We start from the raw sequence: 46,508 nt of genomic DNA, 5'->3' as shown, positions 1-46,508 counted from the left end.
TATTGATGTGAAGCGTCACCTTGTGAGCCGTCTCATCGCTTATAGGCCTTGCCATTGTGCTATATCTTTGATTACCGCTACAAATGTAACAATAATAAATGAAATGACAAAACATAATAAGTTAAATATAAACTGATTTATAGATAATTGGCTTTGCAGCTTGCGTTATCGCTACAAATTAATCGAAAATTCAGACTATATTCGTTTATCTTCTTGATTCCGCGTAGCGGAGCGTTAGACCAAATTCTAACACTCTTATGACATAGCTATGTTGAGGGTATTGCAATTCCCTCCCTTTGGGGAGGGTTAGGGAAGGGCTCTTTTTGTTTGTTGGATAAACTGACAAAAAACGGGCACTGAAAATGCGATTTTTGCGAGCAAGAGTCCTCTCGGTCGATTTTTTGCGATTTTCGGGCGTTTTTGTAATATGTTTATTTACAGCGATGTATGAAAAATGACGATTTTGCGCTCTTGTCAGAAAGGTACTTTGACGAAAAATTCTCTAGAGAATTTTTCGTCAAAGTACCTTTTTCATCGTGTCATCTCACCTTTCTGACAGTGAGAAAAACGGTTTTTGAGGTTGTGCCTCCACTGTTTTGAGAGAAAAGCCATGCTTTTTGCCATTTCCGGCCGTGGTTTGGTCGTTCAATCCCCTTTCTTTCTTCTCTGGAATGAAAGGAAATCCTGACAGACTTTTGTCAAGGAAAATACGAACAAGACTCCTTGCTCTGTTACGCTCTCAGTGCCCGTGTGGCATTGATCACGCAGAGGACCATCACGCCAACATCACCGAAGACGGCGAGTCCCATGCCTGCCAGGCCGAAGGCTGCGAGGACGAGGATGGCGACCTTCACGCCGATAGCAAAGCCCGCGTTTTGGCGGGCGATGCGCAGCGTGTGGCGTGCCACGCGGATGGCAACGGCGATCTTCGACGGTTTGTCGTCCATGAGCACCACGTCGGCGGCCTCGATGGCAGCGTCACTGCCCAAGGCTCCCATGGCGATGCCTACGTCGGCACGTGCCAAGACCGGTGCGTCGTTGATGCCGTCACCGACGAAGGCAAGACTTGTCCCCGCTGGTTTCTCACGCAGCAAACGCTCTACGTGTTCCACCTTGTCGGCAGGCAGCAGTCCGGCATGGTATTCGTCGAGACCGAGCGTGTCGGCTACGAACATCCCCACCTGCTCATGATCGCCGGTGAGCATCACCGTGCGCTGGACGCCGAGGCGCTTCAGGCTCGCCACCGCCTCACGGGCGTCGGGCTTCACCTGGTCAGAGATGACGACATGTCCGGCGTAGCTTCCGTCGACGGCAACATGCACTACGGTACCCACATGTCCCTGGCATTTCACGCAGCTGTGCACTTCTGCACCTACCTTGTGCATCATCTTCTCATTGCCTACGCAGACGCGGTGACCGTTGATCATGGCCTGCACACCATAGCCAGCCACCTCTTCGATGTCCTCGACGCGGCAGTTGTCGTGCTCGTCGGGATAGGCTTGGCGCAGCGCCGCGGCGATGGGGTGGGTGGAGAAACGCTCTACGTGGGCGGCGAGATGGAGCAGTTCATTGGCATCCATCCGGTCGGGATGCACGGCATCAACGGCGAAGACACCTTTGGTCAGCGTGCCGGTCTTGTCAAAAACCACTGTGGAGCAGCGTGCGAGCACGTCCATGTAGTTGCCGCCTTTGATGAGAATTCCGCGACGCGACGCACCGCCGATGCCGCCGAAGAATGTCAGAGGCACCGAGATGACCAGGGCACACGGACAGCTCACCACCAAGAAGGTCAGCGCCCGATAGAGCCACGTGCCGAAGGCGTCGGCATAGCTCGGGGAGAAAAATGGTGGGATGAAGGCCAAGGCAAGTGCCATGAACACCACGATGGGCGTGTAGACATGGGCAAAACGGGTGATGAACGTCTCACTCCGCGACTTGTTGGCACTGGCGTTCTCTACGAGGTCTACGATCTTCGAGGCAGTGGACTCGCCGAAACTCTTCGTGGTCTTAATACGCAGCACGCCGGAGATGTTGACACAGCCCGAGATGACCTCACCGCCAACGTCCACGCCGCGTGGTATGCTCTCGCCGGTGAGGGCTACGGTGTCGAGGCTGGAGCTACCCTCAACGACGGTGCCGTCGAGTGGGATCTTCTCGCCGGGCTTCACCACGATGGTCTCGCCGACCTTCACGTCAGCGGGTGCTACGACGATGACTTGCCCTCCGCGCTCCACGTTGGCGGTGTCGGGGCGAATGTCCATGAGCTTGGTGATCGACTCGCGGCTGCGGTCTTCGGCATAGTCCTCAAAGAGCTCGCCAACCTGGAAGAACAGCATCACGAAGACAGCCTCGGGAAACTGTGGTTCGGCACCGGGGAGAAAGCCGATGAGCAGGGCTCCGATGGTGGCTACCGCCATGAGGAAGTCCTCGTCGAAGGGGTCGCCCTCGCGGATGCCTTCCCATGCTTCGCCCAGCACGTCGTAGCCTACGATGAGATAAGGAACGAGGTATACTAACAGTTGTCCCCATACGGGCATCGCTATGTTGCGGTTCACGAGCCATGCTGCCAACAGAAGCACGGCAGACAGAATGATTCTCAGCAGTTTTTTGTTCATCGTTTTCTTCTTTTTTGTTTCTGGGTGCAAAGGTAAGAAGTTTGGCGTGCAACCGGGTTGCAAAGTGAAGCCTCACCCCCGTCCCCCTCTCCCCAAAAGCCTCACCCCCGTTCCCCTCTCCCAAGGAGAGGGGGGTGAAATGCTGCAAGGGACGAAACAAGAACGTGAGTTGCCGATAGTGCTGCAAGGGACGAAATAAGACAAAACGAGGGCATGAACTGTCAAAACCAATAAGTATTGCTGGTGATATTGATTTTCTTTCCATCTTTTTGCCTTTATGAATGACAAGGTAAGAGATAAAACCGTATATTTGCAAGCAGCAAGCAGCATGGAGAGACTGTGTTGCGGGTAACCAGTAAACGGAAGTACAATGAAGAGCAAGTCCTATCTCTATAAGCATAGCGACAGGTTGGTGATGATCTTCCTGTTGACACTGGCCTTGGCGGGCATCGCCTTGATGTTTTGTGTGGGCGGCAACGGTGGGGACACGACAGTCGTCGCGGACTCTACGGCCGTGGCGACAGAAAATCGAAAAGGCAACGTGTCCTATGCCCAACCTATGGCTCGTCACGCCCGCTTTGCCTTCGACCCGAACACTGCCGACAGCACCCAGTTGCTCAGGCTGGGACTGCAACCCTGGCAGGTGCGCAGCATCTATAAATACCGGGCGGCAGGTGGTGTCTTCAGCCGAAAGGAAGACTTTGCACGGCTCTACGGACTGACAAAAAAACAATATGAGGAATTGGCACCCTATATCCGTATCGGCAGTGACTATCAGCCGGCGGCAGACTATTACGGATATGGAAGAAGCGGATACAGTAACGGAACAACGAAGGCAACGCGCACAGAAAGCGACACCTCTCGACACTATGACTATCCTCACAAGCTCAGCGCGACGGAGCATGTGAATCTGAATCTCGCCGACACCAATATGCTGAGACGTGTGCCGGGTATCGGCCCGTATTGGGCTCGACGCATCATCAACTATCGTGACCGCTTGGGCGGCTTTGTCTCTCAAAAGCAACTGATGGAGATCGACGCTGAATTTCCTCAGTCGGCTATCCCCTATCTGAAGATAACCTTAGGCAATGTGCACAAGATGAACGTGAATACACTGACTTTGGCAGAACTGAAACGCCATCCCTATATCAACTATTATCAGGCTAAGGCCATCGTGGACTACCGCCGGTTGCGCGGCCCTATCCACAGTCTGAATGATCTGAGACTTAGCAAGGATTTTCCACCCGAAGAAATCAAGCGACTGGAACCCTATGTGACGTTTTAGCTATCAGGGTGTGGGCTAAACGGTAGATGTTGTTCTTCGACAAAAGGGTTATCAAGAATTTGAGAATGGGAGAATACAATTATCGTTTGAAGATAATAGTCTAATTCTCAAGTTCTCCGATTCTCTAATTCTTGATAAAAAGGAAAAAGCGGATGACAAGCGCCACCGCTTGGCTTACGCTTTTGCTGCGATGCACTCGATCTCCACGCGGGCGTTCTTGGGCAACGTCTTGATGGCAACAGCCGAGCGGGCAGGGTAGGGAGCCTGGAAGAACTCAGCATAGACGCTGTTCATGTCGGCGAAGTCTGCCATGTCTGCCAGGAAGACCGTTGTCTTCACCACATCGGCCATGGTCAGTCCGGCTTCCTTCAGGATGTGCTGGATGTTTGTCAGACTTTGTCGGGTGAGCTCTTTGATGCCTCCCTGAGCGAACTCGCCTGTAGCTGGGTCCACGGGAAGTTGTCCACTGACGAAAACGAAGTTGCCGGCTTGGATGGCCTGGCTGTATGGGCCAATGGCTGCCGGAGCGTTGTTGGTTGAAATTTGTTTCATGATATGTTGATATTAAAGTTGAACGATACACCTATTATATATAGGACTCTTGGTTGCCGTTTTGTACGTTGTCTTACCGATGATGCTGCTTGACGATGGCCAGCGAAAAGACGCTGACACGCACGTCGCCCGCCGTGGAGAGCTGGGAGGCCAGTGCGGTGGTGGTGGCTCCCGTGGTGACCACATCGTCGACGATGAGCACGTGGCGGTGGCGGATTGCGTCAGCGTCGACGAGTAGAAACGCGTTTTTCACGTTTTCGAAGCGCTGTTCGGTGCTCAGGTGGGTCTGGCTTTGGGTAAACGTCGTGCGGCGTGCTACGTGAGTGAGAACGGGTACGCCGGTGATCTCGCTGATGCCCTGTGCGAGGAGCTCACTTTGGTTGTAGCCCCGTTGTCGCAGTCTCGAAGGTGCCAGAGGCACGGGGATGATCGCGTCGATGCCGTCGAGAAAGCCTGTCCGCAGCATCTGCCGACCGGCTTCCTGCCCCAGCCAAAGTCCCATCTCGGGGCGGTCGTGGTATTTCAGATCAAAGAGGAAGTTGCGACGGTCGTCGTACATATAATAGAATAGGGAGGCTCCGCGCTCGAAGTTCCGTATTTTGCCATAGAGTCTGTCGACCACCAGATTGTCGTAAGGACGCTCCAGAAATCCCGTGTAGGGCAGCCCCAGCAGGCAGGACGAGCAGAGTTGAGACTCGTTGGCAGCCAGCCGCCGGCCACAGATCGGGCAGAAGCGCGGCATGACGAAATCGAGCAGGCGGTCAATCCAACTCATCATCGCCGTCGAGATCTTCTTCGCTCACGCTGTCGATGCACTGTCGGATGAGGTCGAGCGAATAGCCGCGTCCCATACCAAACTTGATGAGCTTCATGCTGCGCTCGTAGTCGCTGTCGGCCTTGATAGTCGGCCACTTGGCTTTGAGCAACGGTCGCAACTGTTCGAGATAAGCACTGTCGGGCACACGGTCGAGCACAGGCGTGTAGACATCTGCCGACACGCCTTTGGCGTAGAGAGCCTGTTCGATCTTGCGGCGTCCCCATTGGTTGAAGCGTATCTTGTCCTCGACGAAGGCTTCGGTATAGCGGCTGTCGTCGACATAGTGGTTGGTCACGAGATAGTCGATGACCGTTTGCCGGTCTTCGGCACCGATGCCCCACTGCCGCAGTTTCTTGTCCATCTCGCCCGTGCAGTGCTCTGCTTTGGCACAGAGGGCGGCGAGCTTTGCCGTAGCTCGCGCGGTTTCCTCGTTGATCATGGTCGGTTTCCCTTTATAGATTTTATAGACTTTATAGAAGCGATAGAGACTATAGTATCTATAGAAACTATGGATCTATAGAGACTATATGCACCATCGATGCTATCAGCGTTATCGGTACTCTTGCTTATCCTCGCATTCTTGCTGTCGCGAACCGCTGTTTGCCGTAGTCGTCGTCGCGGATCGTCACTGCTTCATAGCCCAAAGAGATCAGCAGGCTGCTGAGGGCCTCGGCATAGAGCGAATTGATTTCGAAACAGAGACGGCCATCCGGTCGCAGTCGTCGCAGCCCCAACTCAGCGATGGAGCGGTAGAATCGCAGCGGGTCGTCGTCGGGCACGAAGAGTGCTGTCGACGGCTCATAGTCGAGCACGTTGCGTGCCATCGTCGTGCGCTCCTTGTCGGCGATGTAAGGCGGGTTGGAGACGATGCAGTCGTAAAGGCAGACTTCTTCACATCCTTCTCCTTCTCCCGCTTTCGCCAGCACGTTTCCTTTCGCTTCTTCCAACACGTCTTTTTGTCGGAAGAGCACCTGCGCACCCAGTCGCAAGGCATTGTCGTGTGCCTGTCGCAGGGCCTCGTCGCTGATGTCCCAGGCTTCTACCAGGGCTTGCGTGGCTTCCAAGGCAATGGTGATGGCGATGCAGCCCGAACCAGTGCCGATGTCAAGGACATGCGCGCCGGTGGGGAGCCTGTCCAAGACCAGGCGACAGAGACCTTCCGTCTCGGGGCGCGGGATGAGCACGCCGGGTGCCACACGGAACGAGCGACCAAAGAAGTCGGCCTCGCCAAGCACATACTGTACGGGCTCACCGGCCTCCAACCGTTGCCATATTTCATGCAGCTTTGTTTCGTCGTCTGCCGATAATTCACTAACTTTGCCACAGACAAGGTCAGTGAGGCTGAAGCCAAAGGTCGTCTCCAACACCAGTCGGGTGATGGCCTGCGCCTCCTCTACGGCGTAGAGAGGCGTGAGCTGATGCCATAGTTGCTGATAAGTCATAGTGCAAAGATAATAAAAGAATGGCATTTCGGACTATGAACACAGAAGAAATCAACAGGAGGACAGATGAAAAATACATGCGGCGTTGCTTGGAGCTCGCCGTCAACGGACGGCAAAACGCCAAGCCGAACCCTATGGTCGGGGCGGTGATTGTCAGCAGCGACGGCCGCATCATCGGTGAGGGCTACCATGTACGCTGCGGTGAGGGACATGCTGAGGTCAACGCCTTCGCTTCCGTGAAACCGGAGGACGAGGCACTGCTCGGCGAAGCCACCGTCTACGTGTCGTTGGAGCCGTGCAGTCACTGGGGCAAGACACCGCCGTGCGCCGACCTGATCATCAGTAAGCACGTGCGTCGTGTGGTCTGCGGATGCATTGATCCCTTTGCCAAGGTGCAGGGACGTGGCGTGAAGAAACTGCGCGACGCGGGCATAGAGGTTACTGTCGGCGTGTTGGAAAAAGAGTGCCTGGCGTTGAACAAGCGGTTCATCACGTTCAATACGCATCATCGTCCTTACATTCTGCTGAAATGGGCACAGTCTGCCGATGGTTTCATCAGCGGTGAGGGCGGCCGACAAGTCGCTCTTTCGTCGCCGTTCACTCAGATGCTTGTACATAAGTTGCGGGCGGAGAATGACGCCATCCTTGTCGGCCGGCGCACGTTAGATGGTGATCATCCCCGGCTCAACGTACGTCTGTGGGCAGGTCGCGATCCCGAGCGTCTCGTGCTGACGCATCATCGTGAGGGCGTCCCTGAGGGCTTCCGTGCTTTCGACAACATAGACAGTGTCCTCGAATATCTCTATTCCGAGGGCAAGCAGAGCCTGGTTGTCGAAGGGGGTGCCCAGACTTTGCAGGCATTTCTCGACCGCGGATTGTGGGACGAGCTACGCGTGGAGACAGCTCCCGTCACGCTCGCTGCTGGTGTGCGTGCGCCACAGTTGCCTGATGGAATAGAGTTGGAGAGTCAGCAAGACTGTGACGGACAGATCATCCGAGTCTATAGAAAAGCAACTCAAGAAGCCTGAGTTTCCTACTTGTAAGTATTTTGTGAGTGGATGGGGACATTAGCGTGCCACCCGCATAAGTACTTTATTAGCGTATTTGGCTTTAACGCACCATCTTTGATGGCATAAAGAATATATACGAATATAACAAATATAACGAATATATATAAGCCTCCTATCGCCTCGCTATTATTGTAATGAAGGTTAGGAGGGGAATCTTGTGATGCTTTCTCCCTCCCTTTTAGGGAGGGCGGGGAGGGTCGCTTACCACTTCAGCACTCCGTATTTTTCCTTTGCCCAAAGTTGTACGGCATTGATGAGGTTTTGCCATACCACATAGGCACAGGGCGCAATGGCGGCGTAGGGATTGAGAAATGTCAGCGTGAGCCAAATGCCCACCACCGTATTCTTCTGTCCTAAGGCTTGTCCGGCACTGATGCTGTCGCCATAGTGCGCGCCGACGAGCTTGCCCAAACCAAACTGGAAGACAGAGATGAACAGTGGGATGACGCACAAGGCTACCAGTGTGATGCCCGATACGGGCGCATGGAGAATGCTCTGCATGGCCAGTCCCATGATGATGGAAAGGTTGAAGCTCCACAGATAGAAGCCGAGATTGCGGCGGTCACGAATCCACTGGGCCACGTGCGGCAGGTAGCGGCGTGTGAGCAGAGCCAGGCACAACGGTACGATGAGCACGATGAACACCCGCTTGAGTACCATCAGAAAGGCAAAGAGAAAACTGATGTCAGCACTCTTCTCCACCATTGGGAAGAAGAGCGGGATGATGACCGAGGTGACGCAGTTGGCGATAAGAATGTACACGGTCATCGACTCTATGCTTCCTCCAAGCTTCTCGGTGATCACCGGTGCGGCAGCGGCCGTGGGACAGATGAAGCAGATGAACATGCCCTCAAAGATCAACTTCCATCCTGCCGAGGGAGCGATGGCTACCAGTGCGACGCAGATGGCGGAGAGCGCGACACGGATCCCCTGTAAGATGAAATGCCACGTGCGGGGTCGCAACTCCTTTACTTGTATCTTGCAGAAGGTGACGTAGAGAATGAGGAAGATGACGTAGGGCAGCAGCGCCACTAACTTTGGTCCCATGAAGTCGCCTATAGGTTCCAACACGGGTATCTCGGAGAAGAGCAGGTAGACCAAGGAGCCCACGCACAGTGCGACCACCAGCGTCCACTGCTTCAAGAATGTCAAGAGTTTGTTCATACTAACGATTTCTTTCTTTCCTTGTTTATAGTTGGTGCAAATCTATGTTGCTGGTTTCATCCAAACTATGTCTTCTAAATGATTTATTCTTCTTTCAGTCCCTGCACATAGTCGAAAAGCTTCTTATAGAACGGGTGCTTCGTCATCGTGGCGGCATTGCCGAGGATGATGAGCTTCATGCGGGCACGGGTGATGGCCACGTTCATGCGGCGCAGGTCGCGAAGGAATCCTATCTGCCCGTCGTCGTTGGCACGCACCATGGAGATGAGGATGATGTCGCGCTCCTGGCCTTGGAAGCCGTCGACGGTGTTGACGGTGATGAGATGACGGAAGGGCTTGAAGAACGCGTCGCGCTTGATGAGTCCGCGCAGATACTGCACTTGTGCACGGTAGGGCGAGATGACGCCCACGTCGATCTGCTCGTCGAGGACACGCTGCTTGCCGATCTTGGTATAATAGTCGCGCAGCGTGTTGAGCGTGAGCAGTGCCTCGCCTTTGTTGACGCGTCCGAAGCTCTCACCAACGAACTGTTCACGGAAGTTGGGCTCATCGGGACCTACTTCCATGTCTGACGTGTCGATCCACTCCATCGGTATGTCGTAGTCGAGGATGCCACGGTGGGCTGTCTGTGGTGCGCTTTCCACCTTACCGCCATAGAACCAGTCGGAGCTGAAGCGCATGATGGCGTCGTTCATGCGGTACTGTACCTGTAGGAGTGAGACGCATTCAGGCTTGTTCTCAACAATACGTTCCATGAGCGTCTTGCCGAGTCCGGCTTTCATGGCGGCAATGCTTTTCACCGTAGGCGGCAGCTGGCAGTGGTCACCGGCAAGGATCACGCGGCCGGCACGTCGCATGGGTATCCAGCAGGCCGCCTCCAAAGCTTGTGCCGCCTCGTCGATAAACAGCGTAGAGAACTTCATGCCCTCGAGCAGACGGCTGGCTGAGCCGACGAGTGTGGACGCGATGACGCGCGCCTCACCGAAGAGTTCGGCGTTGATGCGGATCTCCAGTTCGGTGGCACGGCTTTTCAGTCGTTCCAGCTTTTGATGATATTTCTCGTCGCGGCCATGCCTGCTCTTGCGCAGTTCGCGCATGGCTTTGCGGATAGCCCACAGTTGCGGATAGTCGGGATGGTCGGCAAAGCGCCGTTCGTAGGTAAAGCCGAGCATCTTGTCGTTGACGCGTGACGGGTTGCCGATACGCAGCACGTTGATGCCGCGGTCGACGAGTTTCTCGCAGATCCAGTCTACAGCCATGTTGCTCTGTGCGCAGACGAGTACCTGACTCTCCCGCATGAGTGTCTCGTTGATGGCTTCGACGAGTGTGGTGGTCTTGCCGGTACCTGGAGGTCCGTGCACCACCATGACATCCTTAGCGCAGAGTACTTCATTGACAGCATGCTCCTGTGTGGCATTGAGCCAGGGGAAGCGCATGGGGCCGAAGTGGAAACGCTGGGCCGGCACATGACTGTAGAAGAGATCACGCAGATAGGCAAGGCGTCCGCTCTTGGCACGCATCACACGGTCGAGCGCGTCGAACATCGTACGGTAACTGGTCTCATCGAACGAGAGCTGTACGCCCACGGGTGCCTCACAGCTCTGCACGTCGAGTGCATGACCTTCAGGGATGGTCACCACCATGCGGTCGCCGTCGACATACGACACTGTACCCGTGAAGCCGAAGAGCTTGGTCTTCATCTTGGCGGTAGCCTCGGCCTTATTGTTGCCGTAGCTTTCCTCCATGCGGAAGAAGACCACGGGCTTGCCGTATTCGAAGTTGTGCTCTATGCCCTCGTCGGCAGTGCGGTAGACCTCCAACGCGAATTGGTTGAGCGAGTTGTAATAGCTCTTTCCTACACGCACGGGATACCAGGCATCGCCACGTTTGACGCGGCGTGCCATGCCCATGGTGTCGGCTTGCTTGCGGAAAGCCTCGCGCTCGGTCTGGTACTCCAACTGCAAAAGCAGCCGTTGCTGTTGCAGAGCTTGTATGGATGATGGTTGTGACATTGTATTGCAAAGATAGCGCAAACAAGTGGAATGGCAAAGAAAACGACAATAAAAAATGGTGAGACGCGGTGAACAGATTTCATCGGCATTCTCTCCTGTACTTCATTCAAAGATCTTATTGAACGACAATATTATAATATATATAAGGAGTCAACTACCCAATAGTCTCTTTTCCTGTTTCTGTCATAAGCAAGTGGTAGCAGGTGTGGAGATCTTCTTCGAGTTGCTTGGTCTTTGATAAACATAAAGCTTGGGCTTTATTTTCGTATTCCACTCGTTTTCACTATCTTTGCAGTAGCTTTACAATATTGAGAGTGAAAACTATGAGAAAGATACAGATTATCAACGGACCCAACCTCAACCTGCTCGGTGTGCGCGAGCCGGGCATCTACGGCAAGAACTCGTTTGAGAGCTATCTGCCCACACTGAAGGCACTGTTTCCCGACGTGCAGATCGACTATTTCCAAAGCAACGTCGAAGGCGAGCTCATCGACAAGATGCAACAGGTAGGCTTCGACTACGCCGGCATTGTACTCAACGCCGGTGCTTATACCCACACGAGTATTGCACTGCTCGACTGTATCCGCTCGCTGCGCTGCCCCACGGTGGAGGTGCATATCTCCAACGTGCACCAGCGTGAAGAGTACCGCCATCACTCGATGATCTCGGCAGGCTGTCTTGGTGTCATCTGTGGTTTTGGCCTGCAAAGCTATGAGCTGGCGATCCGTGGCATCCTCGCACACCAAAGCGACAAGGCATGACCGACACGCAACAGCTCGACGACTATATCGTCAACCACAGCGATCCGGAAGACGAATACCTCTACCGGCTCTATCGTGCCACGAACATCCATACCATCCACGGGCGTATGCAAAGCGGACATCTGCAAGGGCGACTGCTGAAGATGCTCGTGCTGATGCAGCGCCCAAAGTATGTGCTTGAGGTCGGCACGTTCTCGGGCTACTCTGCTATCTGTATGGCTGAGGGACTGCGCGAGGCGGGCGTGGACGGCAGTAAGCTCTTCACCTTTGAGATCAACGATGAGATGGAAGACTTCACCCGCCCTTGGATTGAGGACAGCGCGGTTTCGTCGTGGATAGACTTCCGCATCGGTGATGCCTGCGTGGAGGCTCCCAAGTTGGGCGTGGCCTTTGACATGGCGTTTGTCGACGGTGATAAGCGGCGCTATGTGGAAACCTACGAGGCGATCCTGCCACTGATGAATCCCGGAGGAATTATCCTCGCCGACAACACACTGTGGGACGGACACGTCATCGACCCGGCTTATGACCACGATCATCAGACACTCGGCATCCGGGCATTCAACGATCACGTGCGCGACGACAAAAGAGTGGAAAAGGTCATCGTGCCCGTGCGAGACGGGCTAACCATTATCAGAGTGTTGAATGATCACTGTTCGGGGCAGAGTGTGCTGTGCTGACTATAGCGTGAAGAATGTCTGACAGAGAAAAAACAATAGTGGAATTAACCAAGCATTATCTGCGTTATCTGAAACTGGAACGGGGCTATTCGCCCAATACCGTTGAGGCCTATAAACACGACCTGGAGTGGTTGCTGGGCTACTTAGAGCAAGAAGGAGTCGACCCGCTAAGCGTAAAGCTCGAAGATCTGGAGCACTTCGCGGCGATGCTTTCCGATCATGGCATCAGCGCAAAGTCGCAGGCGCGCATCCTCAGCGGTGTGCGCTCGTTCTATCGTTACTTGGTCTTGGACGGCTATCTCGACGTTGACCCGACAGAACTGTTGGAGTCTCCCCATCTGCCACAGCACTTGCCAGAGTATCTCTCCACCGAGGAAGTGGATGCTTTGGAGAATAGCATCGACCTGACCAGCAATGAAGGGCACCGCAACCGCGCCATCATCGAGGTGTTTTTCTCCTGTGGCTTGCGTGTCTCGGAACTCACCAACCTCAAGCTCAGCGACCTCTTCCTGACACAAGGCTTCATCCGTGTCAACGGTAAAGGCGGCAAGCAGCGGTTGGTGCCCATATCAGAACGTGCCATCCATGAGCTGGAGCTGTGGTTTGACGATCGGCGACAGATGAACATCAAGCCAGGCGAGGAGGACTATGTCTTTCTCAACCGACGCGGACATCACCTCACGCGTACGATGATTCTGATCATGGTGAAGCGACAGGCTGAGGCCGCGGGGATCAAGAAGACCATTTCGCCTCATACGCTCCGCCACTCTTTCGCTACGGCATTGCTTAAGGGCGGGGCCGATCTGCGTATCATCCAGGAACTGCTCGGACATGCTGACCTCGGCACAACGGAGATCTACACCCACATGGACGACGAGTCGTTGCGGCAGGAAATCCTCTTGCATCATCCGAGAAACATCAAGCACGAGGGAGACAACGACTGAAAACTTTTATTTTTCAGACGGAAAACGCCGATGCGTCTCAATATTATTTCTTATCTTTGCAGCTAAAAGCAAAACGACAAAAGCATGAAGATCAATCAACCTTCTTTCGAGATATGGGAGCAGCAACCCGGAGTAGACGGTGTTTACCGTCAGGTGGAGCGCTGTGGCAGAGTGTGTTACAAAAGTGAGAATCACCAGACTGCCGACTCGGCGCGCCCGTTTGTGGAGCGTATGATCGCCAGCAAACATACGGCAATGCTGGAGCACGCCACTATCTACCTGACGCTCGACGAGCACGACGACCGTACAGACTTCTATCGCCATAACCGGTTCACACATGTCAACATGGTGGATGGAAAGGCCTACGTCACCACCAACCTGCGTGTGCTGGTGGAGAACGGACGGATGAACGACCTCAAGGAACTCTGTGAGCCAACGGCTCTCCATGAGCGCCGCGTCACGGTCCATTTCACCACTCAGGTAGCTATCACGCGCGAGTTCAACCGTCATCGTGTCAACTCCATGGCAGAGCAGAGTACACGCTACTGCAATTACTCAAAGGAGAAATTCGGGGCAGAGATCACCATCAACCTGCCGCAATGGGTGAAAGAACTGCCCGACGGCGCATGGACTTCGACGATCGAGGAAGGCACGGTAAGTCTCGACGATGACGCTTTCCTGGCTTTGACCAAGAAAGTTGTTGCGGGTGAGGCCGATGCTGCCGATAACTGGCTCTTCGCCAACTTAGCTGCCGAGCGTGCTTACCTCAATCTGACCGCTTTGGGACGTAAGCCTCAGGAAGCTCGCGTGGTGTTGCCGCTGGATACCAACACGGAGTTGGTTCATACGGCTTTCCTTTCAGACTGGAAACATTTCTTCGATTTGCGTGCTTTAGGCACTACGGGTGCTCCTCATCCCGACGCTAAGGCCGTGGCCCTGCCGCTTTACGAAGAGATGAAGAGACGGTTTTCGCTCTGATCCCCTTCCCGCAGCGTCTTTTCGATGGACATCTTACACACTTAGCAGACAAGCCGGCCTTATAGGTCGGCTCAGTTTTTTCTCTTTCCTTTCTCTCGTTTTCGACACTCTTCCAAGAAACTATGATATTCCATCCGCTTGATACATCCGTGCAGCCACCGGTCAGGTTGAACAATCCGTTCTACTACGAGCCGGATGCGCTTTGCCAGTTGGCAATCACGCAATTGGCGGCTTATCTGCGTGGCGACAAAGAGCAGATCTTTGCAGAGGGAGCGGTGGATGCCAGCTTTCAGGCGGAGATAGCCAAAGGCAAGATGTTTGGCGTGGTAATCGTACGGCAAGACGGTGGACTGGGATACATAGCCGGTTACAGCGGACAGATTGCCGGACGCAGCGACTGGCCCGACTTCGTGCCGGCAGTCTATGACTATCTCCAGCCCAACGGATATTTCAAGACGCACGAGGCCGAGATCTCCGACATCAATAAGCGCATCTGCGACATGGAGCAAGGGCAGGCTTTGCACGAAGCGCATCAGCAGTTGGAAACGATACAAGCACAGCAAGAAAAAGCGATCACGGACTTCAAAACCAATCATCCCAGTGGGGCGAGGGTGGGGGAGAGCCAGGAAGCATATATCCGGCGGCGGCAATTCGAGAACGCTGAGCTCCACCGCTTGCGGAAAGATTACCGAGCTCAGGTGGAGCAGGCATTGCGTACGGTCGACGAGTTGGAAGATACGCTCCGTCGTCTTCGTCAGCAACGTCGACAAAAGAGCGACAACTTGCAGTCGTGGCTCTTCCGTCAGTTCCGCCTGCGCAACGCATGCGGAGAGGTGAAGGACATTGAGGAGATCTTTCGTGATTACGGTCAACGGCAAGGGCGAAAGATGGTGGCTCCGGCAGGCAGCGGCGAATGCTGCGAACCGAAGTTGCTGCAATATGCCTTTGAACATGGGATGCAGCCGCTGAGCATGGCGATGTTTTGGTGGGGCGAAAGTCCGAAGGAAGAGGTAAGGTACCATCTTCAGTGCTATCCGGCTTGCAACGGCAAGTGCAAACCACTGCTGTGGTGGATGTTGAAGGGTATGGATGTGGCACCGAATCCTCTTGACGATGAGCGTCACCAAGAGTTGCCCGTCATCTATGAGGATGCCGATATCTGTGTGGTGTGTAAGCCCGCGGGTATGCTCTCTGTGCCAGGGAAGAGCCTGCGGGAGAGCGTGTATAGTCTGATGAAAGCCCATTGTCCGGAAGCCGAGGGACCGCTGATCGTCCATCGGCTCGACATGGCGACGAGTGGACTGATGGTGATCGCAAAGACATGGGCGGCTTATCACAATCTGCAAGACCAGTTCTTGCGCCACGAGGTGAAAAAGCGCTATGTGGCGCGGTTGTGCCATGAGATGAAGACGGAAGACGGTGTTTTGTCGCTGCCGCTTCGGCCGGATCTCGATGACCGTCCGCGACAAATGGTTGATAAGCTCCATGGCAAGACGGCGACAACCTATTACCAGAAGCTCGACGACCGGCATGTGGCACTCTATCCTCAGACAGGTCGTACTCATCAGTTACGGGTACACTGTGCGCATCCCGATGGTTTGAACAATCCGATTGTGGGAGATGAGCTCTACGGGCAACGTGGCCGCCGGTTGTGTCTGCACGCCGAGCAACTTACCTTTCGCCATCCCCGTAGCGGCAAAAGCGTTACCTTTGAGTGGAAAATAGACTTTGACAGAGAATAAGGAAGGGATGTCTTATCTATGTAGTGTACTGATTGTGGTTGACAGGCGAGACGGTTATTCCTGTAGCTGTATGGTTATTGTGTTTTATTCTTATACAGTTCTGCTTCTATCTTTAGGGGTACCAGTCCGTGAATGGACACTCCGGCAGCGAGGCGGCGTCTGATCTCTGTGCTGTTTTCCGGAAAGAGCATGGTAGAGTAGACGTGTACGTTGGCTGGCAGAGAGGTTGTGTCAACGGGATAGCCCGGTCGCGGATAGACGGCGAGCTCGTAGTGGTTGAGGATTTCTTCGTAATGCGCCCAGCGGTTAAAGGCCAGCCAGTTGTCGGCACCGATGATCAACACGAACTTGTCGTCAGGGCGCGACAGGCTCAGATGCTCGAGCGTGCGCCACATGTAAGATGGTTTGGGTAGATGAAACTCCACGTCGCTGGCTTTCATCTTTGGCTCTTCCTGTAAGGCCATCTCCACGAGGGCCAGCCGATAGTTGTCGTCCATCAAGTCTGTGGCTTGCTTTTTAAAAGGATTCAGAGGAGAGACAACAAACAGGATCTCGTCAAGACGTGCCAACCCGAGGAGCTGGCGCGCCAAGGCGATGTGCCCTACATGAATGGGATTGAAGCTGCCGCCGAAGATGCCGATGCGAGCCATAAGCGAGAGCGTTTATTTTTCAAGGAATTCTTTGACAAGCCGGTAGGTCTCCTCTTCGGCTTTCGAAAGATTGTCGTTGACAACCACGTGGTCGAACTGAGGCGCAAAGGTCAGCTCATAGGATGCTTTGGCCAGTCGTTGCTCGATGACTTCCGGCGCATCGGTGGCGCGGTGGACGAGCCGGTTGCGCAGTTCGTCGATCGAAGGCGGTTGAATAAACAGACTCAGGGCACGGTCGCCGTATTGCCGCTTGATGTTGCAGCCGCCTTTCACGTCAACGTCGAAAACGACGTTTTCACCTCTTGCCGTCTGCGTTTCCACCTGCGACTTCAACGTGCCATAGAAGCGGTCGGTGTAGACCTCTTCGTATTCAAGAAACTCGCCGGCCTGTATCTTTTTCTTGAATTCGTCGGCGGTGAGGAAGAAATATTCCACACCATTGCGCTCTGTGCCACGTGGCGCACGGCTTGTGCAGCTGATGGAGAAGGCCAGCTTTAGTTCCGGATGTTCTTTCATCAGCCAGCTCACGATGGTGCTTTTGCCACTGCCTGATGGTGCGGAGAATATGATGAGTTTACCCATTGTACAATGATGAATGTTGAAGGATGAATCGATGAATGAGGAACAAGTTAGGAGGACGCTGCTGAGCAGCGTCAAACAGAACCAAGCGATAAACAGCAGAACCAAGCGTAAACCGGCAGAACCGGGCGGGAGCCAGCTGTTTTGCGAACCAGTAGCCTTGCTTCACTACGACTCTTGGAGCATATCACTCCCCTCCCTCTTGGGGAGGGGCGGGGGGTGAGGCTTGAAGGAGCTGGGAGTAAGGCTGCTCTTTACAATGCGTTGAGCACTTGCTCCTTGATCTGCTCAAGCTCGTCTTTCATCTTTACCACGATGTTCTGCATCTCAGCCTGATTGCTTTTGGAGCCGGTGGTGTTGATTTCGCGTCCCATCTCCTGTGCGATGAAGCCCAGTTTTTTGCCGTTGGGTTTATCCTCGTCGAGCGTCTCGCGGAAGTATTTCAGGTGGTTGGTCAGTCGCTGTTTCTCTTCGCTGATATCCAGCTTTTCGATGTAGTAAATCAGTTCCTGCTCCAAGCGGTTTTTGTCGTAGTCCACTTCTGGGATTTGCTCCAGTCCTTTGACGATAGCCTCTTTGATCTTTGGCACGCGGCTTTTCTCGTAGGGCTCGATCGACTTCAGTAGTGCTTCGATGTTGTCGACCTTCTCGTGGAACTTCTTTTCCAGTGCGGCACCTTCCTGACGGCGGAAAGCCTGTAGGTCGGCGATGGCGTTTTCTATGCCGGTGCGTACGGCAGTCCACTCCTCCTCGCTGACTTCTTCTTCCTCGGGCTTGCCGAGTGTGTCGGGCAGGCGCAACAGTACGTCGTACCAGTTCTGCGGTTCGGGAATACCCGTCTTGGCAGATACTGCTTTGATCTGCTTATAATAAGACTCCACGATAGCTGTGTTGATGGGCATACTGGCCTGTGTGTCGTCTTTCTCAATCCACACAGAGAAGTCCACCTTGCCACGGACGAGTGCTTTGGCAATCATTTGCCTGATTTCCATTTCCTTTTCACGGTATACGGGCGCAATGCGTGTGGAAAGGTCGAGCGCCTTGCTGTTGAGCGACTTTACCTCAATGTGTATCTTCTTGGCTTGAAAGGTCACTGTGGCGCGGCCATAGCCTGTCATTGACTGTATCATAACGACTTGAAATAATTTAGTTCGTGCAAATATACAAAAAATCAGGGAGAAAAGCACTTGCTGGGCGACTATTTCCTTTATTTTCTTAAAAAAGCGGGTTGAATACTCTCTAAGTGCTACAAATTAGCTATCTTTGCACAGATTAGACATACTTGATAAAATAAGCACAAGTGAAATTAGACATACTTGATAAAATAAGCACAAGTGAATATAGTAAGTTTTAGATTATGTCTTGCATACTGAATATAGAAACGAGCACGAATGTGTGCTCCGTAGCCGTCACGCAAGACGGAAGCTGCTTTTTTGAGAAAGAAGACCACAGCGGTCCCAATCATGCCGAGCGTTTGGGCTCGTTTGTGGACGAGGCTCTTTCTTTCACCGATAACCATGCCATCCCCTTGGATGCTGTCGCCGTGAGTTGTGGTCCGGGCTCTTACACCGGTCTGCGCATTGGCGTGTCGATGGCCAAAGGTATTTGCTATGGACGTGGACTGAAACTCATCGGCGTGCCGACGCTGGAGTTGCTCTGCGTGCCGGTGTTGTTGCAGGAAATGGTGAAAGAAGAGAATGCATTGCTTTGCCCGATGCTTGATGCACGCCGCATGGAAGTCTATGCACAGCTCTTCGACCGTTCGCTCCATGAAGTGCGTCCGATCCATGCTGACGTGGTGGATGGCGATACTTACAAAGCATTTCTTGACGAGCATCCCGTCTACTTCTTCGGTAATGGTGCGCTGAAATGCAAGGATGCCATCAATCATCCCAATGCACACTTCATCGAAGGCATCGAACCAATTGCCAAGAACATGCTGCCGCTGGCAGAAAAGCGCATGGCTCAGGAACACTTTGAGGATGTTGCCTATTTCGTGCCGTTCTATCTCAAGAATTTTGTGGCTAAGCTGCCACGTAAACTTCTGTAAGCAGATCTTTTACTACTCCACAAAATATAATGGCGCAAAGCCATACGTTACCACACATGAATATTAAAGGATTGGATTATAACACCCAACGCGAGAAACTCGTCTTGCCGGAATATGGCCGTGAAGTGCAGAACATGGCAGATTATGCCATCGGACTGAAGACCAAGGCCGAGCGGTTGCGCTGTGCGTATACGATTGTCGCTACGATGGAACGGATGTTCCCACAAGTACGCGAAAGTGCTGACTATAAGCAGAAGCTTTGGGACCATCTGGCACTGATGACCGATTTCAAGTTGGATATCGACTGGCCATACGATGTCAGCGGAGCCAAGGTGATCCTTGACAAGCCTCAGCCGGTGCCTTATCCGATGTCGCGGATCCCCGTGCGCCACTATGGCTCAATGGTCTTTGAGCTCTTTGACCAGCTGAAGATGATGGAGCCGGGGCCAGAGCGTGATCAGCTCGTGGCTCTGACTGCCAATCAGATGAAGCGTGACCTTGTACAGTGGAGTCACGGCTACAGCGATGACGAAAAGGTCGCTGATGATTTAGCACGCTATACCGACGGAAAGATACAGCTGGACTTGGATACGTTTAAGTTTGAGAAGATCAACACGCGCGAGCGCCAGCAAGCTACTCCTTCCAAAAAACGCAAAAGAAAGTAATACTGCTTATGGCATCATTCATTATCGAAGGCGGTCATGCCCTGAGTGGAACCATCACGCCACAGGGAGCCAAGAACGAAGCTTTGGAGGTGATTTGCGCTACGCTGCTCACGAGCGACAAGGTGCGGATCAGTAATGTGCCCAATATTCTCGATGTCAACAATCTCATCAGACTGCTCAAAGACATCGGGGTGAAGGTGACTGCCAATGCGCCCGGCGACTATACGTTTCAGGCCGATGAGCTCAATCTCGATTATCTCGACAGTCTGGAGTTTGTGAAGAAGTGCTCGGCACTGCGCGGTTCTGTGCTGATGTTTGGTCCGTTGCTTGGACGCTTTGGCAAAGCCACGGTCGCTAAGCCTGGCGGCGACAAGATCGGCAGACGCCGTTTAGATACACACTTCCTTGGATTCAAGAAACTCGGCGCCAAGCTCGAGCACAGTGAGGATTGCAGCGTCTTTCAGATACGTGCCCAACATCTCAAGGGCACCTACATGCTTCTTGACGAAGCCAGTGTGACCGGCACGGCCAACATCATCATGGCTGCTGTGCTGGCCAAAGGCACGACGACAATCTATAACGCTGCCTGTGAGCCTTATATCCAACAGCTTTGTCACCTGCTCAACGTCATGGGAGCCAACATCAGTGGCATCGGTAGCAATCTGATCACTATTGTCGGAGTATCCCAACTGCATGGTGCTGAGCACCGTGTGCTACCCGACATGATCGAGGTCGGGTCGTTCATCGGTATGGCGGCAATGGTTGGTGACGGCATTCGCATCAAGGATGTGTCACTGCGCAACCTTGGCATTATCCCAGATGCCTTCCGTCGCTTGGGCGTGAAAGTGAAGGAAGAGGGCGATGACCTTGTCATTCCACACCACAGCCACTACGAGGTGCAGTCGTTTATCGACGGTACGATTATGACTTTGGCCGACGCTCCATGGCCTGGCCTCACGCCCGACTTGCTGTCTGTGCTCCTTGTCGTGGCTACACAGGCGCGAGGCTCTGTGCTCATCCATCAGAAGATGTTCGAGAGCCGTCTGTTCTTTGTCGATAAACTCATCGATATGGGCGCGCAGATCATCCTCTGTGATCCGCACCGTGCAGTGGTCATCGGGCAGGATCATCGCATCCGTCTGCGTGCCGGCCGTATGACGAGTCCCGACATCCGGGCTGGTATTGCTCTGCTGATCGCGGCCATGAGTGCTAATGGCACCAGCCGCATCGATAACATTCAGCAGATCGACCGCGGTTATGAGAATATCGACATACGACTCAATGAATTGGGCGCGCATATCGAGCGAGTGGACGATTAACGCTATGAATGCAAGACCATGATACGACGCGAGGATGTTTTCAAGATCGGACGCATGGGGAAGCCCCATGGCGTGAAGGGTGAGGTAAGCATGCAGTGCGACGACGATGTCTTTGACCGTGTCGACGCTGATTATCTTGTGCTTGATGTCGACGGCATCTTGGTACCGTTTTTCATCGAGGAATATCGCTTCCGATCTGATGACGTAGTACTGATGAAACTGGAAGACATCGACAGTGAGCAACAGGCACGTGAATTGACGGGCTGTGATGTGTACTTCCCTCACAGTCTTGCCGACAATGGTGAGTCGACAGAAGTGTCGTGGCAGCAGCTACAGGGATTTGAGGTTCTTGACCATCAGCACGACGATCGTGTAGTAGGCCGTGTGGCCGGTGTCGACGTCTCCACGGTCAACACGCTGTTGGAAGTGGAGCGGGAAGACGGCACGGACGTGCTTATTCCTGCTTCGGAAGAACTAGTCGTCGATGTAGACATTGCAGGCCGTCAGATCGTCTTGGACATTCCCGACGGACTGCTTGAATTGTAGTTGTTGTCGCTGAGGCTGCAACGGCTACACCTTATTATATATATAGCACTTAAAGATAGAAATGACAAAATACGTAACTCTTCACGATGATCAGCAGCCGCGCAAGCAGTCGATTTGCATACTCGGCTCTACGGGCAGCATCGGCACACAGGCTCTTGACGTCATCGCCCAGCACCCCGACCGCTATGAGGTCTATTGCCTCACGGCGAACAACAGTGTGGAGAAGCTGGCCGCACAAGCCCGGCAGTTTAATCCTGCCGCTGTGGTCATCGCCAATGAGAATCGCTACGAGGAATTCCAGGCCGCGCTTTCCGATCGTCCCGACATCAAAGTCTATGCGGGAAAGAAGGCCTTGGAGGAAATCGTGGAGGCCGGACCGATCGATACTGTGTTGGCTTCCATGGTGGGCTTTGCGGGACTGGTACCCACGATCAATGCCATCAAAGCCGGAAAGAAGATATGTCTGGCCAACAAAGAAACACTTGTAGTCGCTGGCGAACTGATCCTTGACTTGGTGGCTCAGTACCATGTAAGCCTGCTGCCGGTCGACTCTGAGCACAGTGCCATCTTCCAGTGCCTGGTAGGAGAGGACAGAAACGAGGTAGACAAGATCTTGCTCACTTGCAGCGGTGGCCCTTTCCGTCTTTACACGCATGAGCAGTTGGAGCATGTCACCGCTGCCGACGCCCTCAAGCATCCCACGTGGGACATGGGCGCAAAGATCACCATTGACTCGGCATCACTGATGAACAAGGGTTTTGAGGTGATGGAAGCAAAGTGGCTCTTTGGCGTTCCTGCCGACAAGATACAAGTGCTGATCCATCCGCAGAGCATCGTGCACAGTGGTGTGCAGTTCATGGATGGTGCCGTGAAGGCTCAGCTTGGCGTTCCCGACATGCGTCTGCCCATCCAGTATGCTTTCTCCTTCCCCGAACGCCTGCCTCTCAATGGTGAGCGACTCGATCTGTTCAAGGCACAGAAGCTGGAGTTCTTTGAGCCTGACACAAAGAAGTTTGAGTGTCTGGCACTTGCGTACGAGGCTATCCATCAGGGTGGCAACATGCCGTGCATCCTCAATGCTGCCAATGAGGTGGCCAACGCTGCGTTCCGACAAGGACGCTGCTCATTCCTCGGCATGGCAGAGGTTATCCGCAAGACCATGGAGCAGGCTACCTTTGACAAAAACCCAGACCTCGACATATATCTGCAAACAGATAAGGAGGCAAGGGAGATTGCAAGACAATGTGTGGAGGGCTCACTGTAGAGCAGGGCGTTGCACCATCGGGCGCAGCACAACAGCGGCAAACCGAACGAGCGGGCCGCGCAAGAGGCTGGGCCGCTGCATAACAGCGGCAAACCGAACGGATAACTCGGTGCTGACAAGCAGAGGCAAGCATGGAAACAGACCGAGGCTCGGCAAGCTATATGCTGGGCAAGGCCATAGCAAGTAATTCGCAATTAGTAATTTATAAGTTATAAATGGAAATCTTTCTGATTAAGCTTCTCCAGTTCATTCTGTCCATCTCGTTGTTGGTATTGCTTCACGAGGGCGGACATGCGCTGGCTTCCAAGCTCTTTGGAGTCAGGGTGGAGAAGTTCTTTATTTTCTTCGACGTCTCCATCGGCAAGTGGAGCGGCAAGCTCTTTAGTTTCAAGCCTAAGAACAGCGAGACGGAGTACGGCATGGGTTGGTTGCCGCTCGGCGGCTATTGCAAGATAGCCGGTATGATCGACGAGAGCATGGACACCGACCAAATGAAGCGTGACCCGCAGCCGTGGGAGTTCCGCACCAAACCGGCGTGGCAACGGCTTATCATCATGGTGGCTGGTGTGACGGTGAACTTTGTGTTGGCTCTGTTCATCTACTCCATGATCATGTTTCACTGGGGCGAAAGTTATGTACGCGTGGCTGATATGAGCCAGGGCATGAAGTTCAATACAGAAGCCAAACAGCTTGGTTTCCGCGACCATGATATCCTGGTGGGTACCGACAAGCGTCCGTTCAAGGACTTCAATGTTGATGTCTACCGTGACCTTTCCGAAGCTCACTATGCCGACATCATTCGTGGCGGCAAGAAGATGCGCATCTCTCTGCCCGGGCACATCAATTTGTTGGGTATGTTGAAGTCTACGCCTCGTTTCGTGGCTCCGTTTACTCCTGCTGTCGTTGATACTGTGCTGCAGCGTCTGCCTGTGGCAGAGGGCAGCAAAGACTCTATAGAGACACCGGCTTGGAAGATAGGTCTGAAGAAGGGCGACAAGATATTGGCGTTGAATGGTAAGGCTGTTGACTCCTACAATGAGTTTACCGATGAGATCAGCCGTGTCAACGATCAGCTCACGGCTGCAAAGAGTGCTGCCGACAGCCTGCGCCTTCGCAAGGTGACGCTTGTGGTGAGCCGCGCCGCAAATGGTAAGCAGGATACGCTCGCCACTACGCTCACTGCTGACTTGAAGGTTGGCTTTGCTGTACCGAGCATCTATCAGCTCTATGAAAAGGAGATGACGCATAAGAGCTACAGCTTCCTGGAGAGCTTCCCCGCCGGATGCAAGTATGGCTGGGATGTGTTGGCTGGTTATGTCAGCGACATGCAGTATGTCTTCACGGCTGACGGCGCGAAGAGTTTGGGCGGTTTTGGCTCCATCGGCAGCCTCTTCCCCAGTCAGTGGGACTGGTTTATGTTCTGGAAGATGACCGCTTTCCTGAGCATCATCCTTGCTTTCATGAACATTCTGCCCATCCCCGCCCTCGATGGTGGCCACGTGCTCTTCCTTCTTTACGAGATCATTGCTCGTCGCAAGCCTTCAGATAAGTTCATGATCTACGCCGAGTACACCGGTATCACCATTCTGGTTATCCTCATGGTGGTGGCCAATCTCAACGACATCCTGCGCTGGATAGGCGTCATGCAATAAGATGATTATCCATAGTAAAACCATAAAGGGGCGGCTCCATCACGGAGCCGCCCCTTTTACATAACATTATCGTATTCTTAATTAAAGAGAGATATTAATCCGTTGTGAGGATAACTCATAAGGCAAGGTTCAGTCGTTGCTTATGACGACGGTCTTTCCTGAATAGTTTGTCGCGACGATGTTTCCCGCAGCGTCCATGACGAGCTTGCCTTTCAGACCAGTGAAGACGATGTTTCCCGCTCCGTCAATGATGAGTACTTGACCGTTGCGATATCTTTTCATGAAGTTTTTCTCTTTGTCATAGACAATCGTCTGAACGGCGCTTGCATCGTTCTTTTCGGATTGTTCAGCAGTCTGCCACTCCTGTTGAAGCATGGATGCGATATCTTTGTAGCCTTTTTTGTTGAGTCGTCGTATCACCGAGTTGATGATAGAGTCGATTTGCTCATTGGAGAGCGTGCCGTCTGTCACTATGTGGTTCTTTACCGCCTTACCGACAGACTGATAATCTGACATTGATGGCAAGGAAGTAGTGACGTTGGTTACAGTCACGCTGCCGGGTCTTTGTCCGTACACCTTTGTCAGCTTTCCGGTTATCTTGCCTCTTTTAGCCTCGTTCCATTCCAATGCATAGGCGTAGCGTCGGTTGGAATTGTTCTTATCGGCAAAGCATTCCAGCACAAAGTGGTCATAGCCTTTTCCTATGTTTATGCCGCCCACATCGTATGTAGTGGCCAATGATTCTCCATCGCCTTTGAACACGCTGTAGGCTTTGGCAGCATCTTGGTCGAAGGCTATGATGGCATTCTGCACGATGAGAGAGTTTCTTTTCACAGTAAACCCATAGGTCTCCCGCGACGATCGCAGGTCCAGAGTCTTAGGATCTTTCTCGGTCTCATTGGTTGTCGCTACTCCGTCTTGGCGCATAATGAAATCCTTCATCTTTTCTATTCTTTCCTGAGCCTGCCCAAAGAGAGGTGTCATAGCTAACAGACAGGCTGCGATGCAATGAATTGTTCTCATAGTTCTATGATGTTATAGGGTGAATAATGTTGCTGTTTATCTTCACTGTCGATCAGTCGCTTGGCTTGTGCGATTTCCTCGTGAGCTTGTGCGATCATCGCCTTAGTCTCGAGCAAATTGGCCATCAGCAGCGAATGATCAGCTTTGGCGCTGTCATTTATTATTTGCCACTGGTCGACGTCGTGTTGTGCTTGAGCGAGTAGAAGACTGTCTTGATGACCAATCGATATTTCTTTTTCAGAAATGGTGATCATCTTTGTCGAACTTTGTGTAGCTGCAAGCACATGGGGGATAGACCTCTGATCAGAAGTAACCGGTGTGACGGCAGGTCGCTCATTTTCCTTAGATTCAGTCCTTAGGGCAGCATGTTCCTTCAGAGAAGAACGTATTAGTTGCCCGCTGGCATTGTCTGTCGTAATCGTGAGGCTTTGGCTACTGTGTTGCTTCGGCCATATTCCCCATATCAGTCCTCCTGCCAAACAGGCGGCAGCGAGCCAAGGTAGGGTCAGACGTATCATTTTGGATCGCTTGGGTGGTATTGAGGTAGAAGCTGTTTCTGCATTGTTGATACCATTGTCGTCTTGCAGGTACTCCCCCTTCATGCCATTGTCAAACCAAGCAAACATCTCGCGGTAGTCCTCCCACTCCGGTGGAACGGATTGTGTGCGGAAATATTCGCCGAGCAGACGTTCTTCTTCCAACGATGTAAGCCCGTCGAGATATTTGTCGAGCAACGACTGTATATATGCTTTTGTATATGTCTTCATGATTGTTTCCTCCTTTTTCTTATCTCCTCCAACAAGCGTCGGCGCGCTCTGGAAAGTAGTGTGGCCACCGACCGCTCTTCTATACCCAGACGTTGAGCGATAGCCTGATTATCGAGTTCCTCTACCTGCCGTAAGTGCAGTACCGTGTACTCTGTACTTGGCAAGTCTGTCAGTTGCTTCCGCAACCATTCGTCGGTCTCTTGCTCTTCTAAGTGAGCGTCGGCTTGACAGTGGCTGTCGGATGACTCAGTCGGGATCTCTTCTTGGGGAGCTCGGTGCTTTTCGCGTCGTAGCCAGTCGATGGTTAAGTTGTGGGCGATGCAGACCGCCAAGGCTTCAGCTTTTTGTCTTGTGTCGATCTTGGGGCAGACTTGCCAAAGCCGGATCATCGTCTCTTGCGCGATATCCTCAGCCTCCTCCGCTGGAGCCCCATAGCGGCGGCTACTCTCTACGGCTTTTTGTCGTAGTGTAGTGGCTTGGGATATGTATGCTTGGCTGTCCATCTCTTTGTTGCTTTACGTTTCTATAACGCTTCTATCCCTCTATTATCAACAAAGGCGTTGTTGCTTTTAACAATATTTTATATTATATACAGCCGGCAAGTGTAGATCTCTCCTTGACATAAAAAAGAATCCGTACATACCGATTAAAAGTATGTACGGATTCTTTAGAAGATGGTTATTGCTTCCTGGTTTTACATCACCACTTCCACCTGGTGCTCACCCTCAGACCATGGGACGAGGTTGCCGCTGACAGTCTTGCCGTCGAGCGAAATATGCTTCACGCCCTTCTGATGTCCGTCGGGATTGACCACATGAATATGGTAGAGCGCGCCACGGAAACGGCGTTTCACCGTGTATTCCTTTGCTGTCGAAGGTAGGCACGGATCGATGCGCAGACCCTCATAATCGGGTTGGATACCGAGGATGTACTCACTCACGGTGTACCACATCCAAGCCGCCGTGCCCGTGAGCCAACTGTTTTTACCCTCACCGGGGCGTGCAGCATCCTTACCGGCCACCATCTGACAGTTGACATACGGCTCCACCTTGTGCAGCGTTTGGTATTTCTCCTCCACATAGGAAGGAAGAATCTTGGTGTAGTGGCGCCATGCATCGTCGCCGCGTCCGGCTACCGTCTCGCCAATGATCACCCACGGGTTGTTGTGACAGAAGATGCCGGCATTTTCCTTATAGCCTTCGGGGTAGGACGAAATCTCGCCCATCTCCACGTGATAGGTGGTGAAGGCAGGGTTGTTGAGCACGATGCCATGCTCACACTCCATGCGTTCCTTCACTGAGTCAAGTGCCATCTCGGGATAGCCTTTCTCCTTGCCGATGGCAGCCATGGTGCACCATCCCTGGCTCTCAATAAAGATCTTACCCTCTTCGTTCTCGTCGGAGCCAATCTTATGACCGAAATAGTCGTAGGCGCGCAAGTACCATTTTCCGTCCCATCCATGTTTCTCCACAGCCTCTACCATGTCGTCTACAGCCTTCTGTGCGCGGTCGGCTTCGTTGTTGTGACCGAGATGACGGCAGAGAGAGACGTAGTCACGACCCGTGACAACGAAGAGTCCAGCGATCATCAGACTCTCAGCCTTGGATCCTTCGCTCTTGTTCTCCGTCGTTTGGAAGCTCTCGTCGGGGTTCCATGAGAAGCAGTTGAGGTTGAGACAGTCGTTCCAGTCGGCGCGTCCGATGAGTGGCAGACGGTGAGGACCGAGATTATTGATGACATGATTGAATGAAACCTTAAGATGTTCCAAGAGCGAGACCTCAGATCCCGGCACGTTGTCGAAGGGCACAGGCTCGTCGAGAATCGAGAAGTCTCCCGTTTCTTTGATGTAAGCCACAGTACCGAAGATGAGCCAGCAAGGGTCATCATTGAATCCGCCGCCGATGTCGTTGTTGCCGCGCTTGGTGAGCGGCTGGTATTGGTGATAGCATCCGCCGTCGGGGAACTGCGTTGAGGCAATGTCGATAATGCGTTGACGGGCACGCTCTGGAATCTGATGTACGAAGCCCACGAGGTCCTGGTTGGAGTCTCGGAAGCCCATGCCACGGCCGATACCACTCTCGAAGAATGATGCAGAACGACTCATGCAGAACGTGACCATGCACTGATACTGGTTCCAGATGTTGACCATCCGGTCGAGCTTGTCGTTGCCGCTGTCGACCACAAAGATGTCGAGCAACTGATCCCAATAGGCTTTCAGCTCAGCAAACGCCTTGTCGACCTGCCCGCGTGTGGCGAAACGGTCCATGAGCGCATGGGCTTTCTCCTTGTTGATGACCTTTTTGCATTCCCATTTCTTGTCCTGCTCGTTCTCGACATAACCCAGCAGGAAGATGAGGTCACGCTTCTCGCCCGGCTTCAACTCTACCTCGATATAGTGGCTGGCGACGGGACTCCATCCGTGTGCGACGCTGTTGCGCGGCTTTCCCTCCACGACCACCTGCGGTGCCGAGTATTCGTTGTATAGTCCCACGAAGCTCTCGCGGTCGGTGTCGAAGCCTTGGATGGGTGTGTTGACATGGTAGAAAGCATAGTGATTGCGTCTTTCGCGGTATTCCGTCTTATGGTAGATCGTCGAAGTCTGCTGCTCTATCTCTACCTCGCCGGTAGAGAAGTTGCGCTGGAAATTCTCCATGTCAGTGGCAGCGTTCCACAAGCACCACTCCTCAAAGGAGAAGATCTTCAGGCGCTTAACTTCGTTGCTGTCATTCTCCAGCGACAGCATTTGCACCTCAGCGGCGGTGTGAAGCGGCACAAAGAAAAGCACGCTGGCCACCACACCGAGTTTGCTGCCCGTGATGCGTGTGTAGTTCATGCCGTGGCGGCATTCATAGCTGTCGAGAGGCGTGCGGCAAGGTTTCCATCCCGGGTTCCACACTGTGTCACCGTCCTTGATATAGAAATAGCGGCCGTTGTTGTCCATCGGCACGTCGTTGTAGCGGTAGCGTGTGATGCGGCGGAACTTCGCGTCCTTGTAGAACGAGTAGCCTCCGGCAGTATTGGAGATGAGCGAGAAGAAGTCCTCGTTGCCCAGATAGTTGATCCACGGCCACGGTGTCTGCGGATCAGTGATGACATATTCGCGATGCGCGTCATCGAAATGTCCATAGCGTTTGTTGTCCATGTCTGTCATATATAGTTAGTCTTGAAAATGTACGAAGTCAAGCTTTATTGATTGGCACGGCTAAATTAGCTAATTTTCTCCATCTTTGCATCATTATTGGACGGTGTTTCAAAAATATTCACTACATTTGCAAAGATAATACAGATCATAGGATAAAATATAACTAATCATCGAATCCACACCATGAAGAACCTGCTTCTTACTTTTGTCATGGCGTCCATGGCCATGACCTCATCGGCACAGAACCTGCAGAAAGGCGACTACGGCTATCTCTATTGTCACATGAGCGACCGGGGAGAGTACACTGCTTATGCAGTGAGCCGCGACGGATATCACTATACCGACATCCTCGGCGGCAATGCCATCTTTGATCCCAAGGAGCACGCCCGCATAGAGGGAGGTACGCGCGATGCCTATATCACCCGTGCTTACAACGGCAAAGGCTATCTCATGGTCACTACCGACATGTGTGTGGCCAAGAGCCATAAATGGGACAACTATGGAATCGACCTGCTCAAGAGTAAGGATCTCATCCATTGGACTTCCGTGACCTTTGACTTCCGCAAGGGGTTGAGCATCTTCTGCGATGGTGCCACAGCTCCTTCACCGTATAAAGACTGGTCCGCCATCAACCGCGTGTGGGCACCACAGATCTTTTGGGACCCTAACTATGTGTGGCCCAACGGCGACAAGGGCGGCTATATGGTCTATTACTCTATGCTCAATCGTCCTGAGGAGAAATACGACCGTATGTACTACAGCTATGCCGACAAGGACTTTCAGCGAATCACCACGCCGCGCCTGCTCTTTGACTGGGGCTATGCCACCATCGACTGCGACATCAACCTGCTTAGCGACGGCAAGTACCACATGCTCATCAAGAAGGAAGGCGGCAAGCCCGGCATCTATACAGCAACGTCAGATCACCTCACCTACGGCTGGGGCGAACCCGTTGACGACGACTACGTGAGCTTTGAAGGCCGCAAGAACTGCGAGGGCTCTTCGGCTTTCCAACTTATCGGCGACAGTACGTGGCGCGTGGCCTACATCCAATACAGCGACCAGCCCAAGCACTATCGCATCTGCAAAGCCGACAGCCATCTGCGCAACTTCCACGATCCCGTCGACATCGAGGGTGTCACCGCTCCCCAGCATGGCTCGTTCATGCGCATCACCAAAAAGGAATATGACAGGCTGATGAAGCTCAATAAGAAGAAATAGATCAAGGGTCCTCTCCCTGAAGCCCCCAAAGCCCTCTCCCTAACCCTCCCCCCAGGGGGAGGGAATGAGCCCACCCTTGTTCCCCCCAAAAGGAAGAAGGGAAAAATGATTAGAAGGGAGAAGAAGGAGCAGAATGGGAGAAGAAGATGCAGAAAGGGGGGAAGAGACAGACATTTATTTATACATTATTCTTTATACACTATACATTATACATTACAATGACGAAAGAAGAATTGATGCATGAAGCCATTGCGCTGAGCATAGACAGCATACGGCATGGTGGCGGACCCTTTGGCGCTGTCATTGCGCGTGACGGCGAGATCATCGCCGAGGCCAGCAACAGTGTTACCAAAGACCATGACCCGACGGCGCACGCCGAGGTCAACGCCATACGCATCGCGTGCAGTAAGCTTCAGACCTTTGATCTCCAAGGTTGTGAGATCTATTGTTCGTGCGAGCCCTGTCCGATGTGTCTTGGTGCCATCTACTGGGCCCATCTCGACAAGATCTATTATGCCAACACACGCAAGGACGCTGCTGACATTGGCTTCGACGACGACTTCATCTATCACGAGATCGCGCTGCGTCCCGAAGACCGCGATAAAGCCATGGAGCGCCTGTTGCCGCAGGAAGCGATCAAGGCGTTTGAGCTGTGGCGGAACAGCAAGGATAAAGTCGAATATTAATCCGTTTCGGGGAAAACAGTCGGTGGAATTGTTAAAAACCCTCAATAAATTTTGCGCCCAGTAACCATAATGTCAATGAAAGCGTATTGAAGATAGAACATTTAGAAAATATTCATCGTATTAGGAAACTACAAATGAAAAAAGCAATGACACTGGCCTTGCTGCTGGTCTTTACCCTGCTGGCCAACGCACAAATGCTCAACCCCGTGAAGTTCTCTTCCCATTTGAAGACCAACGGATCGGCTGAGGCTGAGATTGTGTTCTCCGGAAGAATCGAGAGCGGATGGCACGTTTATTCCACCGGACTCGGTGCTGACGGTCCTATCTCCGCCACTTTTAATGTCAACAAGCTCGACGGCGTGCAGCTTGTCGGCAAGTTGAAGGCTGTGGGACACGAGATTTCCTCTTTCGACAAGCTCTTCGACATGAAGCTGCGCTACTTCGAGAATAGCGTGCAGTTCGTGCAGAAGATCAAGTTCACCAAGCCTACTTACTCCATCGACGCTTATCTGACCTATGGTGCTTGCAACGACCAGAACTGCCTGCCGCCCACTGATGTAAACATTAAGCAGTCGGGCAAGAGTCCTGCCGTCGACGTTGCTGCCGCGAAGACTGCCGCCGCTTCTGCCACAGCCGCCGGTGCTCAGCCCGGTGCCCCCATGTCTGCTCAGGAGCAGGCTTTGATGCTCAAGGCTCAGGAAGGCGATCCCGAGGCTGCCGCAGCCTTGGAGCAACTCAGAGTCGACTCGCTTGCCAAACTACAAGCCGACTCTGCCGCACAGGCTGCTGCCGCTGCCAGTGCCTCACTCTCCAGTGCTGATAAGGACATGCTCTGGCGTCCGGTGATCAAGCAACTCCAGCAGTTCGGTGGTACGGGCGACATTGCCAACCACTCCTTATTATATATATTCCTCATGGGACTCGTGGGCGGACTGCTCGCCCTCGTCATGCCCTGCATCTGGCCCATCATCCCGATGACGGTCAGCTTCTTCTTGAAACGTTCCAAAGACGACAAGAAGAAAGGTATCCGCGACGCCGTCACCTATGGCATCTCCATTGTGGTCATCTATCTCGCCCTCGGTATTGGCGTGACGGCGATCTTCGGTCCCAACACGCTCAACGCGCTTTCTACCAATGCTGTCTTCAATATCTTCCTGTTCCTCTTGCTGGTGATCTTTGCCGTGAGCTTCTTTGGCTGGTTTGAGATCAAGTTGCCGGACAGCTGGGCCAACAGCGTAGACTCCAAAGCCAGCAAGACGACGGGTCTGCTCTCTATCTTCCTCATGGCGTTCACCCTTGTGCTCGTCAGCTTCTCCTGCACTGCCCCGATCATCGGCCTGCTGCTGGTTGAGACCGTGACATCGGGCAACTGGGTCGGTCCCGCCGTGGGCATGTTTGGCTTCGCCTTGGCTTTGGCCATCCCGTTCTCGCTCTTTGCCATGTTCCCGACACTGATGAAGAAGAGTCCGAAGAGCGGTTCTTGGATGAATCAGATCAAGGTGGTGCTCGGCTTCGTCGAGCTTGCCTTCTCGCTGAAGTTCCTCAGCGTGGCTGATTTGGCCTATGGTTGGCACATCCTCGACCGAGAGGTGTTCCTCTCTCTTTGGATTGTCATCTTCCTGGCTTTGGGCTGCTATCTGGTCGGCTGGCTGAAATTCCGCAGCGACGAAATCGGTGGCGAGCTCAACCGTCCCATGCCTGTCCCTGCCGTGATGCTTGGCTTGTGCTCCATCGCCTTCGCCGTCTACATGCTGCCGGGCCTGTGGGGTGCTCCCTGCAAAGCAGTCTCGGCTTTCGCTCCTCCTATGAACACACAGGACTTCAACCTTAACACGAAGACCGTCGAGGCTAAATACAAGAACTATGAGGAAGGTATGGCGGCTGCCAAAGCCTTGGGCAAGCCAGTGATGCTCGACTTCACAGGCTATGGCTGCGTCAACTGCCGTAAGATGGAGGCCTCGGTCTGGACAGATCCCCAAGTGGCTGACAAGCTCGAGAAAGACTATGTGCTTATCTCGCTCTATGTCGATGACAAGACGCCATTGCCAAAGCCTATCGAGGTCAACGACAACGGACAGCACCGTACGCTGCGCACCGTCGGCGACAAGTGGAGCTATCTCCAAAGCCATAAGTTCGGCGCTAACGCCCAGCCTTTCTATGTCACGGTCGACAACGAAGGCAATCCGCTCAGTGGCTCGTTCAGCTATAAAGAGGATGTGCCCGCCTATCTCGACTTCCTGCAGAAGGGCCTTGACAACTACAAAGCCGGAAAATAAACCTGTGGCCCTTCGGGGCTACAGTATTCTTCAGCAAATTGATACCTATCTACTATGAATAACAATAGTGAACTCAATCATTCCATTATCTCTCTCATAAAAAAAGAGGTTGTCCCCGCCATTGGCTGTACAGAGCCAATGGCCGTGGCCCTCTGTACCGCAAGAGCCACGGAGGACTTGGGCAAGCGTCCGTCTCATATCTCGGTGCTGCTGAGTGCCAACATGCTGAAAAACGCGATGGGAGTAGGCATTCCCGGTACGGGGATGATCGGACTGCCCATTGCCATTGCGCTCGGTGCGCTCTGCGGAAAAAGCAAATACCAGTTGGAGGTGCTGCGCGACCTGACGCCCGACATCCTCGAGGAGGGAAAGAAATATATCGAGGGCGATCATATCGACATCAATCTCAAAGAGAATATCACCGAGAAACTCTATATCGAGGTGACCTGCGAGGCTGACGGCGACAAGGCAACGGCGATCATTGCCGGCGGCCACACCCATTTCGTCTATGAGGAAGCCTGCGGCAAGGTACTCCTGGACAAGCGGGCTTGCCTTGGCGGCAGTGCCGAGGAGGAAGAGGTACAGTTGACCTTGCGCATGGTGTGGGACTTTGCCACCACAGCACCGCTCGATGATATCCGCTTCATCCTGCAAACGCGCGACTACAATATCCGTGCGGCCGAGGAGAGCAAAAAGGGCAACTACGGCCACTGTCTGGGTAAGACCATCGACCGCCCTTTGAGTCATGGCATCTTCGGCAAGACGATCTTCTCGCATATCATCTCCGAGACGGCTCTGGCCTGTGACGCCCGTATGGGTGGCGCCATGATTCCCGTGATGTCCAACTCCGGTTCGGGCAACCAGGGCATCTGCGCTACCAATCCTGTCGCCGTGTATGCCGAGGAGAACGAAAATACCGAGGAGGAACTCATCCGTGCGCTGACGCTCTCGCATCTCACGGCCATCTACATCAAGCAGAGCCTTGGCAAGCTCAGTGCGCTCTGCGGTTGTGTGGTGGCAAGCATCGGTTCGAGCTGTGGCATCGTCTACCTGATGGGTGGGGACTTCACGCGTGTCTGTCATGCGGTGAAGAACATGATCGCCAACCTCACGGGCATGATCTGCGACGGCGCGAAGCCGAGTTGCTCGATCAAGATCTGTTCCGGTGTGTCCTCAGCCTTGCTCTCCGCTCTGCTGAGCATGGAGGGCGAGCACGTCACCGCCGCCGAGGGCATCATCGACGAGGACGTGGACAAGAGCATCCACAACCTCACCAGCATCGGCAAAGAAGCCATGTGCTCCACAGACGACATGGTACTCAACATCATGACGCACAAGGGCGGGTGCTAAGCACTTCGCTTTGCTCAATATAAAAAAGGCTCACTCGAGCTGACAGACGCTGATGTCTGTTGCTCGAGTGAGCCTTTTTTGTTTTTTATTCATTCGCCTCAACCACCTTCCTGAGCTCTTCTGGCAGTTGCAGGCTGTCGCAATGGACGTGCTCAAGAAGCTCCTCACCTTGCCTGGTCAGATGGAAGCGCATGCTGCGGCCGTCCTCCTTGCAGATGCGGCGACGGATGCTGCCGCTCTTCTCCAGTGAGGCGATGACCTTCGAGGCGTTGGAGCGGGTGAGCCCCATCTCGTCGGCAATCTCGCCGGCCGATAGATTTTCTTTCTCCGAGAGCAGGCAGAGGAGCATCATCGCGTTGATATTCACGCCCAATGAAGCCTCCACCTGCGTCTCAAAAGCCGTGATGGCCTTGTAGATCTTCCGGAGTCTACAGATACATTCTGTTTCCATTGTGCGCAAAGGATTATTCTGGGAGGAGAATCTCCTTGATGGCCTCGTCGAACTGCGCACGGTTCATGGCCCCCACCTGCACCTGTGGATCACCCTGCTTCGGGATGAAGAAGATCGTAGGGATGGAGCGGATGCCAAATGTGGCGGCAAGCTCTTGCTGCTGATCCACGTCCACCTTATATACATCGATCTTTCCGGCGTATGTCTTGGCGATGTCTGCCACGATTGGCGCTGTAGCCTTGCAAGGACCGCACCAGGTGGCATAGAAGTCGATGATCACCGGTTTGTCACCTTCAAACACCCACTCCTTGGGATGTACGTCGTAGTTCATCACCTTCTCCTTGAACTCCTGGGTTGTTAACTCCTTTACTTCCATATTCTTTTTCTCCTTTTTCTTTGTTGCTGTTTGCTCTTGCGCCTTGGCGTTGCTACGCTTCTGACCGTCGGGCTGTGTGGTTTTGCCCGTGCATGAAATGCTGAGGGTCATCGGAAGCAAAAATAAGAGCGACAGCAGGGTTGAACTTTTACTCATATATATACTTTCCGTTGGAAAACAGTGCAAAGATAGGGTTTATTTTCCAAAGTAACAAATTTCCAAAGGAAAATAACGGTTTTTTGACGTATATTAACCAATTTCGGTTGTTACGTAACTATTCTGTGAATTCCTTTTGGTGGATAGCATCCACATCGTTTGGGTGGTATTACCCCGTTAACGGTGCGGCAGGCGGTGAGAAAGTAGGGGCGGGGTTTATCCCCGCCCTAACCCCGCAAAGATATAAAAAACATGTGGCACGGGGTGTGGATTGATTACTGTCACGGGGGTTAGGGCGGGGATAAACCCCGCCCCTACGGTGGATGATGTCACTACCGATGGAGAAGTTAGCAAGTAGTTATTAGTTAGAAGTAAGTTTTTTACTGCATTACCTTTTTATTTTCTGCCTTTTGGCCTACATTCGCTGAGTAGTTACGTTGTTACCGCTTGCCGTCATCGCTTTTTGTCGCACCCATGCTGCTTAGGTGATCTTTTGTCCGCGAAACTGACATTTTTCCGCGCTCATACAGGCGATTTTCAGCAGCAAGATGTTCTTAGGGCTGATTTTTGCGAATTTCAGCGATTTTTTATAAGGTGCTGAAACATAGTGCTTTATGGAAAAATGATAAAATCGGTCGAAATAAAAAAGGTTGTTTGATGGAAAATTCTCTAGAGAATTTTCCATCAAACAACTGTTTTCTCATGTTCATCTCAGTTGTTTTACCTTGTCATCTCAGTGTTTTGATGCTGTCAAACCATAGTTCTTTCCCCTTCATCAGGCAGTTTCCCTCATTTTATGCTTCAAATCTGAGGTCAGTAAGTCGATTTTCCGTTTTCAGCTTCTCTGGATTGCAAGTTCAGAAAGAAGGAGTTTTGTCAGGATTATTCTCTGTGCCGTCATCTGTCCGGCACGTTTGTTGAATTCTAAACAAAGAACATGATGATCATCTGCGCGATGACGACTCGGATGAACATGCCCAAGGGATAGACCGAAGCGTAAGAGATGCTGGCCGTGTCGCCTTTGAGCGTGTCGTTGGCATAGCCCAGTGCCATCGGGTTGGCCATGCTGCCGCAGAGGATGCCACAGATGGTTCCGAAGTCGTAGCGATGGGCTTTGAGAGCGATGATGCCGATGATGAGGATGGGCACGAGGGTGATGAGGAAGCCTATGCCCACCCAGACGAGGCCCTCAGGTTTGATGACTGTGGAGAGGAAATCTTTGCCGGCATCGAGTCCCAGACAAGCCAAGTAGAGGCTCAGTCCCAATTTGCGGAGCATGAGGCTGGCCGAGCGCGTCGTATAAGAGATGAGGTGGAGGCGGGGACCGAGGGCTCCGACAATGATGCCCATGATGATCGGGCCACCAGCAATGCCCAGGCGGATCGGTGACTCCATGCCTGGCAGGCTGAGTGGAATAGAGCCGAGGATGAGACCGAGCACGATGCCGAGGAAGATGCTGCCGATGTTTGGCTCCTCCAAAGTCTTGACCGAGTTGCCAAAGAAATGCTCAGCATTGTCGAGGTTCTCGTGCTTGCCCACGATAGTGATGCGGTCGCCGTATTCCAGTCGCAGGTCGTCGCTGGCCAACAGCTTGATGTCGCCACGGATCACGCGGCTGACGTTGACACCGTAAGCCTGCCTCATGTGCAGTGCGCCGAGATGCTTGCCGTTGAGCGAAGGACGTGTGATGACGCATACGCGGCTCTCTACGTTGGCGTCGATGGCGTTCCAGTCGATGTCTTCTTTATTCCAGTCCTGATCGTTTTCCTTCTTTCCAAAGAGCAGCGTCATGGCCTGCTCGTCCTCTTTGTTGGTGACGACGAGCAGTTTGTCGTTGACGTGCAGTTCTGTCGTCGCTACCGGTACGAGCACCTGCTTGCCGCGCCAGATGCGTGAGATAATGAACTTCACATGAGTCATCAGAGCAATCTGCTGGATGGTGCGGCCGATGATTGCCGGGTTGATGGCGGTGAACTGTGCGATATAGGTATGGTTGTCGTCGCTGAGCTTCTTGACTTCGAGATCAGCCGGTTTCACAAAGAACTTACGGATCAGGACCATGGCGATGATCACGCCGACCACGCCGAGCGGGTAGGTAACAGCCGTGGCCAGTGCCGTGTCGCTGCTGGGCAGTCCGGCGTGAGCCAGTGCCTGCGTGGCGGCACCGAGGGCAGGTGTGTTGGTCGTAGCACCGCAGAGCAGACCTGTCATCACCGGTATGCTGATGCCTGTCAACGGCGAGAGTGCCAGCGCAAAGGCGGTGCCCAGGACGATGACGGCCAGACTCCACACGTTGAGCATCATGCCCTCGTGGCGAAGCGAACCGAAGAAGTTGGGACCCACATGCAGTCCCAGACAGTAGACAAACATCGACAGGCCGAAGGTCTCGGCATAGTCGAGCGTCACCTTGTCAATAGACATGCCGATATTGCCGGCTACGATACCCACGAAAAACACGAAGGCGATGCCCAGCGAGATGCCCATGACACGTATCTTGCCTAAAGCCAGACCGGCAGCGATGATCACAGAGATGATGACAACGGTCTGTATCGAAGAATGAACAGTAAAGAGGGAAGTTAACCAATCCATGTTATTTACAACATTGTATACTTGTAGTCTTCTTGCATTTCGCAACAGCGGAGATTACTCATCCAGTACGTTGAGATAGTTTTCCAAGGGTATGCCACGGTTCTTGTCGGCATTGTTCTTGTTGAGATCGATGAGGCGATAGACAGCGTCCATGGCGATGCGGGTGGCAAAGCGCAGTGCTTTGCCGTTGAGCAGGTTGCCGATGAGCACAGCCGAGAAGATGTCGCCCGTGCCGGGGAAGTGCACCGGTATCTCGGTGTAGGGCAGCAGGAAGTATTCTTTCAGCTTGTCGTTGTATCCTGCCACGCAGTGCTGGCCCTCAACGGGAATGGAGGTGATGAGCACCGATTTGGCACCTGTGGCGTGCAGCTTGTCGAGCAGCGTGCGTGCCGCTTGCTTGCTGACGCCTTCGGCATGGTACTCGCTTCCCGTGAGATAGCAGGCCTCGGTATGGTTGGGAAAGATCAGGTCAGCCACAGCGATCATCTCCAGCATGCTCTGGATGGTGGCCGGCGTCACGCCATTGTACAGTTTTCCTTCGTCGCCCATGATGGGATCTACGAATATCGTCGTGCCGTGGGCAGCCTCCTGCTTGCAGTATGCCGAGACGATCTCGGCCTGACGCTCGGAAGCTATGAAGCCCGTGGCGATGGCATCGAAGCTAAAGCCCAGCTCCTTCCAGACGGGGAAAACACCTTGGATATAGTCGGTGGTATCGAGAATATTGAACTTGCCATAGTCCAGCGTGTTGCTGACTAAAGCGGTAGGCAGGTTATAGGTGGGGAGCCCCATGTAGGAGAGGATGGGAAGCATGGCTGCCGTAGCCACCTTGCCGTAGCCTGCCATGTCGTTGATCAGAAGTATCTGTTTCTTGTTCATATCATCGATGAAATACAGTGCAAAGGTAGTAAAAACTATAAAGATAGGAAAGTAAAAGCCACGAAAAGTTCTGTGATTCCGATAAATGACGAGGCTTGTCGCTTGAAGGCGGAGAGGCGAGGATAGGAAAAGGAGTTGTGAGAATGTGAACGAACACAATGGACACGATGATTAAAATACACAAAAAGAGTGTAAAACGTTTTGCGGTCTCAAAGATTAATCGTAATTTCGTACAAGAATTTAAATCCTATACCCTAAGAAACATGACGACAAGAAGTGACAACGACTACTGTTTGATATTGGCGGGCGGTAAGGGACAGCGTTTATGGCCTTACAGCCGAGAGTCTTATCCCAAACAGTTCATTGACTTTTTTGGTACCGGACGCACACAGTTGCAGCAGACCTATGACCGCATGGCCAAGCTGGTGGCTCCCGCCCATATCTTTGTCAGTACAAACATCGACTATGTCGACCTCGTACGCAAGCAGTTGCCTGAGGTGGCGCGCGACCATATCCTTGCAGAACCCGTGCAGCGCAATACGGCACCGAGCCTGGCTTGGGCTGCTTATCGCATTGCGCGCGAGGATGCCAAAGCCAATATAGTCACGGTGCCTTCTGATCAGGCGGTGATGGACGAGGCTGCTTTCGAGCGCAATGTCCACGACGGCTTTGCCTTTGTCTCGGCGCACGAGGGCTTTCTAGTCATGGGTGTCAAGCCGACACGGCCGGAACCAGGCTATGGCTATATCCAGTTGGGCGATCCCGTGGAGGAAGGCTTCTATACCGTGAAGTCGTTTACCGAGAAGCCTGAGCGGCAGTTTGCCCAGGTGTTTATGGACAGCGGTGAGTTTTACTGGAACACAGGCGTGTTCTTCGTCAATGTGAAGACGGCGTGGGAAGAACTGACCAAGCAGCTGCCCGTGGTGCTCAGACAGCTCGACAACATCAACTTCTATGCCTCTCCCGACCAGGAGGAGAGCTATATGCTCGAGCATTTCCCCTCTTATCCCAACCTGAGCATTGAATCGGCCACACTGGAGAAGGCTGAGCACGTGCACGTGATGCGCTGTAGCTTTGGCTGGGCCGACCTGGGCACATGGCATAGTATGTATGAGTCACAGCAGAAGACTGGCGACGACAATGTGGTGGTGGGCTCTGACGTGATGATTGAAAACAGTCGTAACAACATCATCAAGTTGCCGAAAGACCGCTTGGGCGTGATCAGCGGTCTCGATGGTTTCATCGTGGCTGAAAAGGACAATGTGCTGCTCATCTGCAAGAAAGAAGACTCTTCTGCCCTCATCCGCAAGTATGTCAATGAGGTGGCGCTGAAGAAGGGCGAGAAATATGTTTAGCGTCATCGCGCCACGATGTTGAAGGAAAGATCCATGATATTGAGGAACTATCCTCGATATTGAAAGATGAACACTACTATATTGCAGGAGCAAATCCGCGATATAGAAGGAATATATCAACGAAAAACTCCCCGACTTTTCCCAATGAGAAAAGTCGGGGAGTTTGTTTTACCATACTCAAATGATGGTTTCCAGAGTTGAACTATCCTCCTGCCGTGTGCAAGGGTGAGCTTTTTCCCTCCCTTTAGGGAGGGTTAGGGAGAGTCTTCTACTACAGTTTCTTAAACTCCGTGTAGATCTTGTCAGCGATAGCCGCCATCTCCTCGTCGGAGAACTTCACGTGCTTGTGGAAGTCCACGTCGGCTTCGCTGTTGATAGGCATCAGATGGATGTGGGCGTGGTTGACCTCCAGACCGAGCACCACCTCAGCTACTTTCTTACAAGGAAAAGCAGCGCGGATGGCGCGTGCCACCTTCTTGGCAAAGACCTCAAAGTCGGCCAAGTCCTTGTCGTCCATGTCGAAGATATAGTCAATCTCCTTGCGTGGCACCACGAGGGTATGTCCCTTTACCACCGGATTGATGTCGAGAAAAGCATAGAACTTGTCATCCTCGGCGCACTTATAGCTGGGAATCTCCCCAGCAGCAATCTTACTGAACAATGTAGCCATAGTCTTGTTCTCCTATCTGTTAATGGGTTAATGATGTTGTCTGCCTCCTTGCCGGACTTATTCGCCGATGGAGATCTTGTCGATCTGCAGGCGGATGGTGCCGCGCGGAATCTTGATCTCGGCGATGTCGCCTACCTTTTTGTTGAGCAGGCCCTGGGCGATCGGCGTGTGGATAGAGATCTTGCCTTTCTTCAGATCGGCCTCGCTCTCGCTGACGATCGTGTAGGTCATCTTCTTCTTTGTGGCGAGATTGGTCATCTCCACCTTAGACATGATCTGCACCTCCTCGGTAGAGAGTCGGCTGGTGTCGACGATCTTTGCCTGAGCGATGGTGAGTTTGATGTTGTTGATTTTCGCTTCCAAGTGGGCCTGAGCCTCCTTGGCTGCGTCATATTCTGAGTTTTCGCTCAGGTCGCCCTTGTCAGCGGCCTCGGCGATGGCGGCCGATGCCTTGGGGCGCTCTACTGCTTCGAGTTCGTGAAGCTGGGCTACGAGTTTGTCGTAGCCTTCTTGAGACATGTAAGCCATAATTGTTTCTGTTTAATTGTTTCGTTTCAAAAGGGCAAAAAAGAAAAGAATTCCAACATCGTAGAATGTCGGAATTCCATCTCTCTGTTTGCTCGTTACCTATATGTTCTGCAAAGGTAGGCATTTATTTCCGAACGAGCAACTTTTTTAATGTTTATTTTGCTTTCTCCTATAACTCGTATCTTTACTGCGATTGTTTACACTGGGAACCACAGAAAGCACGAAGATGTTTCGCCTAGAGCGTCCGAGATACAATAGCGATACAAGAACCCTGTTTTTACCCGATTTTCGAACCTTCTGCAATGCCCCCAAATGATGCTTACCCTACCTTTCTAAACTCCTGCGGTGTCTGGCCAGTAAGCTTCTTGAACAGGCGCGAGAAGTATTGGGGATACTCGAAGCCGAGGGCATAGGCTATCTGGCTGACGGTGTCGGTGGTTGTGGTGAGGCGGTGGCGGGCCTGAGCGATGAGCTGCTGCTGGATGAGCTGCTGCGGACTATTGCCTGTTTGGGCTTTTACGAGGTCGCCGAAGTAGTTGGCCGAGAGGTTAAGCGCATCAGCAAAATAACGTATGGTGGGCACTCCCTGACGGGCGGCAAGTCCATGGGCGAAATAATCCTCGAGCAGGATGGTGAAACGCTGCATGAGCTGGCTGTCGATGGGTTCGCGGGTGATGAACTGGCGATCGTAGAAGCGCACACAGTAATTCAGTATCAGCGAGATATTCTGTGCCATCAACTGGCGGGTGTGACGGTCAATGCTGCGCTCCAGCTCCATCTCGATGTTGCCGAGGATGTCGTACAATTGCTGGCGCTCACGCTCCGAGACGTGCAGAGCCTCGTTGACCGAATATCCGAAGAAGGTGTAGGGCGACATCGACAGCCCCTGCATCAGCGTCGGTGAGAAGATGAGCATCACACCCTTGTAGCTCTGTTCGAGAGTGCCAAGTTCAACATCGTGCTCGGGGGCGAAGAAAAGCAGCGTGCCGTTGTCGTAGTCGTACTCATTGCGCCCGTAGCGAACGGTGCCGCAGCGCGCATCCTTATAGACCACGCAGTAGAATCCAAACGTATAGCGTGTGTTACTGAACGAGCTGCAATCGGCAAGGTCATCAAGATGGATGACCTCAATGAGCGGGTGGCGCACATCGTCGCGTCCGAGGGCATGCATGAATGCCGACACCGTGGGAAAATATATTTGTTTCATCTTCATGGTGCAAAGATATAAAGATTTCAGCAGATAATGATTATTATCCCACTTTTTCTATCTTTATGCTATCCAGCTCCTGCTGATAGATAACACCTCGCTCCTTTGAGAAGAAGTCGATGGTCAGGGCGGCAAGAGCTATTAGGATGAGTGCCAATGCGGAAGCACGGAGCCAGGGCTTATCGCAGAAGGCAAACACGCAGATGGCGATGACCATCATGACGACAGAGACGATGATGGTCCGCGGATATATCTTCATGAAACCGTCCACGCGGACTTTCTCGCTCTCCAGAAACTTCTGCGGTGACTCCTGATATTGCTCCACGAACAGCTTCTGGCGCGTGTGGTTGCTATAGGCCAGCGAGCCTCCGAGTGCAATAAGGATGACTGCCACCACCGTCAGCGGCAGGATGATGGCGCGAGCCGACTCCGACGTACCCCAGCGCCAAGCTACAAGGGCAAGCAGAAGGCATATCGTGCCTCCTGCTATCATAGCCAAATCCTCTTGGATTTCGCCTGTCACCCATTTGTTTGTGTAGTCAATCAGTTCCATTCTATCTGCAATTATATCCGCCGTCAACGTTGAGGATGGTTCCCGTCAGGAATTTATTGTCGGGACTTGCCAGGTAATAGATGGCCAGAGCAATGTCCTGCACCTCGCCCATGCGGTTCATCGGATGGATAGCGGCAATGCCCTTCTCGTCGTAGGCACCGGCATCGATGGCGTGCTTCAGGATGTCGGTCTTAATGGCACCGGGAGCAACGGCGTTGATGCGGATTCCCTGTTGGGCGTAGTCGATGGCAGCAGCCTTGGTGAGTCCCACTACGGCGTGCTTCGATGCGCAATATTGAGCGGTGTAAATCAGACCGTTGAGTCCTGCGATAGATGCCAGGTTGACAATGGTGCCACCGCCAGTCTTCAGCATGGCGCGGATGGCGTACTTCATGCCGTAGTAAACGCCCAGCACGTTGGTGTCCAGCTGCTGCTTGAACTCCTCCGTCTCGGTGTCGGCCAGAGGTGCGGCACCCAGCGAGATTCCCGAGTTGTTGACGATGCTGTCCAGCTTGCCGAACTTTGCCACCGTCTGCTCGATGACCTGAGCCACCTGCTCCTCTTTCGTCACATCCAACTGGAAAAAGGTCATATCCAGCCCCTCGTTCTTGGCTTCCTCGACAAAGGCGTTACCCTTCTTTTCGCTTCTGCTTGTGATGACCACATTCCAACCGTTCTTTGCAAACTGATAAGCCGTAGCCTTACCGATACCTGTTGTACCACCTGTAATGATAATTGTTCTCTTCATAATGTACGTTTAATTAAGGATTTGTTTTAATTGCTCTCGCCGCAGAGTTTCGCGGTGTGTTTGAATCATGCTACAAAGGTACGGTGACTTTGTCAAACTGTACTAAACAAATTACTGAAAGGTGTATACAAATTACTGATGGAAAAAAATAGGTTCATCCGACAGTTCGAGTGATACGGCAATCATGAAGGGCGTAAAGCCTTAGCCTGAATTATTCATATTAACAAAAAAAGAAGCTGTATTTCTTGTGTAATTCAAGAAAAAGTATTCACTTTAAAGTGTTCAAAATCAAATTAATACTTGCTCGCTCCTCGAAAGACACTCTTCCTTCCAAGATGGGCCGACTGATCCCTGATGACAGAACACAATGCCTTGTGCGTCATTCATATAAGGAGATGGTCTGTCAGCGTGTAAATCAGATTCTCTGCGGTTATGAGGATGCCAATGATTGTGACCGGCTGCGCGGTGACAGTGCCTTAAAAATGTTAGTAGGACGACGTCCGTCAGACAAGGACCTCTGCTCCCAAGCAACGATGACACGTCTGGAGAACAACGTCGACAGCAAGACTTTGTACAAAATTGGGGAACTGTTCGTAGAGCAGTATGTCAAGTCCTTCACCAAGCCGCCCCGCCATGTAATACTTGATGCCGATGATACGAACGCCAATACGTACGCCAATACGTACAAGGGCACCAATATACGGTTCGTCGTCACGAAGAACAGGAACAACTCACCCGAAACCATCTACAAAAGATATTGCAAGCGTGGTGAGATGGAGCTCTGGATAAAGGACATCAAGTATTTCAAGGCAGACCGTATGTCATGCAACTCATACTGGGCCAACTATTTCCGCCTTTCCCTCTATGCAGCGGCTTTTGTCATCGCACATACGATGAAGCATGAGCTCTTCAACGGCACTGCCATAGAGAGCTTCACAATGGACAGCTTTATAAAACGCATCATGCTCAGTGCTGTATACATTGTGGAAAAGAAGACATTCATACACGTTAGTTTTTCACCACATCACAGGCACCTCGAAGAACTGGCCGTCGCCTTGGAAAGGCTAGCCGCTTAACGCACCCTGACAAAACGATTTCTTAGACATGCCTGAACAAGGCATGAGACTCTGCATGCCCATAAGTCAAATTCGGGAATGATTTAAACCTTGAAAACACCCATAAGCGGCTACTGGAGACATCTTAATGACAGTATAAGTTCGACAAAACGACAGATTCTATCCGACAGTTCAGCGTTTGTAGAGAAGAGAAACAGTCTTAGGACGGTATGAATTATTCAGGCTAGAGAATTTTGTGTCATCTCACCTTTTTTGTAAGCTCTAGATAAAGGCCATTTATTTATCTCACTATAAATCAACAACTTAAGAAAAAGCTCGAAAAATCAAGAAAATCAGCGCGATGACCACATTGCTGGCAAAAAACGCAAAAATAAGGCCTCTAAAATGTCAGTTTATTCAACAAGTATAGATACCTACTGCGACACATGTTACTTGCAAGGCTCCGTTGTCTTGCAGTCCTGTTTACCCCTGAAGACATTCGTTGAGCCACTTTGTTGGGTCAGGTTTGTCATAAAGACATTGTTTTGATCCTTCATAATTCGTAAGCGTCCAAAAATGACGTATTGCTTAAAGCCTTAAAATCTGTTACTTTTGTCCTCGACTTAAATTCATACAATTTATGGAGAGAACATCAGATTTTGAACAGCTGCTCTTCCTATATAAGACGG

41 protein-coding genes and 1 pseudogene are annotated in these 46,508 nt (G+C 52.6%); 19 read left to right on the top strand and 23 right to left on the bottom strand.

Annotated features, from left to right (window positions below):
- Window positions 1–731 precede the first annotated feature (731 nt).
- Window positions 732–2,615, bottom strand: a complete 1,884-nt coding sequence (locus FYJ73_RS11205; protein WP_154534808.1) for a heavy metal translocating P-type ATPase — start codon at window positions 2,613–2,615, stop codon at window positions 732–734.
- Window positions 2,616–2,985: 370 nt separating this feature from the next.
- On the opposite strand from FYJ73_RS11205, the gene FYJ73_RS11200 reads away from it, so the two are divergent.
- The gene (locus FYJ73_RS11200) at window positions 2,986–3,900 is read left to right on the top strand and encodes a helix-hairpin-helix domain-containing protein (protein ID WP_154534807.1); all 915 of its coding nucleotides are present in this window, start codon (window positions 2,986–2,988) and stop codon (window positions 3,898–3,900) included.
- Window positions 3,901–4,074: 174 nt separating this feature from the next.
- Here FYJ73_RS11200 and FYJ73_RS11195 read toward each other — a convergent pair whose 3' ends face one another.
- From FYJ73_RS11195 to prmC, 4 genes are all read right to left on the bottom strand, one after another.
- Window positions 4,075–4,452 (bottom strand): RidA family protein, encoded by a 378-nt coding sequence (locus FYJ73_RS11195; protein WP_154534806.1) that lies wholly within the window; start codon window positions 4,450–4,452, stop codon window positions 4,075–4,077.
- 73 nt (window positions 4,453–4,525) lie between these two features.
- On the bottom strand, window positions 4,526–5,230 hold the full coding sequence (locus FYJ73_RS11190; RefSeq protein WP_235899335.1) for a ComF family protein: 705 nt from the start codon (window positions 5,228–5,230) through the stop codon (window positions 4,526–4,528).
- Window positions 5,214–5,708, bottom strand: a complete 495-nt coding sequence (locus FYJ73_RS11185; protein ID WP_154534805.1) for a regulatory protein RecX — start codon at window positions 5,706–5,708, stop codon at window positions 5,214–5,216. Before FYJ73_RS11185 ends, FYJ73_RS11190 begins: the two co-directional genes overlap by 17 nt.
- A gap of 127 nt (window positions 5,709–5,835) precedes the next feature.
- Window positions 5,836–6,711: a peptide chain release factor N(5)-glutamine methyltransferase gene (gene prmC / locus FYJ73_RS11180; protein WP_154534804.1), complete on the bottom strand. Its 876-nt coding sequence runs from the start codon at window positions 6,709–6,711 to the stop codon at window positions 5,836–5,838.
- Window positions 6,712–6,746: 35 nt separating this feature from the next.
- Here prmC and ribD point away from each other — a divergent pair, with 35 nt between their 5' ends.
- Entirely contained in the window at window positions 6,747–7,739 is a 993-nt protein-coding gene (gene ribD, locus FYJ73_RS11175; RefSeq protein ID WP_154534803.1) for a bifunctional diaminohydroxyphosphoribosylaminopyrimidine deaminase/5-amino-6-(5-phosphoribosylamino)uracil reductase RibD, read from the top strand.
- Between the two features lie 243 nt (window positions 7,740–7,982).
- Here the strand turns inward: ribD and FYJ73_RS11170 are convergent, their stop codons facing one another.
- Together FYJ73_RS11170 and FYJ73_RS11165 are read right to left on the bottom strand one after the other, a co-directional pair.
- Entirely contained in the window at window positions 7,983–8,945 is a 963-nt protein-coding gene (locus FYJ73_RS11170) for a transporter (RefSeq protein WP_154534802.1), read from the bottom strand.
- An 83-nt stretch (window positions 8,946–9,028) separates the two neighbouring features.
- Window positions 9,029–10,957 carry an AAA domain-containing protein gene (locus FYJ73_RS11165; RefSeq protein ID WP_154534801.1) on the bottom strand — a complete coding sequence of 643 codons (1,929 nt, stop codon included), beginning with the start codon at window positions 10,955–10,957 and terminating at the stop codon, window positions 9,029–9,031.
- Between the two features lie 323 nt (window positions 10,958–11,280).
- Between FYJ73_RS11165 and aroQ the strand changes: the two genes are divergently transcribed.
- From aroQ to FYJ73_RS11140, 5 genes are all read left to right on the top strand, one after another.
- A complete protein-coding gene (aroQ, locus tag FYJ73_RS11160; RefSeq protein WP_154534800.1) occupies window positions 11,281–11,718 on the top strand; it encodes a type II 3-dehydroquinate dehydratase in 438 nt (145 codons plus the stop codon).
- Complete coding sequence (locus FYJ73_RS11155; RefSeq protein ID WP_154534799.1) at window positions 11,715–12,398, top strand: O-methyltransferase; 684 nt, start codon at window positions 11,715–11,717, stop codon at window positions 12,396–12,398. Before aroQ ends, FYJ73_RS11155 begins: the two co-directional genes overlap by 4 nt.
- 38 nt (window positions 12,399–12,436) lie before the next feature.
- Window positions 12,437–13,342 (top strand): site-specific tyrosine recombinase XerD, encoded by a 906-nt coding sequence (xerD, locus tag FYJ73_RS11150; protein WP_419471151.1) that lies wholly within the window; start codon window positions 12,437–12,439, stop codon window positions 13,340–13,342.
- An 84-nt stretch (window positions 13,343–13,426) separates the two neighbouring features.
- Window positions 13,427–14,320, top strand: coding sequence for an FAD-dependent thymidylate synthase (locus FYJ73_RS11145; RefSeq protein ID WP_154534797.1), 894 nt, complete (start codon window positions 13,427–13,429; stop codon window positions 14,318–14,320).
- 122 nt (window positions 14,321–14,442) lie between these two features.
- A complete protein-coding gene (locus FYJ73_RS11140; RefSeq protein WP_154534796.1) occupies window positions 14,443–16,062 on the top strand; it encodes an RluA family pseudouridine synthase in 1,620 nt (539 codons plus the stop codon).
- A gap of 74 nt (window positions 16,063–16,136) precedes the next feature.
- On the opposite strand, the gene nadD is transcribed toward FYJ73_RS11140, so the two are convergent.
- From nadD to FYJ73_RS11125, 3 genes are all read right to left on the bottom strand, one after another.
- Complete coding sequence (gene nadD / locus FYJ73_RS11135; protein WP_154534795.1) at window positions 16,137–16,712, bottom strand: nicotinate (nicotinamide) nucleotide adenylyltransferase; 576 nt, start codon at window positions 16,710–16,712, stop codon at window positions 16,137–16,139.
- Window positions 16,713–16,724: 12 nt separating this feature from the next.
- The gene (gene gmk, locus FYJ73_RS11130) at window positions 16,725–17,294 is read right to left on the bottom strand and encodes a guanylate kinase (RefSeq protein WP_154534794.1); all 570 of its coding nucleotides are present in this window, start codon (window positions 17,292–17,294) and stop codon (window positions 16,725–16,727) included.
- Window positions 17,295–17,545: 251 nt separating this feature from the next.
- The gene (locus tag FYJ73_RS11125) at window positions 17,546–18,421 is read right to left on the bottom strand and encodes a YicC/YloC family endoribonuclease (protein WP_154534793.1); all 876 of its coding nucleotides are present in this window, start codon (window positions 18,419–18,421) and stop codon (window positions 17,546–17,548) included.
- A 227-nt stretch (window positions 18,422–18,648) separates the two neighbouring features.
- On the opposite strand from FYJ73_RS11125, the gene tsaB reads away from it, so the two are divergent.
- The 6 genes from tsaB to rseP all read left to right on the top strand — a co-directional run bounded on the left by tsaB (window position 18,649) and on the right by rseP (window position 24,787).
- The gene (gene tsaB / locus FYJ73_RS11120; RefSeq protein WP_154534792.1) at window positions 18,649–19,341 is read left to right on the top strand and encodes a tRNA (adenosine(37)-N6)-threonylcarbamoyltransferase complex dimerization subunit type 1 TsaB; all 693 of its coding nucleotides are present in this window, start codon (window positions 18,649–18,651) and stop codon (window positions 19,339–19,341) included.
- A gap of 56 nt (window positions 19,342–19,397) precedes the next feature.
- Entirely contained in the window at window positions 19,398–20,006 is a 609-nt protein-coding gene (locus FYJ73_RS11115) for a DUF4290 domain-containing protein (protein WP_154534791.1), read from the top strand.
- Window positions 20,007–20,014: 8 nt separating this feature from the next.
- A complete protein-coding gene (gene murA, locus FYJ73_RS11110) occupies window positions 20,015–21,325 on the top strand; it encodes a UDP-N-acetylglucosamine 1-carboxyvinyltransferase (protein WP_154534790.1) in 1,311 nt (436 codons plus the stop codon).
- 18 nt (window positions 21,326–21,343) lie between these two features.
- Window positions 21,344–21,871, top strand: coding sequence for a ribosome maturation factor RimM (gene rimM, locus FYJ73_RS11105; protein ID WP_154534789.1), 528 nt, complete (start codon window positions 21,344–21,346; stop codon window positions 21,869–21,871).
- Window positions 21,872–21,932: 61 nt separating this feature from the next.
- Entirely contained in the window at window positions 21,933–23,135 is a 1,203-nt protein-coding gene (locus FYJ73_RS11100) for a 1-deoxy-D-xylulose-5-phosphate reductoisomerase (RefSeq protein ID WP_154534788.1), read from the top strand.
- A 215-nt stretch (window positions 23,136–23,350) separates the two neighbouring features.
- Complete coding sequence (gene rseP, locus FYJ73_RS11095; RefSeq protein ID WP_154534787.1) at window positions 23,351–24,787, top strand: RIP metalloprotease RseP; 1,437 nt, start codon at window positions 23,351–23,353, stop codon at window positions 24,785–24,787.
- Between the two features lie 129 nt (window positions 24,788–24,916).
- On the opposite strand, the gene FYJ73_RS11090 is transcribed toward rseP, so the two are convergent.
- The 4 genes from FYJ73_RS11090 to FYJ73_RS11075 all read right to left on the bottom strand — a co-directional run bounded on the left by FYJ73_RS11090 (window position 24,917) and on the right by FYJ73_RS11075 (window position 29,719).
- Window positions 24,917–25,810: a DUF5024 domain-containing protein gene (locus FYJ73_RS11090; RefSeq protein ID WP_154534786.1), complete on the bottom strand. Its 894-nt coding sequence runs from the start codon at window positions 25,808–25,810 to the stop codon at window positions 24,917–24,919.
- Window positions 25,807–26,577 (bottom strand): hypothetical protein, encoded by a 771-nt coding sequence (locus FYJ73_RS11085; RefSeq protein WP_154534785.1) that lies wholly within the window; start codon window positions 26,575–26,577, stop codon window positions 25,807–25,809. The genes FYJ73_RS11090 and FYJ73_RS11085 overlap by 4 nt, the downstream gene beginning before the upstream one ends.
- Window positions 26,574–27,080, bottom strand: coding sequence for an RNA polymerase sigma factor (locus FYJ73_RS11080; protein WP_154534784.1), 507 nt, complete (start codon window positions 27,078–27,080; stop codon window positions 26,574–26,576). The genes FYJ73_RS11085 and FYJ73_RS11080 overlap by 4 nt, the downstream gene beginning before the upstream one ends.
- Window positions 27,081–27,271: 191 nt before the next feature.
- Complete coding sequence (locus FYJ73_RS11075; protein WP_154534809.1) at window positions 27,272–29,719, bottom strand: glycoside hydrolase family 94 protein; 2,448 nt, start codon at window positions 29,717–29,719, stop codon at window positions 27,272–27,274.
- A 183-nt stretch (window positions 29,720–29,902) separates the two neighbouring features.
- Here FYJ73_RS11075 and FYJ73_RS11070 point away from each other — a divergent pair, with 183 nt between their 5' ends.
- The 4 genes from FYJ73_RS11070 (at window position 29,903) to FYJ73_RS11055 (ending at window position 35,252) form a co-directional block, all read left to right on the top strand.
- The gene (locus FYJ73_RS11070) at window positions 29,903–30,940 is read left to right on the top strand and encodes a glycoside hydrolase family 43 protein (RefSeq protein WP_154534783.1); all 1,038 of its coding nucleotides are present in this window, start codon (window positions 29,903–29,905) and stop codon (window positions 30,938–30,940) included.
- 218 nt (window positions 30,941–31,158) lie between these two features.
- Window positions 31,159–31,626, top strand: coding sequence for a nucleoside deaminase (locus FYJ73_RS11065; RefSeq protein WP_154534782.1), 468 nt, complete (start codon window positions 31,159–31,161; stop codon window positions 31,624–31,626).
- A gap of 134 nt (window positions 31,627–31,760) precedes the next feature.
- Window positions 31,761–33,902, top strand: a complete 2,142-nt coding sequence (locus FYJ73_RS11060) for a protein-disulfide reductase DsbD family protein (protein WP_154534781.1) — start codon at window positions 31,761–31,763, stop codon at window positions 33,900–33,902.
- Between the two features lie 54 nt (window positions 33,903–33,956).
- Window positions 33,957–35,252, top strand: coding sequence for an L-cysteine desulfidase family protein (locus tag FYJ73_RS11055; protein ID WP_154534780.1), 1,296 nt, complete (start codon window positions 33,957–33,959; stop codon window positions 35,250–35,252).
- Window positions 35,253–35,337: 85 nt separating this feature from the next.
- On the opposite strand, the gene FYJ73_RS11050 is transcribed toward FYJ73_RS11055, so the two are convergent.
- The 4 genes from FYJ73_RS11050 to FYJ73_RS11035 all read right to left on the bottom strand — a co-directional run bounded on the left by FYJ73_RS11050 (window position 35,338) and on the right by FYJ73_RS11035 (window position 39,703).
- The gene (locus FYJ73_RS11050) at window positions 35,338–35,703 is read right to left on the bottom strand and encodes a MarR family transcriptional regulator (RefSeq protein WP_154534779.1); all 366 of its coding nucleotides are present in this window, start codon (window positions 35,701–35,703) and stop codon (window positions 35,338–35,340) included.
- 13 nt (window positions 35,704–35,716) lie between these two features.
- A complete protein-coding gene (gene trxA, locus FYJ73_RS11045) occupies window positions 35,717–36,235 on the bottom strand; it encodes a thioredoxin (protein ID WP_154534778.1) in 519 nt (172 codons plus the stop codon).
- A gap of 924 nt (window positions 36,236–37,159) precedes the next feature.
- Window positions 37,160–38,824 (bottom strand): putative transporter, encoded by a 1,665-nt coding sequence (locus FYJ73_RS11040; protein WP_154534777.1) that lies wholly within the window; start codon window positions 38,822–38,824, stop codon window positions 37,160–37,162.
- A 54-nt stretch (window positions 38,825–38,878) separates the two neighbouring features.
- Window positions 38,879–39,703, bottom strand: a complete 825-nt coding sequence (locus tag FYJ73_RS11035; protein WP_154534776.1) for a pyridoxamine kinase — start codon at window positions 39,701–39,703, stop codon at window positions 38,879–38,881.
- Window positions 39,704–39,966: 263 nt separating this feature from the next.
- On the opposite strand from FYJ73_RS11035, the gene FYJ73_RS11030 reads away from it, so the two are divergent.
- Entirely contained in the window at window positions 39,967–41,058 is a 1,092-nt protein-coding gene (locus FYJ73_RS11030) for a mannose-1-phosphate guanylyltransferase (RefSeq protein WP_154534775.1), read from the top strand.
- Window positions 41,059–41,329: 271 nt separating this feature from the next.
- On the opposite strand, the gene FYJ73_RS11025 is transcribed toward FYJ73_RS11030, so the two are convergent.
- The 5 genes from FYJ73_RS11025 to FYJ73_RS11005 form a co-directional block, all read right to left on the bottom strand.
- Window positions 41,330–41,728, bottom strand: a complete 399-nt coding sequence (locus FYJ73_RS11025; RefSeq protein WP_154534774.1) for an HIT family protein — start codon at window positions 41,726–41,728, stop codon at window positions 41,330–41,332.
- A gap of 57 nt (window positions 41,729–41,785) precedes the next feature.
- Window positions 41,786–42,256: a transcription elongation factor GreA gene (gene greA, locus FYJ73_RS11020; RefSeq protein ID WP_154534773.1), complete on the bottom strand. Its 471-nt coding sequence runs from the start codon at window positions 42,254–42,256 to the stop codon at window positions 41,786–41,788.
- A gap of 319 nt (window positions 42,257–42,575) precedes the next feature.
- Entirely contained in the window at window positions 42,576–43,463 is an 888-nt protein-coding gene (locus tag FYJ73_RS11015; protein ID WP_154534772.1) for a helix-turn-helix domain-containing protein, read from the bottom strand.
- Between the two features lie 43 nt (window positions 43,464–43,506).
- A complete protein-coding gene (locus tag FYJ73_RS11010) occupies window positions 43,507–44,016 on the bottom strand; it encodes a hypothetical protein (RefSeq protein ID WP_154534771.1) in 510 nt (169 codons plus the stop codon).
- Window position 44,017: 1 nt separating this feature from the next.
- Window positions 44,018–44,764 carry an SDR family NAD(P)-dependent oxidoreductase gene (locus FYJ73_RS11005; RefSeq protein WP_154534770.1) on the bottom strand — a complete coding sequence of 249 codons (747 nt, stop codon included), beginning with the start codon at window positions 44,762–44,764 and terminating at the stop codon, window positions 44,018–44,020.
- 293 nt (window positions 44,765–45,057) lie between these two features.
- Here FYJ73_RS11005 and FYJ73_RS11000 point away from each other — a divergent pair.
- Window positions 45,058–45,840: pseudogene (locus tag FYJ73_RS11000) on the top strand (transposase); the annotation flags it as partial.
- Window positions 45,841–46,508 lie beyond the last annotated feature (668 nt).

Source organism: Hallella mizrahii (assembly GCF_009695775.1).
GTDB lineage: Bacteria > Bacteroidota > Bacteroidia > Bacteroidales > Bacteroidaceae > Prevotella > Prevotella mizrahii.
The sequence above is the reverse complement of the archived record's forward strand: the minus strand, read 5'-3'. Positions and strand labels throughout refer to the sequence as shown.

Bases quoted from the DNA above. Each gene is read 5' to 3' on its own strand.
- FYJ73_RS11205 (WP_154534808.1), bottom strand. From the start codon at position 2,615: ATGAACAAAAAACTGCTGAGAATCATTCTGTCTGCCGTGCTTCTGTTG.
- FYJ73_RS11200 (WP_154534807.1), top strand. From the start codon at position 2,986: ATGAAGAGCAAGTCCTATCTCTATAAGCATAGCGACAGGTTGGTGATG.
- FYJ73_RS11195 (WP_154534806.1), bottom strand. From the start codon at position 4,452: ATGAAACAAATTTCAACCAACAACGCTCCGGCAGCCATTGGCCCATAC.
- FYJ73_RS11190 (WP_235899335.1), bottom strand. From the start codon at position 5,230: ATGATGAGTTGGATTGACCGCCTGCTCGATTTCGTCATGCCGCGCTTC.
- FYJ73_RS11185 (WP_154534805.1), bottom strand. From the start codon at position 5,708: ATGATCAACGAGGAAACCGCGCGAGCTACGGCAAAGCTCGCCGCCCTC.
- prmC (WP_154534804.1), bottom strand. From the start codon at position 6,711: ATGACTTATCAGCAACTATGGCATCAGCTCACGCCTCTCTACGCCGTA.
- ribD (WP_154534803.1), top strand. From the start codon at position 6,747: ATGAACACAGAAGAAATCAACAGGAGGACAGATGAAAAATACATGCGG.
- FYJ73_RS11170 (WP_154534802.1), bottom strand. From the start codon at position 8,945: ATGAACAAACTCTTGACATTCTTGAAGCAGTGGACGCTGGTGGTCGCA.
- FYJ73_RS11165 (WP_154534801.1), bottom strand. From the start codon at position 10,957: ATGTCACAACCATCATCCATACAAGCTCTGCAACAGCAACGGCTGCTT.
- aroQ (WP_154534800.1), top strand. From the start codon at position 11,281: ATGAGAAAGATACAGATTATCAACGGACCCAACCTCAACCTGCTCGGT.
- FYJ73_RS11155 (WP_154534799.1), top strand. From the start codon at position 11,715: ATGACCGACACGCAACAGCTCGACGACTATATCGTCAACCACAGCGAT.
- FYJ73_RS11145 (WP_154534797.1), top strand. From the start codon at position 13,427: ATGAAGATCAATCAACCTTCTTTCGAGATATGGGAGCAGCAACCCGGA.
- FYJ73_RS11140 (WP_154534796.1), top strand. From the start codon at position 14,443: ATGATATTCCATCCGCTTGATACATCCGTGCAGCCACCGGTCAGGTTG.
- nadD (WP_154534795.1), bottom strand. From the start codon at position 16,712: ATGGCTCGCATCGGCATCTTCGGCGGCAGCTTCAATCCCATTCATGTA.
- gmk (WP_154534794.1), bottom strand. From the start codon at position 17,294: ATGGGTAAACTCATCATATTCTCCGCACCATCAGGCAGTGGCAAAAGC.
- FYJ73_RS11125 (WP_154534793.1), bottom strand. From the start codon at position 18,421: ATGATACAGTCAATGACAGGCTATGGCCGCGCCACAGTGACCTTTCAA.
- tsaB (WP_154534792.1), top strand. From the start codon at position 18,649: ATGTCTTGCATACTGAATATAGAAACGAGCACGAATGTGTGCTCCGTA.
- FYJ73_RS11115 (WP_154534791.1), top strand. From the start codon at position 19,398: ATGAATATTAAAGGATTGGATTATAACACCCAACGCGAGAAACTCGTC.
- murA (WP_154534790.1), top strand. From the start codon at position 20,015: ATGGCATCATTCATTATCGAAGGCGGTCATGCCCTGAGTGGAACCATC.
- rimM (WP_154534789.1), top strand. From the start codon at position 21,344: ATGATACGACGCGAGGATGTTTTCAAGATCGGACGCATGGGGAAGCCC.
- FYJ73_RS11100 (WP_154534788.1), top strand. From the start codon at position 21,933: ATGACAAAATACGTAACTCTTCACGATGATCAGCAGCCGCGCAAGCAG.
- rseP (WP_154534787.1), top strand. From the start codon at position 23,351: ATGGAAATCTTTCTGATTAAGCTTCTCCAGTTCATTCTGTCCATCTCG.
- FYJ73_RS11090 (WP_154534786.1), bottom strand. From the start codon at position 25,810: ATGAGAACAATTCATTGCATCGCAGCCTGTCTGTTAGCTATGACACCT.
- FYJ73_RS11085 (WP_154534785.1), bottom strand. From the start codon at position 26,577: ATGAAGACATATACAAAAGCATATATACAGTCGTTGCTCGACAAATAT.
- FYJ73_RS11080 (WP_154534784.1), bottom strand. From the start codon at position 27,080: ATGGACAGCCAAGCATACATATCCCAAGCCACTACACTACGACAAAAA.
- FYJ73_RS11075 (WP_154534809.1), bottom strand. From the start codon at position 29,719: ATGGACAACAAACGCTATGGACATTTCGATGACGCGCATCGCGAATAT.
- FYJ73_RS11070 (WP_154534783.1), top strand. From the start codon at position 29,903: ATGAAGAACCTGCTTCTTACTTTTGTCATGGCGTCCATGGCCATGACC.
- FYJ73_RS11065 (WP_154534782.1), top strand. From the start codon at position 31,159: ATGACGAAAGAAGAATTGATGCATGAAGCCATTGCGCTGAGCATAGAC.
- FYJ73_RS11060 (WP_154534781.1), top strand. From the start codon at position 31,761: ATGAAAAAAGCAATGACACTGGCCTTGCTGCTGGTCTTTACCCTGCTG.
- FYJ73_RS11055 (WP_154534780.1), top strand. From the start codon at position 33,957: ATGAATAACAATAGTGAACTCAATCATTCCATTATCTCTCTCATAAAA.
- FYJ73_RS11050 (WP_154534779.1), bottom strand. From the start codon at position 35,703: ATGGAAACAGAATGTATCTGTAGACTCCGGAAGATCTACAAGGCCATC.
- trxA (WP_154534778.1), bottom strand. From the start codon at position 36,235: ATGAGTAAAAGTTCAACCCTGCTGTCGCTCTTATTTTTGCTTCCGATG.
- FYJ73_RS11040 (WP_154534777.1), bottom strand. From the start codon at position 38,824: ATGGATTGGTTAACTTCCCTCTTTACTGTTCATTCTTCGATACAGACC.
- FYJ73_RS11035 (WP_154534776.1), bottom strand. From the start codon at position 39,703: ATGAACAAGAAACAGATACTTCTGATCAACGACATGGCAGGCTACGGC.
- FYJ73_RS11030 (WP_154534775.1), top strand. From the start codon at position 39,967: ATGACGACAAGAAGTGACAACGACTACTGTTTGATATTGGCGGGCGGT.
- FYJ73_RS11025 (WP_154534774.1), bottom strand. From the start codon at position 41,728: ATGGCTACATTGTTCAGTAAGATTGCTGCTGGGGAGATTCCCAGCTAT.
- greA (WP_154534773.1), bottom strand. From the start codon at position 42,256: ATGGCTTACATGTCTCAAGAAGGCTACGACAAACTCGTAGCCCAGCTT.
- FYJ73_RS11015 (WP_154534772.1), bottom strand. From the start codon at position 43,463: ATGAAACAAATATATTTTCCCACGGTGTCGGCATTCATGCATGCCCTC.
- FYJ73_RS11010 (WP_154534771.1), bottom strand. From the start codon at position 44,016: ATGGAACTGATTGACTACACAAACAAATGGGTGACAGGCGAAATCCAA.
- FYJ73_RS11005 (WP_154534770.1), bottom strand. From the start codon at position 44,764: ATGAAGAGAACAATTATCATTACAGGTGGTACAACAGGTATCGGTAAG.